Raw genomic sequence first — 56,094 nt, 5'->3', positions numbered from 1 at the left:
CCGAGGAAGGTGTCGCCGTTGGTGGACTTCACTTCGAACACGCCGTCGCCGATCTCAAGAACCGAGATGTCGAAGGTGCCGCCGCCGAGGTCATAGACCGCGATGGTCTTGCCGTCGTCCTTGTCCATGCCATAGGCGAGCGCCGCTGCGGTCGGCTCGTTGATGATGCGCTCGACTTCGAGGCCTGCGATCTGCCCTGCATCCTTGGTCGCCTGACGCTGCGCGTCGTTGAAGTAGGCGGGCACAGTGATCACGGCCTTGGTGACGGTCTCGCCGAGATAGCTTTCGGCGGTTTCCTTCATCTTCTGCAGGATGAAGGCCGAAATCTGCGAGGGCGAATAATCTTCACCTCCTGCGTTCACCCAGGCATCGCCGTTCTTGCCCGAGACGATGTTGTAGGGGACGAGGTCCATGTCCTTCTTGGTGGTCGGATCTTCGAACCGACGGCCGATCAGGCGCTTGATCGCGAAAAGGGTGTTGTCGGGGTTGGTCACCGCCTGGCGCTTGGCCGGCTGACCGATCAGGCGCTCACCATCCTTGGTGAAGGCGACGATCGACGGCGTGGTACGCGCGCCTTCGGAATTCTCGATAACCTTGGGCTTGCCCCCCTCCATCACCGCTACGCAGCTGTTGGTCGTGCCAAGGTCGATGCCGATAATCTTGCTCATATTTCCCGTTCTCTTCCTTCAGGTCTGACGCTGCACTGTCCGGTCTCCCGCAAGACGGCAAGTCCGCTTCGGCAGCTCGTTAAAAGGTCTGTTGCGAAGCGCGATATAGTCGTGCTTTCGCTTGGCACAAGGGAGGCCCGTGACTAGAAAGTGGGCTTGTCTCACAAGAGGAAAGCCATGACCAAGAAGACCCTCGCCGCCACATTCGCAGCTCTCGCCCTCGCGCTGGGGACGGCAGCCTGCTCCGGCAGCGACGAGAATGCCGCCGCGACCAGCTCCCCCGATGCCCCTGCGGGCATTTCCGTGACCGACGGCCGCCTCTCGCTGCCGGCGGTAAAGGGCAACCCGGCCGCAGTCTATTTTACTATCCGCAATGTCAGCGAGGAGCCGGTGACGATCCGCGCGGTCACCGTGGCGGGTGCGGGCAGCGCTCAGCTGCACGAGACCACCGAGTATGGCGGCAAGATGGATATGCAGGAACTGGTGCAGGTTCCGGTCCAGCCCGGCGGCGAGGTGGTGTTCGAGCAGGCCGGCAAGCACGTGATGGCCTTCGATCTCGACGATGACCTTGCCCCCGGCGGCGAAACCGAGGTCACGTTGACCTTCGTCAACGGCGACAAGGTGAGCTTCCCCGCCAAGCTGATGGCGCCGGGCACCGCCGATATGGATCATTCCGCGATGGAAGGCATGTAACAGCCCGATGCCGACAGCGCCCGCCCCCTGCCCCGTCGGCGGCGAGCGGGCGCTGACACCGGGAGAAGTGACGCTCGCATCCTCCGTGTTCGGCGATGCTGTCGATTTGGCGCGGGTGACGATCCGGCGGCGCAAGTTTTTCCCGCTCCAGCCGCGCAAGGTGACGATGGCCCCGCGCGGGCACATCCACTTTCACCCGCTCGGCAGCGCCTATTGCGATGATTTCGCCAGCGCCTCGCTCGCCCGCCGGGCGCTGTTCGTCCATGAGATGACGCACGTCTGGCAGACCCAGACCAGGGGCGAATTCTATCTTGTCCTCCACCGCCATCCCTGGTGCCGCTACGACTATGCACTCAAGCCCGGCTGGACGCTTGATCGCTATGGCATCGAGCAGCAGGCGATGATCGTGCAGCACGCCTATATGCTGCGGCAGGGCGGAATTGTCGCAGGAGCACCGCCGCTCGCGCAATATCTTTCGGTGCTGCCGTTCGATTCAGCGTTAACGGCCTGACTATCGCATTTCTCGTTCACAAATCGCGTGGCACAGAGCGATGTCGCAGCCGCGATTCTGCTGGCTGCCCTGAGGGACTTCACGATGCGTCTTGCCGCCAGCCTTATTCTCGCCAGCTGCCTTGCCCCGGTCGCCGCGCAGGCACAGAATTACGAACTCGAGCCGACCTATGGCGATATCAAGCTGACAGCGGGCTTTGAGAACGACCCCTATGCCGTGCCCGTCGTATCGGGCGGTGAGATCGACGCGGCGAGCCTCGGCGGCGAGTGCGGAGGCTTTATCGCCGAGGCCCCGGATATGCGCGTACAGTACGAAGCGGGCGAATTTCCGCTGCTGTTCGGCGTCTATTCGGAAGGCGATACCACGCTGGTGGTGAACGGCCCGGACGGCCTGTGGTACTGCGACGACGACAGCTGGGGCGATGGCGATCCGCTCGTCTCGTTCCCTTCACCGCAGTCGGGCCAGTACGATATCTGGGTTGGCAGCTACGAGCGCGGCACCAACCTCGAAGCGACGCTCGGCATCACCGAAATCGACCCGATGGCGGGCGAGTGACGCCATCTGCCAGCATCAATGATGCTGCAAACGCAGAAGGCCGGCGCTCCATGCGAGCGCCGGCCCTGCAATGGGATCAGTAACAATCGACGCGGCGTTCGCGGCCGTTCGAATCCACGCGGTAGCACTTGCCGTCCTTGCGAATGAGCGAACCACCCGCAGCGCCTGCGGCGGCGCCAATGGTCGCGCCCGTGGCGACATCGCCGCCCGTTACGGCGCCGATCCCGGCACCGGCGGCAGCGCCAGCGAGGCCGCCCTCGATGGCGTAATTATCTGCACAGGCAGCCAGCGACAGCGATGCGACGATGGCAGCCGAGAATGATGCGATCCTGCTCTTCATGAGATCCTCCGATGGGTAGCTATGCCCTACCTACGGAGCGGCAGGCAGATCGTTCCGCCCGCCCACTCGTCACATCCCGATCCCGGCACGATTCCCCGCTTGCAGGGATCGATCGGCACAGGATCGCCTCGCAGCGTCAGTCCGGCTTCTTTGCCACGCCGACCATGGCCGGACGCAGCAGGCGGTCCTTGATCATGTATCCGGCCTGCATTTCCTGCACGATCGTGCCCGGTTCGGCGTCGCTGGGAATTTCCATCATCGCCTGATGCTGGTTCGGGTCGAGCGGCATGCCCATCGCGGCCACGCGCGTGATGCCGTGCTGACCGAACACCTTGTCCAGCTCGCGCTGGGTGGCTTCGATCCCGGCGACCAGCCCCTTGAACTTGTTGTCCTCGCGCAGTTCGCCAGGCACTGCCTGAATCGCGCGCACGAGATTATCGGCTACCGAAAGGATGTCACGCGCAAAGCCGGTGGCGGCATAGTTGCGCGCATCCTGCACGTCCTTTTCCAGACGGCGGCGCACATTCTGCGTATCGGCGCGAGCATAAAGCACGTCCTGCTTGGCCGCCTCGAGTTCTGCCTCAAGCTGGGCGATTGTCTGCGCGGCGGTGTCTTCGCCAGAGCTGTCCTCGCCGTTGTCGAGCAGCTCTTCGGGAACCCCTGCCAGTTCCTTTTCGGCGGCTTCGTCACGAGGTTCGTTTGTGTTTTCCATCACCGTTATATCGTCCAATTATCCAAGTCTTCGACCCAGCGAGCGGGCCGTAAAGTCCACCATGGGAACCACTCTCGCGTAATTCAACCGCGTCGGGCCGATCACGCCGAGCACGCCGACCACCTTGCCCTCACCGTTGCGGTAGGGCGCGGCAATGACAGAAGAACCCGACAGAGAAAAGAGCCGGTTCTCCGCCCCGATGAAGATACGTGCCGATTCGGCCTCGCGCGCGCTGTCGAGCAGCTGCGCCACCTGTTGCTTGTTTTCGAGGTCGTCGATCAGCGAGCGCACGCGTTCGATATCGGTCAGCGCGCTCTCGTCGAGCAGCTTGGCCTGCCCGCGCACGATCAGCACCGGCCGGGCCGCCGCGTCTTCGCTCCACACCGCCAGCCCCGCCTCGACCAGCCGCCGCCCGGCCTCGTCAAGCGCGGTGCGGCCCGAGGCGATCTCGGCGCGCATATCGCGCGAGGCCTCGGCCAGAGTGCGCCCCGCCAGCCGCGCAGTGACATAGTTGGTGGCCTGCTGAAGGTCGCCCGCCGACACGCCCTGCGGCAGGTCGAGCACGCGGTTTTCGACATGCCCGTCAGTGCCGACCAGCACCACCAGCGCGCGCCTTTCATCGAGTGGGACAAGGCTGATCTGCGCGATCCGGCTCTCGCGCTGCGGCACCATCACCATGCCCGCCGCGCCGGAGAGATTGGACAGCAGCGCGCTGGTCGCCTCCAGCGCCTGCTCGATCGGGCCGGGCTCGCGCATCTGCTGCTCGATCACCGCGCGCTCCTCGGGCGAGGGTTCGGCCATCTGCATGATGCCGTCGACGAACAGGCGCAGGCCCTGCTCGGTGGGCATGCGTCCGGCGCTGGTATGCGGGGCAGCGAGCAGGCCGAGCTGCTCCAGCTCGCTCAGCACGGAGCGGATCGAGGCGGGCGACAGGTCGACCATGCCGCTGGTGGCGAGCGCCTTCGAGCCGACCGGCTGCCCGTTATCGAGATAGCCCTCGACCACGAGCCGGAAAATGTCGCGCGCACGGGTGGTCAGTTCGGTGATCGGCGGAGAAACCATATGCCTGAGGTAGCGAAATCTCGGCCAAGTTCAATTTTCCGTGGTCCCAACCCCTTCGATAAACTCAGGACAGGCTTGTCGAGGGACTGCTTTTTCTCCAAGCGGGGCGCCAGCAAACAATAACGACCCTTCGACAGGCTCAGGGTGAGCGGGTGTGGGGTTCGCGAATTTGGAGAATACCATGCGACCTTCCGGCCGTGCGCCTGACGAAATGCGCGCCATCACCATCGAAACCGGCTTCACCCGCCATGCCGAAGGCTCGGTGCTGGTGGGCTTCGGCGATACCAAGGTGATCTGCACCGCCAGCGTCGAGAAGTCGCTGCCGCCGTGGCTGCGCGGCAAGGGCGAAGGCTGGGTAACCGGCGAATATTCGATGCTCCCGCGCGCCACCCACACCCGTGGCAGCCGCGAGGCCGCCAAGGGCAAGCAGTCGGGCCGGACGCAGGAAATCCAGCGCCTGATCGGCCGCTCCTTGCGCGCCGTGGTCGACATGAAGAAGCTCGGCGAGCGCCAGATCACGCTCGATTGCGACGTGATTCAGGCCGATGGCGGCACCCGCACGGCCTCGATCTCGGGCGCCTGGGTGGCGATGCGCATGGCGGTCGACAAGCTGATGGCGGCGGGCGATATCAAGGACGATCCGATCACTGGCAAGATCGCCGCCGTATCCTGCGGGATCTATCAGGGCACCCCGGTGCTCGACCTCGACTATGATGAGGATTCTAGCGCCGATGCCGATGCGAACTTCGTGCTGATCGAGGGCGGCCGTATCGCCGAGGTGCAGGCCACCGCCGAAGGCGCGACCTATGACGAAGAGGCGCTGCTGCGCCTGCTGCGCCTCGCGCAGATGGGCTGCGGCGAAATCTTCAAGGCGCAGGACAAGGCGACGGGCCGGTGACAGAACTGCGCGGCGAATTGCAGCTCGCGGAGGGCGACTATCTCGCCTTCCAGCGGCTCTACATTCGCCGCATGCTCCCTCGGTTGGGGGCGTTCGCCGGAGTAGTGCTGCTGGTCATCGCCGGATTCTGGCTGGCGGGCAACATCTCTGCGGAAGTGGTGCTCGGCGCTGGCCTGGGCGCGATATTGATGGTTGTGGCGATCTGGGCGGTGTCGCACTTCGTCACGATCCCATGGCAGGTGCGCAGGATCTATCGCGAGAGCGCGGCGCTCCGCGAGCGGGTCGAAATCGTCTGCGACAAAGAGGCGGTGCGGTTCGTCCAGGCGAGTGGCAACTGGCGACTCAAATGGGCCGAAGTGGCGCGCTGGGACGAGACCGACGCCATCTTCTGCCTGTTCCCCAACCGGGCCATGGCGCACCTCCTGCCCAAGCGCGACCTGCCGCCCGAACTGATCGACTATATCCGCGCCCGGCTCATCTCCTCGGGCCTCAGCAAACCATGGAAGCTCAGAAAATGACCCGGAAACTTGGCGGTGGAAAGCTTGTCATCGCCACCCACAACGCAGGCAAGCTGAAAGAGATTTCGGCCCTGCTCGCGCCCTATGGGCTGGACTGCATCTCGGCGGGCGCATTGGGCCTGCCCGAGCCTGCCGAGACGGGCACCACCTTCGTCGAAAACGCGCTGATCAAGGCCGAGGCCGCCGCCAAGGCCTCGGGCCTGCCTGCGCTGGCCGACGACAGCGGCCTCTCGGTGGCGGCGCTCGATGGCAAGCCGGGGGTCTATACCGCCGACTGGGCGCAGCGGCAGTGGTTCGAGGGCGAGCCGGGGCGCGACTGGTACATGGCGATGGGCAAGGTCGAGGGCTGCTTGCAAGCACTCGGCCCCGATGCCGCGCGCGATGCCTGGTTCTCCTGCGTGCTCGCCATCGCCTGGCCCGATGGCGAAAACACCGTTTATGAAGGCCGCGTCGATGGCACGCTCACATGGCCTCCGCGCGGTGAAATGGGCTTTGGCTACGATCCGGTGTTCGTGCCCACGGGCAGCGAGCTGACCTTCGCCGAGATCGCGCCGGGGGAGAAGCACAAGGTCAGTCACCGCGCCGATGCCTTCGCCAAGCTGGTCGCGGACCAGTTCGGCAGCTAAAAGGCTGCGCATGGCGCGCGCGCTCTACATTCACTGGCCCTTCTGCCTCGCCAAGTGCCCCTATTGCGACTTCAACTCGCATGTGCGCGCGAGTGTGGACGTGGACCTGTGGCGCAAGGCTTTGCTCGCCGACATGCGCCACGAGGCCGAACTTGCCGGTGGCGAAACGCTCAGCTCGATCTTCTTCGGCGGCGGCACTCCCTCGCTGATGCCGCCCGCGCTGGTGGCCGCGCTGCTGGATGAGGCCCAGCGCCTCTGGGGCTTTGCCGAGGGAATAGAGATCACGCTGGAGGCCAACCCCTCCTCGGTCGAGGCGGACAGGTTCGCCGGGATCGCCGCTGCGGGCGTGAACCGTGCGTCGCTCGGGCTGCAGGCGCTTGACGATGCGACGCTGCGCTTCCTTGGGCGGCTGCACAATGTGGCCGAAAGCCTTGACGCACTCACCATCGCGCAGCGGGTATTCGCGCGGGTGTCGTTCGACCTCATCTACGCCCGCCCCGAGCAAACGCTTGGCCAGTGGCGCGACGAACTGACCCGCGCCCTCGCCTTCGGCACCACGCATATGTCGCTCTACCAGCTCACGATCGAGCCGGGGACGCGGTTCGAAAGCATGGTCCGGCGCGGCGAGTTCACCCCGCTCGACGACGATGCCGCCGCCGACCTCTTCGCCTTCACGCAAGAGGCCATGCGCGGCGCGGGTCTGCCCGCCTACGAGATCAGCAACCACGCGCGCCCCGGCGAGGAAAGCCGCCACAACCTCACCTACTGGCGCTATCACGACTATGCCGGGATCGGCCCCGGCGCGCATGGGCGGCGCGGCGGCCTCGCCACCACGCGGCACAAGAAGCCCGAGAACTGGCTCGCCGCCATCGAGCGCAACGGTCACGGCACACAGGAAGAGCGCGCGCTGGGGGCAAACGAACAGGCAAGCGAGGCGCTCTTGATGGGGCTGAGGCTGGCCGAGGGCGTGGACCTGGCCGCCCTTGCCGCGCGGTTCGGCTTCGCGCCCGAGGCGCTGGTCGATCCCGATGCGGTGGAGCGCTGCCGCAAGCTCGGCCTTCTGCGCCAGAGCGGCAGCCGGATCGCCATTACGCCGGAAGGCATGGGCGTGCTCGACGCGGTGCTGGGCGAGATCGTCGCGGCCGCGCTGGTCGCGGCATGACGCGGCACGACCTGCTCGAACAATGGCGTGACCACCTCGCGCTTGCCCGCCGTCGCTCGCCGCATACGGTGCGCGCCTATGTCGCGGCGGCGGAGCGGTTGCTGCGCGAACATGATGTCACCGGCTGGGCCGAGGTCGCTGCGCTGGAGGCGCGTGAGCTGCGCGCCCATCTCGCCGTGCGCCGGGCCGAGGGAATCGGCAATGCCTCGGCGGCGCGCGAGCTGTCGGCGCTGAAGGCGCTGATCGCCTATGCGCGCGAACAATCGGGCGGCGAGCCGGGTGATGCACCCCGGATGCGTGGTCCGAGGCTGAAGAAGGGCTTGCCCCGACCCGTTACGCCCGATGACATTTCGAATATCGCCGATCTGGTCGCCGCCGATGCCAGGGACGAATGGATCGGCCTGCGCGACGCTGCCGTGCTGCTGCTGATGTACGGCGCGGGAATGCGCATCGCCGAGGCACTGTCGCTGACCGGCGACATGCTCCCGCTCGGCGAAACGGTGACGATCACCGGCAAGGGCGCGAAGCAGCGGCTGGTCCCCTTGCTGCCCGTCGTGCGCGAGGCGGTGGCGGCCTATGCCAGGGCCTGCCCCTACCCGCTGACAGCCAAGGAGCCGCTGTTTCGCGGGGCGAAGGGTGGTCCGCTGGCGCAGGGCATGGTGCAGAAGGCCATGGCGCGGGCGCGCAAGGCTCTGGGTCTGCCTTCCAGCGCCACACCCCATGCGCTGCGCCACTCATTCGCCACCCACCTGCTCAGCGCCGGGGCGGACCTGCGCAGTCTGCAGGAACTGCTCGGCCACGCCAGCCTCGGTTCGACGCAGATCTATACGCGGGTCGATGCGGCGCAGATGCTGGAGACCTACCGCGCCGCCCATCCGAGGGAGCGGGATTAGGGCAGGAAGAGATAGCATCGAATTGCAAAGCCCTTCCCCTTGGGGAAGGGTTGGGATGGGGGTTCCGCGCAAGCAAGCGTCGAACCCCCACCCCCCAGCCCCTCCCCAAGGGGAGGGGAGCAAGGCGGAACTGGGTTAATGCCCTGAGACTCTAACGCTCAGCGCGCGGCTTCCATGTGATCACACGATAACCATACCCCACCAGCATCACCACGATGCAGCCCAGCAGGATATAGCCGAGCCATTCCTGCGAATCGGCCAGCCAGTGCCCGAGCCACTCGCCGCCCTTGATCAGCAGCGCGTTCCACACCAGCGATCCGGCGAAGGTGAACACCGCAAACTTCCACTTCGGCATATGCGCCAGCCCCGCTGGCAGCGAGATGATCGTGCGCAGGAAGGGCGAGAAGCGCAGGAAGAACACCACCCAGTGGCCATGCTTCTTGAAGTACGACTGCGCCTTCTCGACGTCCTCCCACTCCATCGTCAGCCAGCGCCCCCAGCGTTCGACGAAAGGCTCAAGCCGGTGGCGCGCCCAGGTGTCACCGATCCAGTACCAGAACCAGTTGCCCACCAGCGAACCTACCGTGCCAATCAGCAACAGCGGCCAGAACGCCATGCTCCCGCGGTTCACCAGCACCCCGCCCACGCCCATGATCACCTCGGAGGGGACCGGCGGGATGACATTCTCGAGTGCCATCAGCAGGAAGATGCCGAGATAGCCGCCCTGCTCGATTGCCCGGATAATGAGTTCTGCCATGGCTTAGGAATGCGCGAGAGGCGCGGAAGTTCTCAGGCTGCGGCCAGCATTTCGGCATGGCGGCGTTCGAGCGCATCCCAGATGCGGCCAGCCGTGTCGGTGCCGTTGAACCTGTCGATGGCGACGATCCCGGTCGGGCTGGTGACGTTGATCTCGGTGAGGTACTCGCCGCCGATCACGTCGATGCCCACGAACACGAGCCCGCGCCGTTTCAGCTCCGGACCCATCGCAGCGCAGATTTCCTCCTCGCGCGCGGTCAGCCCGGTCGCCTCGGCGGAGCCGCCTTGGGCCAGGTTGCTGCGGAACTCGCCCACACCCGGCTTGCGGTTGATGGCCCCTGCATATTCGCCATCGACCAGCACGATGCGCTTGTCGCCCTGCGCCACGCTGGGGAGGAACGGCTGGACCATATGCGGCTCGGGCCAGGTCTGGTTGAACACCTCGAACAGCGCCGAGAGGTTGGTGCCCTCGGCGTCGAGCTTGAAGATCGCCTTGCCGCCGTTGCCGTGGAGCGGCTTCACCACCACCGCGCCGTGCTTGTCGATAAAGGCGCGCACGTCGTCGAGCTGCCGCGTGACCAGCGTCGGCGGCATGAACCGCGCATAGTCGAGAACGAACATTTTTTCCGGCGCGTTGATCACCTCGCGCGGGTCGTTCGAGACGAGCGTCTGGCCCTTCAGCCGGTCGAGCAGTAGCGCGGCGCTGATATAGCCGAGGTGAAACGGCGGGTCCTGCCGCATCAGGATCACGTCGATATCCTCGGCCAGATCGAGGCGGCGCTTCTCGCCCTTGGTGAAGTGGTTGCCCACCTCGGGCCGCAGCGTCACCGGGTGGCCCCAGGCGATGATCCGCCCCTCGTCATAGCCGAGCGTGGCGACATCGTAGTGGAACACCTCGTGCCCGCGCGCCTGCGCCGCAAGCATCAGGGCGAAGCTCGAATCCCCGGCGATGTTGATCGTTTCCAGCGGGTCCATCTGGACGGCTACACGCAAGGGCATGATTTTACTCCGGCTTCATTTCCAACGCCCGCTCATGCTGAGCCTGTCGAAGCATGGCCGCGACACTGGCCCCATGGCTGGCTTAGGGTTGTGCCTATCCTTCGACAAGCTCAGGATGAGCGGGTGTGGGTGCTGGAGCCCAGCTCAAGGCATCCAGGCGTTGACGATGTGGCGAGGCTCAGCGCCCGGCGCAAGGAGGATCACGTCGATCCTGATATCTTCTCCGCCAGCGGCATAGTCATGCGCGACCGCCTCCACCGCCGCCGCCACCCGCGCAAGGCGGCGCTCGTCGATGGCAAGGTCGAGGTCGGCCTCGGTGCGGCGGAACTTTACTTCGGCGAACACCACCAGCCCCGGCGTGCGGGCGACAAGGTCGATCTCGCCGACCTTTACCTTCACCCGGCGGGCGACGATCTCGAAACCCTGAGCCTCCAGAAACAGCGCCGCCGCATCCTCGGCCTGCCGACCGCGCGCCTCGGCCAGCTGGCGCTTCATTCGCCTTTCAGCTCCATGGCGCGGGCATAGAGCGCCTTGCGGTCAAGCCCGGTCGCCTTGGCCACCTCGCCCGCCGCGCGCGAGGGCTTTTCAGTCTTCAAAAGGTCGCGCAACATCGCCTCGGCATCGTCGGCGCTTGGCTCGACCTCGACTGGCGGGCCGACCAGCAGCACAATCTCTCCCTTGGGCGGATGCGCCTCGAAATGGGCGAGCACATCGGCGGCGCTCCCGCGCTGGCATTCCTCGTAGAACTTGGTCAGCTCGCGCGCGACGGCCACCTCGCGGCCCGGCAGCAGCTCGGCGATCGCGGCAAGACTTTTCCCCAAGCGCGGCGCGGTCTCGAAAAAGATCAGCGTGGTCTGCACCGGGGCCAGCTCGGCCAGAACCTCGCCGCGCGCCTTGTCTTTCGCGGGAAGGAAACCGGCGAACAAAAACCGGTCGTTCGGCATACCCGACAGCGCCAGCGCGGTGAGCGGCGCACTAGCCCCCGGCACCACCGTGACCGCCACACCCGCCGCGCGGGCATCCTCGACCAGACGATAGCCCGGATCGGACACCAGCGGCATCCCCGCATCCGACACCAGCGCCACCGGCCCCACCCGCATCCGCTCGACCAGCCCGGCGCGTGTGCCCGCTTCGCTATGATCATCATAGCGCCACATCTTTTTCGCAATACCGAGGTGGTTCAGCAGTTTGCCGGTCACCCGCGTATCCTCGCAGGCGACCAGATCGCAGGCCGTCAGCACCCGGATCGCGCGCAGAGTGATGTCGCCAAGATTGCCAATCGGGGTGGCGACAATATACAGCCCCGCAGCTAGAGCATCGGGTTCGGAGCTTGCCGCGTCTGTCGGATAGTCGATCACAGGCGCGGTCATGACCAGAATTGGCGGAGACGACAAGCAATGTTTGGGTATTTGAAGCGCAGTCTTGCAGTGGCCATGGCTACGCTCACGCTGGCGGCCTGTCAGGTCATCCCCGGCGGCGGAACGGTCGATCGTGCACCGCCGGTCGAAAACCCGAATGCCGGCCTGCCCGATGCAGAGTCCCTGCCCACCGACGAGGCCCGCCACCGCGTCGCGCTGCTGGTGCCGTTGTCGGGCACCAACGGCGAAGTCGGCCAGTCGATTGCCAATGCCACCACCATGGCCCTGCTCGACACCGGCGCCGATAGCCTGCGGATCACCACCTACGACACCGCCGGCGGGGCCGAAAGCGCCGCTCGCCGCGCATTGGCCGACGGCAACAAGCTGATCCTCGGCCCGCTGCTGCGCGACAATGTCGGCGCGGTGCTGGCGCAGGCACGGCCCGCTCAGGTGCCGCTGATCACCTTCTCCAACGACATCTCCGTCGCCCGTTCCGACGTGTTCGTGATGGGCCACGCGCCCGAGCAGTCGGTCGCGCGTACCGCCAACTTCGCCATCGATCAGGGTGCGCGCAACTTCGCCGCGCTGGTGCCCTCGGGGGAATATGGCGACCGGGTGCTGGCTGCGCTGCGCCTCTCGCTCGAAACGCGCAATGCCCGGCTGGTGACGTTCGAGCGCTTCGACCGGGGCAACCGCTCGATCATCAGCGCGGCAGGCCGTCTGCGCGAGCGCGGCGGCTACGACACCGTGCTGATCGGCGACGGCGCGCGCCTCGCGATCATGGCCGCAGCCGAGCTGAAGGATGCGGGCGCAGCCCTGCCCTCGCTGATCGGCACCGAGCTGTGGGCGGGTGATATCTCGCTGACGCAGAACGCGCAGATGCGCGGCGCATGGTTCGCCGCCGTGCCCGACGAACGCTATCGCCAGTTCGCCCAGAGCTACGAGAGCCGCTTCGGCGCGCAGCCCTATCGCATCTCGACGCTCGGCTACGACGCGGTGCTGCTGTCGCTGCGGATCGCGCGCGACTGGCGCCCCGGCACCCGTTTCCCCACCGAACGCCTGACCGACGATGGCGGCTTCATCGGGCTCGACGGGGCATTCCGCTTCCTCGGCACCGGCGTGGGCGAGCGGGCGATGGAAGTGCGCCAGGTCGGCAACGGCACCTTCTCGGTGGCCGATCCGGCCCCGACGCGCTTTTGATAACAGCATTTGCGGGTCGGAAAAATGTTCTGACCCGCTTGTGGCCGGGAATCGCTACGCCCTATAGTCGCTCTTATGAGCGATAACCTGTTCGACAGTGCCCCGGCCACCAGCGGTGACTACGATTCCTCCTCCATCGAGGTGCTGGAGGGGCTGGAGCCGGTGCGCCGCCGTCCCGGCATGTATATCGGCGGCACCGACGACCGCGCCTTGCATCACCTCGCCGCCGAGGTGCTCGACAACTCGATGGACGAGGCTGTGGCCGGCCACGCCAACCGCATCGAGATGGTGCTGGAGGAAGGCCCGCCCGGCACGGCTGGCAAGCTCACCATCACCGACAACGGGCGCGGTATGCCGATCGACGAGCATCCCAAGTTTCCCGGCAAGTCGACGCTGGAGGTGATCCTCACCACGCTGCACTCGGGCGGCAAGTTTTCGGGCAAGGCCTATGCCACCTCGGGCGGTCTGCACGGGGTCGGCGTGTCGGTGGTCAATGCGCTTTCGGTGCTGACACGGGTGGAAGTAGCGCGCAACCGCGAGGTCCACGCGCAGGAGTTTTCCAAGGGCGTGCCGAAGGGGAATATCGCCAAGATCGGCGATACGCCCAACCGGCGCGGCACCTCGGTCACCTTCATTCCCGACCCGGAGATTTTCGGCGAACGCAAGTTCTCGGCCAAGCGTCTGTTCAAGCTGGCACGCTCAAAAGCCTATCTGTTTGCGGGCGTGGAAATCCGCTGGAAGTGCGCCGCGGCGCTGGCGAGCGACGAGGTGCCGACCGAGGCCGTGTTCCAGTTCCCCGGCGGCCTTGCCGATCACCTGAAGGAGCAGGTCGGCACCCGCGAATGCGTGACCGCCGACTTCTTCGCCGGCAATCAGGACTTTCCCGCCAATGACGAAGGTGTATCGCAAGGCCGGGTCGAATGGGCGATAGCCTGGCCCTTGTGGTCGGATGGCTCGACCAGTTGGTATTGCAACACCGTGCCCACCCCCGATGGCGGCACCCACGAGCAGGGCCTGCGCGCGGCGCTCACCAAGGGCCTGCGGGCTTTCGGTGAACTGACCAGCCAGAAGAAAGCCAAGGACATCACCGCCGACGACGTGATGACCGGTTCGGAAATCATGCTCTCGGTGTTCATCCGCGACCCGCAGTTCCAGAGCCAGACCAAGGACCGCCTGACCTCGCCCGAAGCCGCAAGGCTGGTCGAGAACGCGGTGCGCGATCACTTCGACATGTTCCTGTCCGACAACATGGACCGGGGGCGTGCGCTATTGGGCGCGGTGATGGAGCGGATGGACGAGCGCCTGCGGAGGAAGCAGGAACGCGAGATCAAGCGCAAGACCGCCACCAACGCGAAGAAGCTGCGTCTGCCGGGCAAGCTCACCGATTGTTCGGGCGACGGCGAAGGCGAGACCGAGCTGTTCATCGTCGAGGGCGACAGCGCGGGCGGCAGCGCCAAGCAGGCGCGCAACCGCAAGACGCAGGCGATCCTGCCGATCCGCGGCAAGATCCTGAACGTCGCCAGCGCCAGCGCCGACAAGATCCGCGCCAACTCCGAAATCGCCGATCTCGCGCTCGCGCTCGGCTGCGGTACCCGCAAGGACTGCGATCCCGAGCAGCTGCGCTACGACCGGATCATCATCATGACCGACGCCGATGTCGACGGCGCGCATATCGCGACGCTGCTGATGACGTTCTTCTTTCAGGAAATGCCCGAGCTGGTCCGGCGCGGCCACCTCTACCTCGCCCAGCCGCCGCTCTATCGCCTGACCGCGAACAAGCAGAGCATCTATGCCCGCGACGACGAGCACCGGCAGGAAATCGAGAACGGGCCGTTCAAGGGCAAGAAGGTCGAGGTGAGCCGCTTCAAGGGTCTGGGCGAGATGAACCCCGGCCAATTGCGCGAAACGACGATGGCCCCGGAGACGCGCAGCCTCGTGCGGATCACCCTGCCCGAGCAAAACGAGCAGCGCTTCGCGGTGAAGGAGCTGGTCGACCAACTGATGGGCCGCAACCCCGAGCACCGGTTCAACTTTATTCAGAACCGTGCGGGCGAGATTGATCGTGAGATGATTGATGCGTGATGGCCTACGACGTGCAACAGATTCAGGAGATGGAAGACTCTCTTGAGGACTGCATTGAAAAGCTGCAATCTTTGCTCATAGCCTACGCCTCACGGAATTATCGGACGGAAAGAGGCCGCGAACTTGCAGTTCATGGATTTTCTAGGCGTATAAAAACCGTGGAATATGGCATTCGAACTGTCTTCGATATCCTTCCACTTCACGAAGAAAATCCGTCTATACAATCCCTAAATACTGCAAACTGCATAATTCAAAGCATTATGATAAATGTTTTTGGAGCTCTCGAAAATTTATCTCAAATATGGGTTCATGAAAGTGATGTTCGAGGAAAAAAGGGGAATTTGCTTTCAGGAAGACAAATCGGCCTAAGCCCAAATCACTCGCAATTTCGTAGTTCTTTGCCCGATGATTTGAACGAATATGTCTCAAACTTGGCAGAGTGGTATGATTACCTTTCTCAATATCGTCACGCTTTGGCTCACCGAATACCACCCTACCTCGTTCCCCGCACATTTTCAGACATTGATGCGAAAGAGTACCGTAAGGTTGATGCCGAAATGTTAGCCGCATTAAAGAATTACGATTTCGATCAGCACCTTCAATTGTCAAGACATCAAGATTCTATTGGCTCGTACAGTGCATTGATGATGCATTCTTACAGCGAGGGAGCTGTTCCAATATTTTTTCACCCGCAGTTAATTTGCGACGCATTGACAATCCATCAAGCAGGTGAGAGGTTTCTTCTTTACCTTCCGAATTGCCCACGCTACTAACCATCACTATGAAAGCCAAGCCAGTGATGGCTTCAGCGGCCTCTTGGATGATAATTTGGTTTCTGCTGGCCACTGCCTCAGCCAAACGCCGCCAACATCATAATCCCTTTAGAACTCCCTTGGTACCTCCGCGAACACCGCCTTCACCGCGGGCCGCGCGTTGATCTGCTCGATCCAGCGCACGAGGTGCGGGGTGTCATCCGTGTTCACCAGCTCGGCGAACCCGAACTGCATCCCGTTCGCGATCGAGAAGTTGCAGATGTCGGCCAGCGAGTACATCCCACCTGCCAGCCACTCGTGATCGGCGAGGTGATCGTCGAGCTTGCGCACCGACACACCGATCTTGCGCATTTCCTCGTCGAGCATCTCCTGCGGGAAACCCTCGCGCGCGCGGCGCCACTTCACCTGCTGCTCGGGCACCGGGATGCGTGCGACAACCTCCTCGAACTCGGCATCCGACAGCTTCTCCACCATCTTGCTGACGTGCCGCGACCAGCCGATGGTCGAGACGCACCAGCAGAAATACTCGTCGACCCACTTGGTCCAGATCCGCATCTGCGCGCGGCCAAAATGGTCGTCGGGGCGCAGTTTCAGCGCGGTCGGGTGCGCGTCTTCGAGATATTCGCAGATCACCGTGCTTTCGGTGACGATCTTGCCATCATCATCGAGCGCAGGCACCTGCCCACGCGGGTTGATCTCCTTGTACCATGCCTCGTGGTGCTCGAACTTGGCGGGGTTGAGCAGCCTGTGCTCAAACTCCAGCCCTTTCTCATAGAGCGCCAGCATCGGCTTCAGCGAATTGGCACCCGGCCCGAAGCTGTAATAGGTCAGCATGATCTCTCTCCCTCATGCACTGTTCTTGTCAGTAGAGCAGTATATCCCGCAAGTCCTCGCGCCATTGCGCTTCGTCAATCGCGGCGAGCCGTTCGAGGTCGCCCGCTTCGGACGCCGCATCGTCGACCCATTCGCGCAAGGCCGGGCCGCCGTTGATCACGTCGATGGCCAGCCGCTCCAGCTCGTATTCGTAGGGGAAATCGCGCCAGATTTCGTAATCGGGATAGAGCCGCCGGATCCCCTTGAAGGCCAGCGCCTGCAAGCGCCACGGACGGAAGGCCTGGTGGTCGTAGAACCGGCCCTCGGCGTGGATCATCAGGCCGTGGCACAGCTCGCCCACGTGCTTGTGGAAGGTCGGGGTGAACCAGCACTCACGCAGAGCGCAGCCAGCCAGCCACTCGGGCGCGAACGCGCTCATTTCGGCCAGCACGGCCTTGGCATCGACATCGGGCGCGCCGAACAGCACTTCGAGCGGACGCGTGGTGCCCCGCCCTTCCGAAAGCGTCGCGCCTTCGATCATCACCGTCCCGGCATAGGCACGCGCCATGTTGAGGCTCGCGGCATTGGGGCTCGGGTTGATCCAGATACGGTCGGTCGGCCAGCCGTAGCCCGGCGCACTGTCCGGCTCCCAGCCCTCCATCGCGATCACGCGGTAGTCCACATCGAGCCCGAAATGGCGCACGAACCAGTGCCCCATCTCGCCCATGGTCAGCCCGTGCCGCATCGGCATCGGCGCCGCGCCAACGAAGCTCTCCTGCCCCGGCACCAGCAAAGTGCCCTCGACCGGACGGCCCGCCGGGTTGGGCCGGTCGAGCACCCACACACTCTTGCCCGCCTGCGCCGCCTCTTCGAGCAGATAGAGCAGCGTAGTGACAAAGGTGTAAATACGGCAGCCGAGGTCTTGCAGGTCGAACAGGAACACGTCGGCCGTGTCCATCATCGCCGCCGTGGGCCGTCGCACCTCGCCGTAGAGGCTGAAAATCGGGATGCCGAGGACGGGATCGATCTCGTCCTCGGTTTCCACCATGTTGTCCTGCTTGTCGCCCTTCAGCCCGTGTTGCGGGCCGAAGGCGCTGGTCACGTTCACCCCCGCCGCGATCAGCGCATCGAGGCTGTGCGTGAGGTCAGCCGTAACGCTCGCCGGGTGGGCGACAAGCGACACGCGCTTGCCTTCCAGCGGCGCGCGCAAGGCGGGGTCGGCGATGAGGCGGTCGATACCGAAGGTCATGCCGCGCGGGTTCGCGCAAACTCCGCCGTGAAGCAAGCAGGATCGTGAAAGTCGGGCTGGTCGGGATTGCCATGGGCGAGCGCCCAGTAGCTCTTCACTCCGCCCTGCTCTTCCAGCACCGCAGCAAAGCCCAGCGAGCACGGCGGATCGGGCATCTGCGCGCGCGGCAGTTCGGCATCGAAGATCGCCATCGCCATGCCGGTGCGCATGGTGCAGGTCGGCTCGCGTTCGAACGGGCGCTCGGTCATGCCCTCGCGCACGCCGGTAAAGTCGTAGGCCGCCCAGCGCTCGGACGGCGAAAGGTTGAACTCCGAATAGCCGCTGGCGCCTTCGGGTTGCATGAACAGCTCGAAACAGGTGGACTGCCAGAGGTTATCGGCACGGCCCTTGCCGGCGAAGGGTGGAACAATCAGCTTCGAAACCCCATCGACACGCCAGCGCACTCTGAGCCAGTTGTTGCTGGCAGAGATCATCCGCGCTTCGACGCGGGCGACTGCCACGGGGGGATGGGACGGGTGGGGAACAAGTTGGTACGTTTGCAAGCAGGGGTCCTCGTGCTAAGCGCCGCCACCGCCAAACCGAGGGAACGATGACGACCTACAAATCCGATTTGCTGCGCGTGCTAGACGAACGTGGCTATGTCCACCAGATGACGAATGCTGCGGGACTGGATGTTCTTGCCGCGCGGCAAGTCGTTCCGGGCTATATTGGATTCGACGCCACGGCCCCCTCGCTGCACATCGGCAGCCTCGTCCAGATCATGATGCTGCGCCGCTTGCAGCAGACCGGCCACAAGCCGATCGTGCTGATGGGCGGCGGCACCACCCGCATCGGCGACCCCACCGGGCGCGACGAAAGCCGCAAGATGCTGTCGGACGAGACCATCGAGGCGAATATCCGTGGCATCTTCACCGTGTTCGACAAGCTGCTCACTTTCGGTGACGGGCCGACCGACGCGGTGATGGTCAACAATCACGATTGGCTCGGCCAGCTCGGCTATATCGAGCTGCTGCAGGAAGTCGGCACGCACTTCACGATCAACCGCATGCTGACCTTCGATTCGGTCAAGCTGCGGCTCGACCGCGAGCAGCCGATGACCTTCCTCGAATTCAACTACATGATCCTGCAAGGTTACGATTTCCGCCATCTCTCCAAAGCGATGGACGTGCGCCTGCAGATGGGTGGCTCCGACCAGTGGGGCAATATCGTCAACGGGATGGAACTGGGCCGCCGGATGGACGGCTCGGAGCTGTTCGGGCTCACCACCCCGCTGCTGACCACGGCGGACGGGGCCAAGATGGGCAAGACCGCCGCCGGGGCGGTGTGGCTCAACGAGGAACAGCTGCCCAGCTACGATTTCTGGCAATACTGGCGCAATGTCGATGATCGCGACGTGGGCAAGTTCCTGCGCCTGTTCACCGACCTGCCGCTCGACGAGATCGCGCGGCTTGAGGCGCTCGAAGGCAGCGAGATCAACCACGCCAAGGTGGTTCTCGCCGACGAGGTGACCTCGCTGGTGCGCGGTGACGAGGCCGCAAAAGCCGCTCGCGCCACCGCCGAGCAGACCTTCGCTGGCGGCGGCATGGGCTCTGATCTGCCCAGCCTCGACCTGCCCGCCGAAGGCATGCGCGTCGGTGCGGTGCTGACGGCGCTCGGGTTCACCGCTTCGGGCGGCGAAGCCAAGCGCAAGATTGCCGAGAACGCGGTGAGGCTGAACGATGAGCCTGTATCCGATCCCGGCCAGCTGATCGTGGTCGAGCCCGGAGCCGAAGCCCGCCTCAGCCTCGGCAAGAAGCGACATGCGATACTACGCTGTAGCGGGGGTTAAGATTCTCTCCAGCATTGTCTGCGACAATGATTCGTAGCCACGAATAACGGAGGAAATCGCACCATGGCATCTGGCGCACAGCTAAGTGCCACCGATATGCGTCGTTCGACACGGCATCCAGTGAACCATTCGCTGATTGCCGAGTCCTTTCGCGAGGGCGATCTCAAGCTCCATATCGCCAATATCTCGTCGCATGGCTTCATGATCGACGGCGGCACCGGCAACATTGTGCGCGGCGACCGCCTGATCGTGCGCCTGCCGGTGATCGGGCGGATCGAGGCCTATTGCATCTGGGTCGTGGACGATCGCGCCGGATTTCAGTTCGAGCGACTGATCCGGGCCGACGATTTTTCCAGGCTGATCAAGGAAATGCAGCCGAACCCCGCGCTGCGCCGCCGCGTCTGAAGCCCGGCCCTGCACGGGCGCAAAGATAAGCTGTCAGCCCAAAAAATGCGATTGTCTTGGCAAGGCCTTCACGCCCTGCCATTGCCCAGCCTGTGAGCACCACGACCGCCATCCCCAGCCACCCGTTTCGCATCCACAACTTTCGCATGTTCTGGGCTGCGCGCCTGTGCATGACCCTGTCGCAATATTCGATGATGCTGATCATCGGCTGGCAGACCTACAACATCGCCCGCGCTGGCGGGATGAGCGTGGGCGACGCCTCGGGCCAGCTGGCCATGATCGGGCTGCTGCAATTCGTGCCGCTGTTCGTGCTCACGCCGTTTTCGGGTCTTGCCGCGGACCGCTTCGACCGCCGCAGCCTTGGGCGGATCACCGTTAGCCTGCAATTGCTGTGCGCCGGCGCGCTCGCCTTTGCGACCTACCACGGACATATCGAGCTGTGGATCATCTTCACCGTGGCCGTGCTGCTGGGCGTGGCGCGGGCCTTTTCCGGCCCGGCGCTGTCCTCGCTCGCGCCCAATCTGGTGCCGAAGCAAATCCTGCCCAACGCCATCGCGCTCTCCTCGATCAGCTGGCAGAGCGGCATGATCATCGGCCCGGCGCTGGGCGGCTATCTCTATGTGTCGGGCGCATGGATTCCCTATGCCGCATCGGCAGGGCTGTTTGCGCTCACCATCGTGCTGCTGTCGCTGATCGGCAAGGTGCCGCAGCCGGCCCGCTCCACCGGGCGTCCGCTTCACCAGATTCGCGAGGGGATGGCCTATGTCGTACAAAACAAGATGGTGCTCGGCTCGATCACGCTCGACCTGTTCGCGGTGTTTCTTGCCGGGGCGACTGCGCTGTTTCCGGTGTTCGCGCGCGACATTCTGCAAGTGGGCTCGCGCGGGCTGTCCCAGCTCGCCATGGCGCCTGCCATTGGCGCGGCGATCGTGGCGCTGTGGTTCTCGTTCCGCCCCCTGAGGAACAACGTCGGCGTAAAAATGCTGCTGGCCGTGGCCGCTTTCGGCGGGGCGACCATTGTCTTCGGCTTTTCACGGTGGATGCCGCTGAGCCTTGCCATGCTGGTGATCGTGGGCGCGGCGGATATGTTCAGCGTCTATATCCGCCAGTCGCTGATCCAGCTGCATACGCCGGACGAAAAGCGCGGCCGCGTGTCGGCGGTATCGCAGATGACCATTTCGGCCTCGAACGAGTTCGGCGATTTCTTCTCAGGCAGCCTCGCTTTCCTGATCTGCCCGGTCGCCGCGGTGGTGGTCGGCGGCGCGGGGGCGATTGCCACTGTCGCGGCCTGGACCAGGCTGTTCCCGGTGCTGCGCAACACGAAGACCTTCGATCCGCCGCGCGATCTGCTAGACAGATAGGGACTCGCGCAAAGCACTAGCTGAGAGGAAAAGCGCATGAAATTCGACAACGTCCTGGGCACCATCGGCAACACCCCGCATATCCGCCTGGCTCGCCTGTTCCCCGACCACGAGGTGTGGGTGAAGAGCGAGCGCGGCAATCCGGGCGGCTCGATCAAGGACCGCATCGCGCTGGCCATGATCGAGGATGCCGAGAAATCGGGCCTGCTCAAGCCCGGCGGCACCATCGTCGAGCCGACCAGCGGCAACACCGGCGTTGGCCTCGCCATGGTCGCGGCGGTCAAGGGCTACAAGCTGGTGCTGGTCATGCCCGAAAGCATGAGCATCGAGCGCCGCCGTCTGATGCTGGCCTATGGCGCAAGCTTCGATCTCACCCCCAAGGAAAAGGGCATGAAGGGCGCCATCGCCCGCGCCGAGGAACTGGTCGGCACAATCGACGGTGCGTGGATGCCGCAGCAGTTCGAGAACCCGGCCAACGTTGCGGTTCACGTGGCGACCACGGCAAAGGAAATCCTCGCCGACTTCGCCGACGCGCCGCCGCAGATGCTGATCACGGGCGTTGGCACCGGCGGCCACCTCACCGGCTGTGCAGAAGCGCTCAAGCAGCACTGGAGCGACCTCAAGGCCTATGCCGTGGAGCCCGAGCTGTCGCCGGTGATCTCGGGCGGCCAGCCCGGTCCGCACCCGATTCAGGGCATTGGCGCCGGCTTCATCCCCGGCAACCTGCACACCAAGGCCATCGATGGCGTGATCAAGGTCGATGCCGAGGCGGCCCGCGAAATGGCGCGCCGTTCGGCGACTGAGGAAGGGCTGCTGGTCGGCATCTCCTCGGGCGCGACGCTGGCGGCGATCGCCGAGAAGCTCAAGGAATGCGAACCGGGCACCCGCGTGCTTGGCTTCAACTACGATACGGGCGAACGCTATCTCTCGGTGCCCGACTTCCTGCCGACCGAATAGGAGCGCTGCCGATGCTCGCACCTGTATCCTATACCGATGGCAAAACCGCGCTGACCGGCCATGTCGCCCGCCCGCATGGTCCGGCGCGCGCGGCGGTGCTGGTGCTGCCGACGATCATGAACATCACCCCCTCGGTCGAAGCCAAGGCCCATGCGCTGGCCGAGGCGGGTTATGTCGCGCTGGTGGCGGATTTCTACGGCCAGATGCCGGACGACTTTGCCGCAGCGCGCGATCTGGCAATGGAGGTGCGCAGCACGGTGGAGCTTTACCGCCAGCGCCTGCGCGCCAACCTGCGCGCGCTGGTGCAGCTGCCCGAGGCGGCGGGCCTGCCCGTCGGCGCAATCGGGTTCTGCATGGGCGGCCAGGCCGCGCTGGAGCTGGCCCGCGAGGGGGCTCCGCTGTTTGCGGCGGTGAGCTTTCACGGGCTGCTCGGCACCGATCACCCGGCGGAACGCGGCGACGTACGCGCGCGCATTCTGGTCTGCCATGGCGATGCCGATCCGATGGTTCCGCGCAGTCAGGTGATGGCGTTCTGGGAGGAAATGGACGAGGCCGGAGCCAACTGGCACTTCCACTCCTACTCGGGGGTCAAGCACGGTTTCACCAACCCCGCGCCGACCGACAACCCCGCCACCGCCTATGACGCCAGCGCTGACCGCCAGAGCTGGGCGGCGATGCACGCGCTGTTCGATGAGGTGCTCGGATAAAGAGACCCGTCGGCCCGCACTTGATGCGGGCCTGGGCTTTACTTGAGCGCGAAGGAAGCCCGACCCCGTGTCAAGCACGGGGTGACGGACAAAGAGGTCAGCTCCGCAAAAACTGTTCCGGCTCCATCGCCAGCATCGCGCCAGCGCCTGCCTTCACCCGGTGACGCAGCGCGGTGCAGAGCGGCAGCTGCTGCTCGGCATAGAACTCCGCCGTCGCCAGCTTGGCCTTGAGGAAGCCTTCATCACCCTCGCCCGCATCGAGCTTGCCTTGCGCAACCTTGGCCTGCTTCAGCCACATCCAGCCGACGGCCAGCACGCCCACCAGCTGCATCCAGGCATAGGACGCGCCCGCCATATCCTGCGGATTGGTCGCACCCTGCTCAACCAGCATCTTCGCCGCCGCCTCGCCATGGTGGACCGCCTTGCCGAGTGGATCGGCGATGAAAGCCAGCTTATCGCCCGCCGCATCGCAGTCGGCGGCGATCTGGGCGAGGAAAGCCATGGCCACCGCGCCGCCGTCCTTGGCCGTCTTGCGCCCGGCAAGGTCGAGCGCCTGCACGCCGTTTGCGCCTTCGTAGATCATGGCGATGCGGGCATCGCGCACGATCTGCTCCATGCCCCACTCGGTGACATAGCCGTGCCCGCCGTAAACCTGCTGCATATTGACCGCGACCTCGAACCCGCGATCGGTGCCGAAGCCCTTGAGCACCGGGGTCATGAATGAGACCACGGCATCCGCCTGCTGGCGCTCTTCCGCCGTCTCGGCATGGTGCGAGAGGTCAAGATGGAGCGCGGTCCACAGCACCAGTGCGCGGAACCCCTCGGCAAAGGCGCGCGCGTCCATCAGCATCCGGCGCACGTCAGGGTGAACAATCAGCGGATCGGCTGCGGCCGCCTTGTCACGCTCGCCCAGCCCTCGGCCCTGCTTGCGATCAAGCGCATAGGCGGCGGCCTTCTGGTAAGAATTCTCCGCATGGCCGAGCCCCTGCGTGCCCACGCCCAGCCGCGCGGCGTTCATCATGATGAACATGGCGGCCAGCCCCATGTTCTCCTCGCCGAGCAGCCAGCCTTTGGCACCATCGAAGTTCATCACGCAGGTGGCCGAGCCATGAAGGCCCATCTTGTGCTCGATCGAGCCGCAGCTCACCGCGTTGCGCGAGCCGTCATCCAGCACCTTGGGCACGAGGAACAGCGAGATCCCGCGCGTTCCCGCCGGTGCATCGGGCACACGGGCGAGCACGAGGTGGACGATATTGTCGGTGAGATCATGCTCACCGCCCGAGATAAACACTTTCTCGCCGGTGATCGCATAGCTGCCATCGGCCTGCCTTTCGGCGCGCGTGCGCATCAGGCCGAGGTCGGTCCCGGCATGGGCCTCGGTCAGCGCCATGGTCGCCAGCCATTCACCCGCCACCATCTTCGGCAGATAGGCGGCTTTCAGCTCGTCGCTGCCCGCGCTGTTCACCGTTGCCACAGCGCCCTGCATGATGCCTGAGAACATCGTGAACCCGGCGCAGGCGCCGTTCATGTACTCTTCGAAAACCGAATTGAGCACATGCGGCATGCCCTGCCCGCCAAACTCCTCGGGCTGGGCCAGCGTGCCCCACCCCGCCTCGACCAGCGAGGTATAGGCTTCCTTGAAGCCATCGGGAGTGGTGACCGAGCCGTCCTCGTGGCGGGTGCAGCCCTGCGCATCGGCATTCTGGTTAAGCGGCGCGATAACCTCGGCGCAGAACTTGCCCGCTTCGCTCACCACCGCTTCCAGCGTTTCCGCATCGACCAGCGAGAACGCCTCAATGCCGCGATACTTCTCGAATTCGAGCACGTCCTCAATGACGAACAGGGTATCGCGAACAGGCGGATAGTAAGGGGTCACTCAATGTCTCCGGGCAATGGTCAGTCGAGTCGGGTCAGGCCATCGGGGCCGAGCCGCCGGTAAAAGCAGCTACGCTCTCCCGTGTGGCAGGCCGGGCCGTGCGGGCGCACCTTCAGCACAAAGGCATCCTGATCGCAATCGACCAGCATCGCCTTGACCTCAAGCAAATGGCCCGAAGTCTCACCCTTCTTCCAGAGCTTGCCGCGGCTGCGCGAATGGAAATGCGCAAACCCGGTCGCCCGGGTGGCGTCGAGCGCCTCCTGGTCCATGAAGGCGAACATCAGCACTTCGCCGGTGGTTTCGTCCTGCACGATTGCCCCGGCCAGGCCCTGAGCGTCAAAACGGGGCAGAAAAGCGTTGCCCTGCTCGCGGTCCGCATCCTTGGTAGAAATGAGCCTATTCCTTTCCAGATCGGGCGCGGATGGCGCCGCGCCATGCAATTGTTTGTTGCAGGATAATCACAGCCATACGGCAAAATCCTTGCTGCGGTGCGATGAGTGTTTCGCGCGAGGCCCGCAAGTGGAATCATGCACGTGCGGCTTGGACGGGCCGTCTTCATTTCAGGCCGAGGCCAGGGAAATGGGGGGAATTCGGCGGTAACCGCCAGTTCATGAGGGTTAGAAGCGGCGCGCGCCTTGAGGGGGGAGCAGCGCGAGCTTCTAGAAAATTCGTCACGCTAACGCCCGGGGGCCATGCCTCCGGGCGTTTTTGTTGGTTAATCGAGCCCCACCCGCGCGAAGCAGACCACCCTCACCCGCGCTGCGCCCGCCGCATCCAGCGCCGCAATACAAGCCCGCGTCGTCGCGCTACTGGTCAGTACGTCGTCGACCAGCAAGACATTCGCCCCCGCCAGTTGCGCCGACCGCGAGGGGTTTGCCGCGATGGCCCCTTCGAGCACATGTGCCCGCGCCGCGCTACCCAGCCTGCCGAGACTCGGCGTATGCTTGCGTCGCACCAGCGCATCGACCACCAGCCGCGCGCCGGTCAGCCCCGCCAGCTCGCGCGCGAGCAGCGCCGACTGGTTGTAGCCGCGCTGCCACAGCCGCCAGCGGTGGAGCGGGACGGGCACGGTCAGCCACACGCCCTCCAGCGGGCCGAGCCGCGCCGCCATCATCCGCGCCAGCACCGGCGCGAGCGAAATCCTCCCCCCGCGCTTGAAGGCGAGCACCAAGTCGCGCGCCGGATCGTTGTAGGCAACGGCGGCGACCACCCCGCCCTCGGCCTCGGGAAAGGTGAGCTTCGACCAGCACCCGGTGCACAGACCGGTCTGCGTGCCGATGCCCTCGCCGCACAGCGGGCAGCGCGGCGGCCAGATCAGGTCGACCAGCGGAGCAAGAGCCTGCGCGACTGTCATCGCACCTATGCTGCGCGCCCGGCTGGCTGTAGGCAAGCGCCATGACTCCCCCCGTTCCGACGATTTTCGCCCCTGCCCGCCGCCTCGCCATCCGCCGCCGCATGCGCGCCATGCAAGCCCGTGGCGATGAGGCACGCTTCCTGCTCGACGACATGGTCGACGACGTGGTCGAACGCCTCGCCTTCCTGCGTCACGTGCCCGCGCGCGCGCTGCTGATCGGCGAATGGTCGGGCCTTCTCGTGCCGCAATTGCCGCACGGCTGCGAGGTGGTCTCGCTGCACCCCGAGGAGGGTTTTGACGAGGAGACCCCCTTCCCCGTCGGCGGGTTCGACCTCATCGCCAGCTTCGGCACGCTCGACACGGTGAACGACCTGCCCGGCGCGCTGATCCATCTGCGCGGTGCGCTCAGCCCCGGCGGGCTGATGGTGGCGAGCTTCCCCGGCGCGGGCAGCCTTCCGGCGCTGCGCGACGCCATGCTCGCCGCCGATGGCGAGCGGCCTGCGGCGCACATGCACCCGATGGTCGACGTGCGCGCGGGCGGTCAGCTGATGACGCGCTGCGGCTATGCCAGCCCGGTGGTCGATTCGCGCCCGCTTTCGGTCAGCTACCGCAGCTTCGCCCACCTTCTGCGCGACTTGCGCGCTCAGGGTCTCAGCCGCGCGCTGGCCTCGCCGGTGCCGAGGCTCAGCCGCGCTCAGGCCGCGCTGGCCGCCGCCAAGTTCATGGACGGAGCCGAGCGCCGGACCGAAGAGTTCGAGATCCTGACGCTCAGCGGATTCCGCAAATAACAGGACACCGTCCGCTCACCCTGAGCCTGTCGAAGGGCAAGCTCAGGGTGAGCGGAGGTAAAACTGTTACTTCAGCGCGGCCTGCGCCGCCGCCAGCCGCGCAATCGGTACACGGTAAGGCGAGGCGCTGACGTAATCGAGGCCGGTCTCCTCACAGAACGCGATCGAGGCCGGGTCGCCGCCATGCTCGCCGCAGATGCCGAGCTTGATGTCGGGCCGGGTGGCACGGCCGCGCTCGGCGGCAAGGCTCACCAGCTGGCCGACACCGTCGACATCGAGGCTGACGAAGGGGTCGCGGGCATAGATGCCCTTCTCGACATAGGGCGCAAGGAAGCGCGCCGCATCGTCGCGGCTCACGCCGAGCGTGGTCTGGGTGAGATCGTTGGTGCCGAAGCTGAAGAACTTGGCCTCCTCGGCGATCTCGCCCGCCATCAGCGCAGCGCGCGGCAGCTCGATCATGGTGCCGACCATATAGTCGAGCCTGCGGCCCTTTTCGGCGAAAACCTGCGCCGCGACCTCGTCGACCAGCTTCTTGAGGATTTCCAGCTCGCGCTTGGTCCCCACCAGCGGAATCATCACCTCGGGCACGACCGGATCGCCCCCTTGCGCGGTGACATCGCATGCCGCCTCGAAGATCGCGCGCGCCTGCATCTCGTAGATTTCGGGGAAGGTAATGCCCAGGCGGCAGCCACGGTGGCCGAGCATCGGGTTGAACTCGTGCAGCTCGCCCGCGCGGCGGCGCAGGTGGTCTTCGCCCACGCCCAGCTTCTCGGCGAGGTCCGCGAATTCGGCATCGCCCTGCGGCAGGAACTCGTGCAGCGGCGGGTCGAGCAGACGGATCGTGCAGGGCAGCCCCGCCATGGTCTGGAAAATCTCGGTGAAGTCGCCGCGCTGCGCAGGCAGCAGGTTTTCGAGCGCCGAGCGTCGTCCGGCCTCGTCATCGGCAAGGATCATTGCGCGCACGTGCAGGATGCGGTCGGCATCGAAGAACATGTGTTCGGTGCGGCACAGGCCAATGCCCTCGGCCCCGAACCCGCGCGCGGTGCGGCAGTCGGCCGGGGTCTCGGCATTGGTGCGCACCTTCATGCGGCGGTGCTTGTCGGCCCAGTCCATCAGGATGCCGAAATCACCTGCCAGTTCGGGCTCGATGGTCGGCACTTCGCCCAGCATCACCTCGCCGGTGCTGCCGTCGAGCGTGATCACATCGCCTTCCTTCAGCTCGGTGCTGCCGATGCGCAGGGTGCGGTCGGCGAGCCGGATCGAGACGTCCGACGCGCCCGAGACGCAGGCGCGGCCCATCCCGCGCGCCACCACGGCGGCGTGGCTGGTCATGCCGCCGCGCGCGGTGAGAATACCGCGCGCCGCGTGCATCCCGTGAATGTCCTCGGGCGAGGTTTCCACCCGCACGAGGATCACGGCGATGCCATGCTCGGCCAGCTTCTCGGCCTTGTCCGAATCGAGCACGATCTGGCCTGAGGCCGCGCCCGGCGAGGCCGGCAGACCGATCTTCGAGAGCACATCGCGCGGCGCATCGGGGTCAAGCGTCGGGTGCAGGAGCTGGTCAAGCGCCATCGGGTCGACGCGCAGGATCGCGGTCTTCTCGTCGATCAGGCCTTCGTCCACCATCTCCACTGCCATGCGCAGCGCGGCCTTGGCGGTGCGCTTGCCCGAGCGGGTCTGCAGCATCCACAGCTTGCCCTGCTGCACGGTGAACTCGATGTCCTGCATGTCCTTGTAATGCGTTTCGAGCAGGTCGAACACGCGGGCGAGTTCGCCATAGGCCTCGGGCATGATCTCTTCCATGCTCGGCGACTGGGCCCCCGCCTTCTCGCGCGCGGCCTTGGTGAGATACTGCGGCGTGCGGATGCCCGCCACCACGTCCTCGCCCTGCGCGTTGACGAGGAATTCGCCGTAATAGGCGTTCTCGCCCGTGCTCGGGTCGCGGGTGAAGGCGACGCCGGTGGCGCTGGTCTCGCCCATGTTGCCGAACACCATGGCCTGCACGTTGACCGCCGTGCCCCAATCGCCCGGAATGCCGTTCAGGCGGCGGTAGACCTTGGCGCGGTCCGAATCCCAGCTGTCGAACACGGCGGCAATCGCGCCCCACAGCTGCTCGTGCACGTCCTGCGGGAACGGCTTGCCCAGTTCGCGCTCGACGATTTTCGCATACTCGGCCACGACCTTGCGCCAGTCATCGGCGCTCAGCTCGGTGTCGGCGAAGTAGCCATTGTCTTCCTTGGCGATTTCGAGCGCTTCCTCGAACAGGCCATGGTCGATGCCCAGCACCACGTCGGAGTACATCTGGATGAAGCGGCGATAGCTGTCCCAGGCAAAGCGCTCGTCGCCGCTGGCGGCGGCGAGTCCCTCCACCGTCTCGGCGTTGAGGCCGAGGTTGAGCACGGTGTCCATCATCCCCGGCATCGACACCCGCGCGCCCGAGCGGACCGAGACCAGCAGCGGGTCGGCGGCATCGCCGAAGCTCTTGCCGACCGCTTTCTCGATATGGGCGAGCGCGGCGGCGACTTCGGCACGCAGATCGGCCGAGAAATCCGCACCCTCGGCGAGGTAGCGCACGCATTCTTCGGTGGTGATGGTAAAGCCGGGGGGTACCGGCAGGCCGATCCCGGCCATTTCGGCAAGGTTCGCGCCCTTGCCGCCGGTGATCGTCTTGTCCTTCTGACGCGGGTCCGAATGGTCGGCGTTGCCGCCGAAGGTGTAGACCGACTGGGTCATGTGGTGCCCTATCCTGCTTCTGTTATGGTTTTGATTTGGCCGAGGGGCCGTGTGATCAGCCCTCGATCTTCGAGAAATCTGCAACTTTGTGCACTGCAACACGGAATTGCGCAAGCAGGTCAAGGCGGGCCTTGCGCTTGTTCTGATCCGGGTCATTTACGGTGACATTGTCAAAGAATGCGTCGATTGGCGCGCGCAACGAGGCAAGCGCGGCCATGGCGGCGGCGAAGTCCTCGTTGGTGACGGCCATGGCGGCGCGCGGCTCGGCCTCGGCGAGCGCTGCGATCAGCGCGGCTTCGGCGGGTTCGTGGACTTGTTCGGCATATATGTCGCGCATCTGCGGATCGTCGACATTGTCGAGCGGGTCTTCGTCGCCGGTGGCCGCAAAAGCCCCTCCCTCAAGGGAGGGGTTGGGGTGGGTATGCGACGGATCGGACGTGGCATCCCCCACCCCCGGCCCCTCCCCTGTGGGGAGGGGAGTTATGTCCCAGTCCTCTTTCTTGAGGATGTTGGCCGCGCGCTTGTAGCCGGCGAGCAGGTTGGTGCCGTCTTCGGTTTCGAGGAACGATGTCAGCGCACGTGCGCGCGCTTCGATCCGGTCGGTGCGGCTGTCAGGCTGGCCCTTCCACTCGCGCGACGCAGCGATGTAATCGTGGCGCACACCCTCGTCGCGCAGCTGCACGGCAAGGCGGTCGGACAGGAACTCCGAAACGCGGGTACCGAGCTTGGCCCGGCCAAGGCCGCCCCATGCTTGCGCCGCCTGCTCCAGCGACAGCTCAAGCCCGTTGGCCTGCACCAGCCGCAGATAGCCCAGCGCCGCACGGCGCAACGCGAAGGGGTCTTTCGAACCGGTCGGCAGGATATCGATGTTAAAGAAGCTGAACAGGTTATCGAGCTTGTCTGCAAGGCTCACGGCCACCGTAAGCGGCGCAGTCGGCACTTCGTCATCCTGTCCGACAGGCTTGTAGTGATCGCGGATCGCAGCGACAACCTGCGGGTCCAGCCCTTCCTTCTCGGCATAATAGCCGCCCATAAGGCCCTGAAGCTCGGGGAACTCGCCGACCATTTCGGTGACGAGGTCGGACTTGCACAGTTCGGCTGCCTGACGGGCAAGGTTGTGATCGCCGTTGGGCGCGCGAGCATCGGACACGAGCCATGCGGCCAGCTTCGCCACCCGGTCGACCTTATCGGCAACAGTGCCGAGCTTCTCGTGGAAGGTGATCCGTTCCAGCTTTTTCGCCTGTTCGCGCAGCTTGGTCTTCTGATCGAGTTCCCAGAAGAACCGCGCATCACTCAGCCGCGCCGCCAGCACCTTGCGGTTGCCGTCGACAATCGCGGCGCCGCCGTCGGAGGCCACGATATTGGCGGTGCAGACGAAGGCATTGGCGAGCTTGCCCTGCGCATCCTCGCAGACAAAATACTTCTGGTTCACCCGCGCCGTCAGCTGGATCACCTCGGGCGGTACGTCGAGGAACGCCTCGTCGAAGCGGCCCAGCAGCGGCACCGGCCATTCGGTCAGGCCAGCGTTCTCCACCACCAGCCCCTCGTCAGCGACCAGCGTCAGCCCCGCAGCGGCAGCAGCCTTAGCGGCACCCTCGCGGATAATGTTCTGCCGTTCCTCATGGTCGACGATCACATGGGCCGCACGCAGCTTGGCGGCATAGTCGCCTGCGTTCGCGATTTCGATGTCGCCCGAGGAATGGAACCGGTGCCCGCGCGTCACGCGGCCCGAGGCGATCCCGCCCACTTCGCAGGGCACCAGTTCACCGCCCAGCAGCGCCACGATGCCCGACAGCGGACGCACCCAGCGCAGCGACTCGGTCGAGAGCGAGGCCGCACCCCAGCGCATCGACTTGGGCCACGAGAAGTCGCGGATAATCGCCGGAATCGCTGCGGCCAGAACATCGCTGGTGGCGCGCCCCGGCTTCTCGATCACGGCGAACCATGTCGCGCGGCCCTTGACCTCGCGCTGTTCGAGCTGGTCGCGGGTGACGCCGTTCTTGTTACAGAAACCGTCGACGGCGGCATCGGGCGCGCCGACCGGCGGGCCCTTGGCCTCCTCGCGCACCGCCTCGGTTGCCTGCGGCAGGCCCTTGGCGATCAGCGCCAGACGGCGCGGGGTCGAGACAACCTCGACCTCGCCCACAGAAACACCGGCGGCGTCCATCTCGCGGGCGAACAGTTTGGCCAGTTCAGCGCGCGCGCCAGCCTGCATCCGGGCGGGAATTTCCTCGCAGCGCAGTTCGAGCAGGAAATCGCTCATCACATACTCCGATCGTGCTGAGCTTGTCGAAGCACTGCACTTCTCTTCACAGGTTCGACAAAAGAGTAATACAGCCCTTCGACAAGCTCAGGGCGAACGGGTGTGGGGGCCGGACAGCTCACAGCGACCACTCCGGATATTTTGCCTGCCATTCGGGCATCAGTTTCTCGGCATATTTTTCGCAAGACCCGCGCGCGAGATCGCGCACGCGGCCCATGTAGCTGGCCCGCTCCTGCACCGAGATCACGCCGCGCGCCTGCAACAGGTTGAACACGTGGCTGGCCTCGATCGCCTGCTCGTAGGCGGCGATGGGGACGTTGTTTTCGAGGCTCAGCTGGCACTCGGCCTCGGCCTTGTTGAACAGGTCGAACAGCGCCTCGGTATTGGCGACCTCGAAATTCCACTTCGACATCTGACGCTCGTTCTCAAGGAACACATCGCCATAAGACACGCCGCGCCCGTCGAAGTTCAGATCGTAGACGTTGTCGACGCCCTGAATATACATCGCCAGCCGCTCAAGCCCGTAGGTCAGCTCACCCGCGACAGGTTTGCAGTCGAACCCGCCCATCTGCTGAAAATAGGTGAACTGGGTGACTTCCATCCCGTCGCACCAGACTTCCCAGCCCAGGCCCCAGGCACCCAGCGTCGGCGATTCCCAGTCGTCTTCCACGAAGCGGATATCGTGGGTCAGCGGATCGATCCCGATCAGCTTCAGGCTTTCCAAGTAGAGGTCCTGAATGTTAGCCGGGCTTGGTTTCAGGATCACCTGATACTGGTAGTAATGCTGAAGCCGGTTCGGGTTCTCGCCATAGCGGCCGTCGGTCGGGCGGCGGCAGGGCTGGACATAGGCGGCGTTCCACGGCTCCGGCCCGAGCGCGCGCAGGGTGGTGGCAGGATTGAACGTGCCCGCGCCCATGCGCATGTCATAAGGCTGGAGGATCAGGCAGCCATTACGGCTCCAGAAGTCGTGCAGCGTCAGGATCATGTCCTGAAAGCTGGTTTGCGGGTTGCGCGCGGTCTCGGCCATCATGGCAGCGGCGCATGGCTCAAGCGCGCGGGGGCGTCAATGGGCCAGCCTCGCGCGCGTGCTTGACAGGCCGGGACTGTTGCAGTTCCCTCGCACCGCTATGCTGCATGCGCTTTCCCTGCTCGCCCGACTGACCGCTCGACTGACCGCCCTGCTGCTGCTCTGCGGGACGCTGGCGGCCACTCCCCTGCGCGCCGAGGGCCCCGCCGCGCTGGAACAGGACTACGAGCCCGCCCCGGCGATCTGGCGGCTGACCGGCAAGGACAGCACGATTTACCTGTTCGGCACTATTCACGCCCTGCCGCCCGGCTTCCGCTGGCGCAGCCCGCTGTTTGACACAATCGTCACCGAGGCGGACGAACTGGTGCTCGAAAGCAGCTCCGAAGATACCATGGCGAGCCTCGCCGCCTACAGGCGGAAATACGGCGCCATCGCCGCCTCGCGCATGCCCACCTCGCGGCAGCTCTCACCCGCAGCGCGCGAGAAATGGCGCGCCCTGATCGAAAACTCGGGGGCGTGGTTCGACGAGGTCGATACCTTGCCGCTGCCCCTGATGGCGATGGGCTTCGGCTTTAGCGTCGCTGGCGAGCCGAGCCTGTCGCGGCCCGAACTGGGCGTGGAAAGCGTGCTGGAGGCCGAGTTCACAGAGGCCGGCAAGCCGATCGGCTCGATCGAGGACCACGGCGCGGTGCTGCTCAACCTGATGCGGATCGACGAACGCGGGCTGATCCGCGAACTGGAGGCCGACCTTGCCCGCTGGAGCGGCAAGTCGCCCAAGAGCTATCGCGGTGCCGGCGCTTCTCTGTTCGAGCCGCAGACCTGGCAGATGGAGCACGACTGGGCGCGCGGGCTCGTCGGCGAGGAGTTCGACCTCGGGCTGGGCGATGGCAAGCTGGCGGCGGCGTTCGACGATGTGCTGCTGACCCGCCGCAACCACGCCTGGGCCGGGTGGATCGAAACGCGGCTGGAGCGGCCGGGAACGGTGCTGGTGGCGGTGGGAGCGGGGCATTTCGAGGGTCCGCGCTCGGTGCTGGCTATGCTTGAGGCGCGAGGGTTGGTGGCGGAGCGGATTAATTAGGCCGCAAGCACATCAAACTAAAGGCATTATTGGGACGGGCTTCTATCCCATCGCTTCCGCATAGCTTAATGTCATATATCCTAAAGCTTCCCATCTTCGGACAAGTACTGGCAGGTCCGTGTGACTGACTCCTCAATCTTTAAGGGGCGTGATATGACGAGGGCATGGGAAGGATCTCAACTTTTATAGACACTTGGACCAGTCGCATCGCGAATGGGCTTACAATTTGGCCATTTCTGCCAGTCGGCGGCTTCGCGATACTAATGGCCTATCTATCAACTAGCATAGAATGGATAGCACAGTTCGGGGCTTTTGGCTGGCTGTCCGTCGCGCTAGGCGTCTTCGCCCTCACCAGTCTAAGCTTGGCGCTCATTGGGGGCTGGAGGGTAAACAATGCGCAAGCGCGCATGCTCTCAAGGTTGAGTTCAGACAGCTCGCCGTTTGATCCAATGGCTACAACGTTCGAGAATAAAAGAATTTTTCTGAAAGATTTGGTTCCAGCAGGGCGGCAACATCTCGAAAATCGTAAGTTCATAAACTGCGAGATAATTGGTCCAGGAAATATCGTTGTTTGCCTAAATGGAAGAGACGGAACACCTCCATTATTCAGAAACAATTTATATAATGACGTGGATTGCATTCAAACGGACCCGGCTGTGATTTCCAAGAATGCAATCTACTTTCCGGGTTGCGATTTCGATAATTGCCAGTTCTTCAACCTAAATCTGCTATTTTACGGACGCTATAACCCGGATTGGCATTGGATAACTCCGATCGCGGATCAACCTGCGCTGATACCATCACCGGCTCCGTCAAATAATTAGTTGCTTCGTTGATCTTTTATAGGGATCGCTGACCGCGACCGAAATGCACCCGCCATCCCACTGGAAACCCAGCCCCCAAAGCCCTATCTCGCGCGGGTCAGTCTGGAAAAATCGCCCCATGCAGCTTCTCAAGTCTCTCGCCCGCGCCGCTGGCACCATCGCGCTCATGTTCACGGGCGGCTGCGCGGCTGCCGACGCCGATCCCCAATATGCCGCCGCGCCGGTTCCGGCAGGCCCCGCCTTGTGGAAGCTCGCTGACGAAGACACCACGATATACCTGTTCGGCACAGTCCATGCCCTGCCCAGCGATGTCCAGTGGTACGACGGGCGCGTGGCAGCCGCCTTCGAGGCCTCCGACGAACTCGTCACCGAGATCGCCATGGACGACCAGCTCGCCCTCACCCAGGCGCTGACCGGCTCGGCCATGCTGACGGACGGGCAGAACCTGCGCGACCTGATGACGCCCGAAGACCGCAAGCAATACGAGCAGGCGATGATCGACCTCGGCCTGCCGCCGGGCGCGCTCGATCCGGTCGAGCCGTGGTATGCGGCGATGAACCTCTCGGTGCTGCCGCTGGTGCAGTCGGGGATCGACCCGGCAGCGGGCGTCGACATGGTGCTCACCCGCGCGGGCGCGAACAAGCGCAAGGATGCGCTCGAAACACTGGAGGAGCAGGTCGCGCTGTTCGATGACATGCCGGTTGCCGATCAGCTGACCTTTCTCGATGCGACGGTCGAGGCCGTGCCCGATGCGGCCAGAAACCTGCGCGAACTGATCGACCGGTGGGTGGTCGGCGATGCTGTGGGCCTTGCCGCCAAGATGAACGAGGGGCTCGAAGACCCGGCGCTTTATCAACGCCTGCTGATCGACCGCAACCGCAACTGGGCGGGCTGGATCGAGCACCGTCTGGCCGAACCGGGCACCGTGTTCATTGCCGTGGGCGCGGGTCATCTGGCGGGCGACGGCAGCGTGCAGGAACAGCTGGCCAAGCGCGGATACAAGGTCGAGCGGGTCCATTGATCCGCGCCCTGCTCGCCGTGCTGCTGCTGGCCTTCGGGCTGGCGGCGTGCGACGTTCTGCAATCCGAACCGGCACAGATCGCGCCGGGTGACCCTGCCCCCGCGCTATGGGAAGTGACCGCAAGCGAAGGCCAGAAAGCCTGGCTGTTCGGCACCATCCACGCCCTCCCCGATGGCGCCCGCTGGCACAGCGCCGCGCTCGATAACGCCTTCGACGAGGCCGATGTGCTGGTGGTCGAAATCGCCGACCTCGGAGATGCCGGACAAGCGGCAGAGGCCTTCGGCAAGCTCGCCTATACCCCCCGCCTCGGCCCGTTCCGCGCCCGGCAGGACCGCGCCTTCAACCAGCGACTCGATGCGAAGATCGGCGACACCGCCGCCATCCTTCCGCCCGATATCGAGGACTGGGCCGCCGCGCTCCGGATCGCCAGCGTTTCGGCTGAGGATATGGGCGAAAACGGTGTCGACCGCGCGCTGATGGCGGGCAACAAACCGGTGGTGGGGCTGGAAAGCTATGCCGCGCAGTTCGGCATCTTCGACGCGCTCTCGCCGGCGGATCAGAAGGCGCTGCTGCACGCCGTGGTCGACGATGACAGCGCTGAGGATGAAAAGGCCATGCGCGCGGCCTGGCTCAGCGGCGATCTCGACCGGCTGTCCCACCTCGCCATGACCGGAATGCTCAGCGAACCGGGCCTGCGTGCCGCCCTGCTCGACCGGCGCAACCAGGCCTGGGCCGGGCAGATCGCCCCGATGATCGAAGCGGGGCGCAAGCCGTTCGTGGCGGTGGGCGCGGCGCATATGCTGGGCGAGCAGGGCCTGCCCGCGCTGCTGGAGGCGCAGGGCATGCGTGTCCGCCGCATACAGTAGTTGCATTTGCGCCCGATCCGGCTATAGGCGCGCACTTCCGGCCATGGTCATCCCTGGAGGCGTGGCGGGAAGATAACTCAACGCAACCGAAAGGCATTCCTCATGAGCGACGCTCTGAACCTGCCGGCCGAGCTGCGCGAACGGGCTGGCAAGGGAGCCTCCCGTGCGCTGCGTCGCGAAGGCCGTGTACCTGCTGTCATTTATGGCGGCAACGAAGAACCCACCCCGATCCACGTCGAAGAGAAGTTGCTCGCGCGCCAGCTTGGCACCGGCCACTTCATGAACTCGATCGTGATGCTCGAGGTTGGCGGCAAGACCATCCGCACGCTGCCCAAGGACGTGGCACTGCACCCGGTCTCCGACCGTCCGCTCCACGCCGACTTCCTGCGTCTTGCCAAGGACGCCAAGATCGAAGTCGCGGTTCCGGTGGTCTTCATCAACGAGGAAGCCAGCCCCGGCCTGAAGAAGGGCGCCGTGCTCAACATGGTGCGCCACGAGCTGCAGCTGCTGTGCGATGCCGACAAGATCCCGGCCGAGGTCGAGATCGACGTGACCGGCCTCGAGGTTGGCGATTCGATCCACATCAGCCACGTGAAGCTGCCCGCCGGCGCTGAAAGCGCGATCACCGATCGCGACTTCACCATCGCCACCGTGGTTGCTCCCTCGGCCCTGAAGCGCGCGACCAACGAAGCCGCCGCCGAAGAAGGCGAGACCGAAGAGGCTGGCGAGGAGTAATCCTTCGCCCCGTTTTCGGGATAATCAGCAAACGCCGGGCCTCGCGAGAGGTCCGGCGTTTTGCTTTGCGACACATTTCGACTAAGGGCGCAGCGCGATGCAGCTTTGGGTTGGCCTTGGAAATCCCGGTCCGCAATATGCGATGAACCGGCATAACGTCGGCTTCATGGCGGTGGACGTCATGGCCGACATGCACGGCTTCGGCCCGGTGCAGAAGAAGTTTTCCGGCTGGTTGCAGGAAGGCCGGATCGGCAACGAGAAGATCCTGCTGCTCAAGCCCGCCACCTTCATGAACGAAAGCGGCCGCTCGGTCGGCGAAGCCATGCGCTTCTACAAGCTCGCGCCCGAGCAGCTCACCGTCTGGCATGACGAGCTGGATCTGGCCCCGTTCAAGGTCAAGGTGAAGCAGGGCGGCGGCCATGCCGGGCACAATGGGCTGCGCTCGATCGATCAGCATTGCGGGGCGGAGTTCCGCCGGGTGCGGCTCGGGATCGGGCATCCGGGACACAAGGACCGCGTCCACGGCTATGTGCTCGGCAACTATGCCAAGGCCGAGCAGGACGATCTTGCCGACATGCTCGGAGCCGTCGCCGCCGAGGCCGACTGGCTGGCAGCGGGTGACGATGCGCGCTTCATGAACGACGTGGCGCTGCGCCAGCAGGGCTAAGGTGCCGACTTTCGTCGGAAACTTTTACATCTCCGCTATCCGTCAAAACCCGTTAACCAGTGAAATCCGCAGAAATCTGCGATTGGCACGGCGATTGCGTTACACTTGGGCAGATGGTTTTAACCCAAAGGGGGGAATTAAAATGAAGATCAAGACTACTGCTTCCGCCGTCGCACTCGCTCTGAGCGCGCTTGTCGTTTCTGCTCCGGCGCACGCCACCTGGGGCTGGGGCGGCTGGGGCCACAAGCACTACAAGGGCTGCGGCCACACCGGCTCGTCGAGCAGCAGCACCAGCTCGAGCAGCAGCAGCAGCTCGTCGAGCGGCAGCAGTTCGTCGACTTCGGGCGGCTCGACCACCAGCACCAGCAGCGGTTCGTCGACCTCGGGCGGTTCGACCACCAGCACCAGCGGCGGCTCGTCGGGTGGTTCGTCGGGCGGCACCCCGGTTCCGGCTCCGGGCGCGCTCGGCCTGTTCGGCGCTGCGGCCATCGGCATCGGCTTTGCCCGTCGCCGTCGCAAGGCTTCGTAAGCAAGCGCAGGGCCTGATCGCCCTTTAAGATCTCCGGTAGGCATCGGCCCGCCTCCCGCATCCGCCCCGTCGATGACGGCAAGGGTGCAGGAGTGCGGGTCGATGTTGTTTTGATGCGGTGTTGGCTTCAGCCGATGGCGCTTATGGCGCGCGCCTGGGCTCGGCTCAGCGCGCCTTGGCGAGCAGCGCGCGGTCCTCCGCCGTACCTTCGGGGCCATTCGCGAGCGGCTCGATCACGCGGCGCGCCTCGTCCTTGTCGCCGGTATCGAGCAGGACTTCGGCATAGCTGCGCCGCACCTCGGCATTATCGGGCGTCTGCCGGAAGACCGGCGCCAGCTGCGCGCGCGCCAGTTCGCTCTGCCCAAGCCTGCGCAGCGCCTCGCCATAAAGGCCGCGCGCATCGTAGTGCCCGGCAATCAGGCTTTCGTGCTGTTGCAACTCGTCGCGCACGGCTTCCCAGTTGCCATCCTCGGCCTTCACCCGCGCATCGAGGAAGATGAACTCGACGTCGTTCGGGTAAGCCTTGGTGCCGCGCTCCACCAGCGGACGCAGCAGGTCGATGCGGCCAAGGTTAGCCATCGCGCCGATCGCGCCGAGCAGCGCCGGCCGGTCGAGCGGAGTTATGTCGAGAATGCCGAGATAGGCGCGCGAGGCGAGTTCGCTGTCCTCGTCCAGCTGCGCCAGCTGGGCGGTGATGAACAGGGTCTCGATCCGCCCCGGTGCCGCTTTCTGCGCCTGGGCAACCAGCGGACGCGCGGCTTCGGCATCGCCTTGCGAAAGATACCACGAGGCCTCGGCCACGATCAGTTTGAACTTGTCGCCTTCGGCCTCGCGGCCTTTGGCGAAGGCTGCCAGCATTTCGGCCTCATTGCCCTCCTGGCTCGCCGCCAGCGCACGCAGACGCCATGCTTCGGCGCTCTGGTCGTTGGCAATCAGAGCCACCGCTTCGCGTGTTTCGCCCGCCTGCAACTGCGCCTCGGCGCGCAGCAGGGCCGCGTCCGCCGGGACTGCCTTGAGGTTCGCCAAGCGGTCGAGCGTGAGCAGCGCATCGCGGCCCTGCCCCATGGCCAGCTGCGTGCGCGCCAGCAGTTCCAGCGCGGCGGCATCCTTGGGATCGTCGCGCAGGGCCTGCTGCGCCGCATCACGGGCGGCGAAATAGTCCTGATTGGCAAAGGCGGCTTCGGCATCGCCCCGGTGGTCGGCAACGGAGCTGTCGCAGGCCGTGAGCAACAGGGCGAGCGTGAGGGCGGCAAGAGGTCGCTTGGTCATCATGGCTGCGCTTTCTACCCGAAAAGCGGAAACAATCGATGAAAGATGTGCCGCCCCGCCCGATCCCGAAGCTGGCCAAGCGGGCCATGCCCGGCTAAGGGCCACGGCCTGTCATCCGCGCCGATTGGCGCCCCAATACGAAGGATCAGCCCCATGGGCTTCAAATGCGGGATCGTCGGCCTGCCCAATGTCGGCAAGTCGACCCTGTTCAACGCTCTCACCGAAACGCAGGCCGCCCAGGCCGCGAACTACCCGTTCTGCACCATCGAGCCGAACGTGGGGCAGGTCGCCGTGCCCGATCCGCGGCTCGACCAGCTCGCAGCGATCTCGAAGAGCGCCAAGGTGATCCACACCCAGCTCTCGTTCGTCGACATTGCCGGCCTCGTGAAGGGCGCCAGCGCGGGCGAAGGTCTGGGCAACCAGTTCCTCGGCAATATCCGCGAGGTCGACGCCATTGTCCACGTGCTGCGCTGCTTCGAGGATGACGACATCCAGCACGTCGCCAACAAGGTCGATCCGCTGGCCGATGCCGAGGTGGTCGAAACCGAGCTGATGCTGTCGGACCTCGAAAGCCTCGAAAAGCGCGTCGACAACGCCAAGCGCCGCGCCACAGCGGGCGACAAGGAAGCCAAGGCGCTCGCCTCGGTGCTGGGGCAGGCGCTGGAGCTGCTGCGCGATGGCAAGCCCGCCCGCCTCACCCAGCCCAATGGCGACGACGAGGAGCGCCTGTTCGAACAGGCCCAGCTGCTCACCGCCAAGCCGGTGCTCTATGTCTGCAACGTGGGCGAAGGCGATGCCGCGACCGGCAACGACCTCTCGGCCAAGGTGTTCGAGAAGGCTGCCGCCGAGGGCGCGCAGGCGGTGGTCGTCTCCGCCGCCATCGAGAGTGAAATCGTGGCGATGGCGCCCGAAGACCGCGCCGAGTTCCTTGCCGAACTGGGGCTGGAGGAATCGGGCCTCGCCCGCGTGATCCGCGCCGGTTACGAGCTGCTCGGCCTCAAGACCTTCTTCACCGTCGGCCCCAAGGAAGCGCGCGCCTGGACGTTCCACGACGGCGCCCGCGCGCCGCAGGCCGCTGGCGAGATCCACACCGACTTCGAACGCGGCTTCATTCGCGCCGAGACCATCGCCTTCAACGACTACATCACGCTCGGCGGCGAAAGCGGCGCGCGTGAGGCGGGCAAGCTCCGGCAGGAAGGCAAGGACTACGTCGTGCAGGATGGCGACGTGATGATGTTCAAGTTCAACGTCTGATACCAGCGGCACAAACAGGAACGGCGCGGGAACCGGAGTTCCCGCGCCGTTCTGCTGTCTGGTTGCCGAAGGCGGCTTAGCCGGCCTGCTGCTGCGCGTAGAGCGCCCACATCTCGGCGACCGGCTTGCGCGGCCCGGTCACCTGACCGAGCGTCTCGATAGCTTCGGCATACTTGCCCTGCTTGACCTGCGCCATGCCCTTGCGGGTCATCGCCTCGTTCACGTCGCCGCCCTTGTCGGCAGCAGCCTGATAGAGCGTTTCGGCGCGGGCGAAGTCGCCGATCGACCACAGCACGTTGGCTGAGCCCATCGCATCGAGCGCATCGCCGCTCTGGCCTTCGGAGAAGGTCGCATCGGGATTGCTGCGGTCGCTCGATGCGCGCGAGTCGGCAATTGACTTGACCTCGACGTAGTAGTTGTCGCCGGTGTCGATCAGGCCCGCCGCAGCCGCTTCGTTCAGCACCGGCAGCACCTCGTTCGACATGATGCGCGGATCGAGCGCCTCGATGTAACGCACGTACTCGGCGCGGTTCGACAGCGCCTTGGTCTCGCGCATCAGGCGCAGCAGATCGAGTTCGACCTGCGGATCGAGCTGACGGATGGCGCCAACCACCTGCAGCGACTTGAGCCAGCCGCCGCTCGACGGGTCAGCCTGCACGAGCGCCTTCGAAAGGGCGATCGATTCGTCGTACATGTCGTTGCTGTAGGCCGCGCCGAGCGTACGCTCGATCCAGGTAACGGGGATGGTGCGGCCCGCCGCGGCGAACTCCGGCTGCAACTGCTCGATATAGGCGACCGCTCCGGCGACATCGTCTTCCTGCAGATAGGTCTCGATGATGAGGCCCTGCGGGTCGTTTTCGGTGTAGCCAGCCGCAAGCGCGGCCGTCAGCGCGGTGCGCGCCGCAGCAAAGTCCTTCGCGTTGTAGGCAAGATTGCCGACGAAGAACTGGAACTGGCCGATCCGCTCCGGCTCGACCTTGCCGCTCTGGAGCATCAGCTCCAGCCCGCGGCGCTGCCAGGCCGGATCGTTGAGGTTGTTGCCGATCATCAGCGCGAGGTTGCCCGCCGCGTTGCGGTCGTCATCGTTCGAAATGGCGGCAAGGACGCTGTCGAACTTGTCGCGCGCACCGGCCCAGTCGGGCGTTTCACCGGAGGTCATCTCGGCAACCGGGGCATAGGCAGAACGGAAACCGCGCGAGTAGTCTTGCGCCTGCGCCGAAGTGGCAACCAGCGCCCCGCCGGCCAAGGCCAGCGCCATCGCGGCGCGCGAAACGATGCCGCGCGAGGTGAGGCGGCGGAAGGCGAACTTGTGAATCATCGATAATCTCTCCTGAAGTGGCGCAGATACAGGCCGTGGGGAGGCCGTCGTCTTTCCCGGTTGTGCGTACTGCATAGGAATGCCCGAGATTGCAAATTGCTCCTGCACGAGCACGGGTGAACTGCGTTTGAACACGGTTTGCAGCAAATTGGCGACAAACCTGTGCGCAAATGTGGAAAAAGCGCATGCTTTCGCCCGCAGGGGCCGCCCGTAACTGGCAGTTTGCGGCCCTATGGCCTAGTCCGGTGGCAACCAGAACAACAACGGATTGTCCATCGCAGTGAGCGACGAGATTACCTCTAGCCCCAACCCCATGTCTCCGCCCGAGTTCGAGCGCATCGACATCGTCGATGAAATGAAGACGAGCTATCTCGATTACGCGATGAGCGTGATCGTGAGCCGCGCGCTGCCCGATGTGCGCGACGGCCTGAAGCCCGTCCACCGCCGCATTCTCTACGCGGCGCAGGAAGGCGGCTATGTCGCCGGGCGGCCCTATCGCAAGTCGGCCAACATCGTCGGCGACGTGATGGGTAAATACCACCCCCACGGCGACAGCGCGATCTACGATGCGCTCGCCCGCATGGTGCAGCCCTGGTCGCTGCGCGTTCCGCTGGTCGACGGTCAGGGCAACTTCGGTTCGATGGACCCCGATCCGCCCGCCGCGATGCGTTACACCGAGAGCCGGCTGGCGCGCGTGGCCAATGCGCTGCTGGAGGATCTCGACAAGGACACGGTCGACTTCGTCGATAACTACGATGGCAGCCGCAAGGAGCCTTCGGTGCTGCCGGCGCGGTTCCCCAACCTGCTCGTCAACGGCGCGGGCGGCATCGCGGTCGGCATGGCCACGAACATTCCGCCGCACAACCTCGGCGAAGTGATCGACGGTTGCTTTGCCTATATGGACGATCCGGGCATCACCTCGGATCAGCTGCACGAGATCATTCCGGGGCCGGACTTCCCGACCAGCCCGCTGATCCTCGGCAAGTCGGGTGCGCGGCAGGCCTATACCACCGGGCGCGGCTCGATCCTGATGCGGTGCCGCCACGAGATCGAAACCTCGCGCGGGGATCGCCAGTCGATCGTGCTGACCTCGATTCCCTATCAGGTCGGCAAGGCCGGTCTGGTCGAGAAAATCGCCGATGCCGCCAAGGAAAAGCGGATCGAGGGCATTTCCGATATCCGCGACGAAAGCTCCAACCGTGGCGGTGTGCGCGTGGTCATCGACCTCAAGCGCGATGCCACCGCCGATGTGGTGCTCAACCAGCTGTGGCGGCACACGCCCGCACAGGCGAGCTTCCCGGCCAACATGCTGGCGATCCGCGGTGGGCGCCCCGAAACGCTGACGCTGCGCGATTTCATCGAGGCCTTCATCCAGTTCCGCGAGGAAGTGATCACGCGGCGCACCAAGTTCGAGCTGAACAAGGCGCGTGACCGGGCGCACGTGTTGCTCGGCCTGGTGGTCGCCGTCTCCAACCTCGATGAGGTGGTGGCGATGATCCGCAGTTCGAAGAATCCGACCGAAGCCCGCGGCAAGCTGCTCAACAAGCAATGGCCGATTGGCGACATCGCGCAATATATCCGCCTCGTCGAAGCGATCGACCCGAGCGACGATGAAAGCGGCGGCACCTACCAGCTTAGCGAGCGGCAGGTGAAGGCGATCCTCGACCTGCGTCTGCACCGCCTCACCGCGCTGGGCCGCGAGGAGCTGGGCGGCGAATTGCAGGAGCTGGCCGACAAGATCGAATATTACCTCTCGATCCTCGCCGACCGGGTGAAGCTCTACGGTGTGATGCGCGCCGAACTGCAGGAAGTGCGCGACCAGTTCGCCACCCCGCGCATGAGCGAGATCGCCCCCGGCTGGGCCGGTCTCGACGACGAGGACCTGATCGAACGCGACGATATGGTCGTGACCGTGACGCTCGATGGCTATATCAAGCGCACTCCGCTCAGCACCTTCCGCGCGCAGAACCGCGGCGGCAAGGGCCGCGCCGGAATGAGCACGAAGGACGAGGATGCGGTCTCGACCATGTTCGTGACCTCGACCCACAATCCGGTGCTGTTCTTCTCCACCCACGGCAAGGTTTACCGGATCAAGGTGTGGAAGCTGCCCGAGGGCGCGGCGAACACGCGCGGGCGGCCGATCATCAACCTGCTCCCGCTCGACAAGGACGAGACCATCGCGCAGGTGCTCCCCCTGCCCGAGGACGAGAACAGCTGGGGCGCGCTGAACGTGGTCTTCGCGACCGCGCGCGGCAATGTCCGCCGCAACGCGATGGACGCCTTCACCAACATCCCCTCGAACGGCAAGTTCGCGATGAAGTTCGAAGAGGGCAGCGACGACCGGCTGATCGGCGTGCAACTGCTCAATCCGGGCGATGACGTGATGCTGGCGACCAAGTTCGGCAAGGCGATCCGCTTCTCGGGCGAGGACGTACGCGAGTTCGTGAGCCGCACCTCGACCGGCGTGCGCGGCATGAAGTTCAAGGAGGCAGGCGACGAGGTCGTCTCGCTGTCGATCCTTGCGGCTGGCTCGGCCACGCCCGACGAGCGCGACGCTTACCTGCGCGTGGCGCCGTGGAAGGCGGATGAGGACGCGGCCCCGCTCTCGCCCGAGCACGAGGCGATGGCGGCGGACGAGCAGTTCATCCTCACCGTCTGCGCCAATGGCTATGGCAAGATCAGCTCCAGCTACGAATATCGTCAGTCGGGCCGTGGCGGCATGGGCATCACGAATATCGACAACATCAAGCGCAACGGCCCGGTGGTGGCGAGCTTCACCGCTACCCGTGCCGATCAGCTGATGCTGGTGACCGACAAGGCCAAGCTGATCCGCATCGGCCTCGACACCATGCGCATCATCGGCCGCAACAGCGCGGGTGTCCGCCTGTTCGATGTCGGCAAGAACGAGCATGTCGTGTCGGCGGTGAAGATCGACGAGGAAGAAGCGCCCGAGAATCTCGCCGAAGAGGCGATTGTCGAAGAGATGATCGACCGCAACGATGGCGATGACGTGGTCGGGCCGCAGGAAGACAGTGACGACGGCGAGGAATAGGCCTTTTCCGTCAGCTTCTTAAGCGTGCGGGGTTACGAAAGATAACCCCGCACGCCTCTCGGAAGGTTGCAAAAAGTAACTTAGGTTGTAAAATGTAACCCAGCTCCCGTCACCCCGGACTTGATCCGGGGTGACGATGCGCGGCCTAGTGCCCCTACTTCACCACCCGCAACTGCGGATCGCGCTTGCTCAGCGTCTGGATCACCCCGGTGCACATCAGGAACATGCCGAGGTAATAGAGCGGCCAGACCAGCAGTTCCGCCCACTGCGTGCCCGACAGCGGGCCCATCTCGGCAAACAGGATCAGGTCGCTCACCACGAACAGCATGGCCCCCGCCCCGACCCGGAAACGCGGGAAGTCACTCGCCCAGGCGCTCGCCGCCATGCCGCCGAGCGACAGCGCGTAGAGCGCGGTCTGTAGCTTCGCGTCAGGATCGTAGGGCAGCAGATAGCCCGCCAGCGGCACGCAGATCAGAGTTACCCCGCAAATCCAGCTGTGAATGCCAATCGCCGGGCGCCGATGCTTGAGCAACAGGCCCATCGCCAGAACGTGATGGAGGAAGAACAGCAGCCCGCCCACGGTCACGTCGATCTCGATGGCCATGTCCCCCAGCGCCGCCGCGCCGAGCGCCCAGACATAGAGCCGCGCATCGGCGCTGGCATGGCGCACGAAGGCGTAGACCGCCAGCAAGCCCACCGCGCTGCCCTTCAGCGGAATGAGGTACAGCTCGGGCAGCTCGCTCACGCGCAGGTAGTAAAAGGCCAGCGCTGCGGCAATCGACAGCAGCAGGAAAGGGCGTTTCTGGGCAAGCGCGCGTTTGGGCATGGGCTCAGTTAGCCGCGCGCAGCTATTTGCGCCAGCACCCGAAACGCCTATCTGGCCAGCCATGACTCATCAGGTACACATCATCGGCGGCGGCCTCGCCGGATCGGAAGCGGCGTTTCAGCTCGCCCAGCGCGGCGTGAAGGTGCGCCTTTCGGAAATGCGCGGCGGCGGCGGCAAGACCCCCGCCCACGAAACCGAGGGGCTGGCCGAGCTGGTCTGCTCCAACTCGTTCCGCTCCGACGACGACACCAAGAACGCGGTCGGCCTGCTGCACCACGAGATGCGGCGGCTGGGCTCGCTGGTGATGATGGCGGGCGAGAAAGCGCGCGTTCCGGCGGGCAGCGCCATGGCGGTCGACCGCGACGTGTTCTCCGCCGAGGTCGAGCGCGTGCTGAGCGAGCATCCGAACGTGGAGATCGTGCGCGAGAAGGTCGAGGCCCTACCGGAGAGCGGGCTCACCATCGTCGCCACTGGCCCGCTCACCGCTGCCGAGCTGGCCAGCTCCATCGTCAAGGCCACCGGCGAAGACCGGCTCGCCTTCTTCGACGCCATTGCCCCCATCGTGCACCGCGATTCGATTGATATGTCGAAGTGCTGGATCCAGAGCCGCTGGAACAAGCGCACCGAGGCCTCGAACGAGGACGGCGACTATATCAACTGCCCGATGACCAAAGAGCAGTACCTCGCCTTTCACCAGGGTCTGCTCGACGCCGAAAAGGGCGAGTTCAAGGAGTGGGAGGCCGACACCCCCTATTTCGACGGCTGCATGCCGATCGAGGTCATGGCCGAGCGCGGGGTCGAGACGCTGCGCTACGGCCCGATGAAGGGCGTGGGGCTCGATAATCCCTACGACACCAATGAGGAGCACCCGCAGGGCCGCTGGCCCTATGCCGTGGTGCAGCTGCGGCAGGACAACAAGCTCGGCACCCTGTGGAACATGGTCGGGTTTCAGACCAAGATGAAATATGGCGCGCAGGTCGAGCTGTTCCGCACCATTCCGGGGCTGGAAAACGCCGAGTTCGCGCGGCTGGGCGGGATGCACCGCAACACCTTCATCAACTCGCCCGAATTGCTTGACCGCCAACTGCGGCTGAAGAGCGCGCCGCATATCCGCTTTGCCGGGCAGGTGACGGGCTGCGAGGGCTATGTCGAAAGCTCGGCCGTGGGGCTGGTCGCAGGAATGATGGCGGCGGCCGAACTTGCGGGCACCGACTGGACCGCGCCCCCGCCGACCTCGGCACTGGGCGCCCTGCTTTCGCACATCACGGGCGATGCCGAGGCCTCGAGCTATCAGCCGATGAACATCAACTTCGGCCTGTTTCCGCCGCTGCACGAGGTCCACAAGAAGCAGCGCAAGGAAGCCTATACCGAGCGCGGCAAAGCCGATTTCGGCGAATGGCTGGCGGGGGTGGGCACGGTTCCGGCCTAACCCACCCCCGCTCATCCTGAGCTTGTCGAAGGATCGGCCTTCCTTCAGGCCTCTCGCTTGCCCGCAAAGAAACAACAGCCCTTCGACAAGCTCAGGGCGAGCGGGGGTGGTTTGTCATCACGCAGATGGTGATCAACACGAACAGCGCGGTTTCGGTGCGGGTCTCGGCGCGCTGGTGGCGAATTCGGTGGCGGTCAGCTCGCGGTTGCCATCGGCGTCCATCTCGTCGAACCGCTCGGCGGTGGTGATCGCCCATTCCTCGAAATCGAGCAGGTTGTTGCCGTCGATATCCAGCTTGCGGAAGGCATCGGTGCGGCTCGAAAGCATCTCGTTGCGGGTGATCTTCATGTCGCGGTTGCGGTCGTAACGGAAGAAGCGGCGCTGTTCGCGGGTCAGCTCGCTCGCCTCAGGCGGCTCGGGGCCCAGCAAACCGGCCACATCGGCCAGAGGCAGCGCCTCGGGATCGGTGCTTTCCTGCGCCAGAGCCGCGGGATCGGGCGGCGGCGCGGCCCGCTCCACCTCGGCGCGGCCCTGAATCCAGAACAGCCCCACCCCCACCATCAATAACGCGCTGACCGCACCCAATATCAGGCGATTCATCGCAGTATCTCCCCATATGCCCCAGAGACTTACGGAGAGTACCTCAGACTCCTGAAATGCCAACCCTCATTGCCAGCAGCATCGCACCCGGCCCGTCGAGCAGCCCCTCGCGCTCGCCAGCGAGCGCCCGGCGGGCCAGCGCATCGAGCACCGCCAGCGGACGCAAAGCCCGCGGCAGACGCCGGGTTCGGGCAGGGTGCTTCATGGCAGCGCTGACGATTGAAGCACGCTCATCGCCCGGCGGTATCGCCAGCGCCAGATCGGCCAGCGCCCAGATCCGTGCGGGTGCAGCAACGCCCTGCCCGTCGGCACCGAGCCTGCGCGCCAGCGTGTCCCACAGTGCCACGCGCCCTGCGGCGAACTCATGCCAGGCCTCCTCGCCCGGTTCCTCGGCGAGCAACGCCTCCCAGCCATCGACCAGCGCGACGAGACCGGCGCAGTCACCCATACTATCGCGCAGGGCCGCCAGCAGCGGCTCTCCCTTGGGCCATTTGTCACACGGTTCGCGCAACCGGTCGCGCCACCAGGCGAGCTTGATCTGCGTCAGCATGGGCTCGCCACCACCCAGGGCAACCCCCGCCAGCCGGGTATCAAGCGCCAGCAGCGCGAGCGTAGCCGGGCGCGCCGCAGCCGGGGCATAGGACAGCGCCAGCCGCTGCGGCAGAGGCAGAGTTTCGATCAGATCGTGAGACATCGCGGCGGTCATTCCCAACCGCCGCTGCGGAATGCAAGCCCGTTAACGGCGGCGGCGATCTTACTTGATCAGGCGCGCCGTTTGCAGCGTGGTCGAAAACAGCGTCCGCAGCGCGGTGGCGATGTTGTCGTCCGAAGTGACGGTCTGCACCAGCGGCGCCCCGTTGTTTCCGGGTGAAGCGCACTTTTGCAAGGCGGCGAGGATCTGATCGGAGCTGCCCGCATTGCCCACCGGGTAGGGCGAAGGCGGAGCCGGCAGCCAGGGCGCGACATTGCTTTGCGACCAGCTGTCGCCGACCAGCGATTCCGGCAGGTACTGCGTGTAGAGGATCGCGATCTTGATGCCCCGCGCCTTGAGCGCGCTGCACTTGGCCAGCTCCTTGTTGGCAGCGCTGCGCATCGGCCCCATCACGCGCGAGCCATCCGGTTGATCGAGCATGCCATCTGTGATGAGGAACATGATCTTCTGCGGCGTCTGACCCGGCGCGCCATTTCCGGCATTGGGGATATGGCTGTTCATGAAATTGAGCATGTTCAGCATCTCGGTGGTCCGGTCGCCGACGTCCAGATTTTTGGTGGGCATACCGTTCTGGTACCAGTAGTCATCGGCCGGGAAGACCGATTCCACCGAGAAGCCCTGGTTGTAGATCCCGACATCGGTCAGCCCGGTCAGTTGGCGGACCGGCGTGCTTTGCCCCGGCCGGGTCCAGTCGAACGAGAACAGCTGCATCTGGTAGGTCACGCGGTAATCGTCCGCCTGATTGGCCGCGAAGGGGATGAGCTGCGTGGCCGCGGCCACCATCGCATCCTTGCGCAGTTGAAGGCGCTCAGGGCTGCCGAAGATCTTGCCGTAGTTATGCGTCAGCCAGAACCCGTCGGCCCAGTACCCGTAGTCGTAGACAGTGGACGGCTGGGTAACTGGAGAGCCCTTGGTGTCGTATGACGAACTTGTGTTGTAGCGGGTCTCCGAAACCTCCACATGCTTGTCGGTGATGGTGGTAACAGCCCGGTTGATGGTCACCGGTCCGCTCGAGCTGTCAACCAGTGTGTAGCGGACACCCGTTGTGGTGGTTTCGGTAGTGGTGGTCGTTTCGTTGTAATAGCAAGTGCTCCACCATCCGCACCGATACGATCTGCGCACAATCTGCGTGACAGGATCGGCAGTGACAGTCACGGTCGAGTTCATCGGGTTGCCGTTGCTGTCAAAGAGTTGCTCGCCGCGGGCATCCCAGCGATACCACCAGCTATTCTTGGGCGAACCTGCCGTGTAGTAACTTGTCGAGAGCAGCACATCGCGGCCCTGGGTATCCCTGATCCAGATACTGTCCTTGTGCGGCATCTGCGCATGGCAGGCATAGGCGCAGCCGTTTGCATTGTGCGAGTTCTTGGTCGCAGCGATAACCTTGGCAATGCCGTCGCTGGTCGCGGGCAGCAGCATCGAGGGCGAATTGTCCATCGCCAGATAGAAATCGACGTTGGGCGGCTGTGCGGCGCTGGCAACGGCCGAGCCCGAAATCGTGAGCGTGTCCGCCCCCAGAATCCCGCCGAAGGAGTTGATCGACTCCGCCGTATAGCTGATGGTGACCTTGCGCAGAAAACCAAGCGTGCTGCCACTGCCGGTGGTCACCTTCTCGACTTTCGGCTCGACATCCAGAATGCGATAGCCGCCCATCTGCTCGGCCTGCGTTTCAAACATGTTGACCGCAGCCTGCTTGGCAGCCGCATCCGATTCAAACATCATCGTCGGAGAAACCGCGGCCAGCGCAGCGGCATCGGCAGCGGCGTTGAGGTGGGTCTCCAGCCGCATGGCGCGCCCATAGTCCACCCCGAACCCCGCCGCGAAGGTGAGAGGAATCACTGCAAAGCCGAAAATCATCAGCACGTTGCCGCGGCAATCGGACTTGAGGCGGCGCAAGAGCCCGCCGATCGTCGTGGTGGTGGTTGTGGTGAGCCGTGCGAACATCTGCCGTTTCCTAGAAAAGGCGCGGGGACATGTAGATCGTGTCGGACAGGGTCATCTCGCCCACCGACATGAAATCTATCGGCGGGGCGTAGGCGTAGGTAACTGTTCCGCGGTACAGAAACGCCCCGGACGTCCCGACCTGCGTCGTGGTGCTGGTGCCCGGGTCGAGGTTGTTGCAAACGTTGGTGCCGTCGGGCGAGACGGGGATCATGTTCGGCGACACGAGGTCGCCCGGAACCTCGACAATCGCTTCTCGCGGCTGCCTTTCCACCCTGGGCAAGGTGCCGGGGGTATCGGTTGAAGCGATCGCCGACCCGCTGGACCCGTCGCTGTTCTGCGTGCGCGCCCGCGTCCACACCACATAGGCGTGGTTGGCGTCGCACACACGCAACAGCGAGATCTGCTGCGTGGCCACGTCGAGCTTGTAGGGCGCAAGCGACACTGCACTTGCGCTCAGGAAGTTGTTTGCGTTGCCCGCAGCCGGATCGTTGTAGACGATCGCAGGTGACATGTTGCGGCTGACGAGGTCGGTCAACGAGCGGGTCGCAACCGTCACCTTGCGATTCACCGCGATCAGCTCGGAAACGGTCATGCCGCCGAAGTAGAGCACCAGCATCACCGGCAACAGAAACGCGAATTCGATCAGCGCGGTGCCGCTGGTGCAGGAAAGCAGCCGTCTCAGCATGACGCCTGCCCCGCACCGCATGCATAGTCCTCGGTGGTGAAGACCGAGGTGGCCGTAAGCATGCGGTTGTTGTTCGGCTCATTGATGAGGCTGCTGCCCAGCGCGCCGGTGCCGGTCGGCCACAGGTAGATCAACTGCACCGCGATGATCTGGTTCTTGCCCGAACCGGCGGCGGTGTAGCTATAGCCGGTGCCGGTCGAGACGATTTTGCCGTCGCTGTCGTAAGTGAAGGTCGGGCGGTTGGCGGCGCCGACGGTGTAGGCAGGGGCGCGGCTCACATTCACCGTCAGGCGTGAGCACGACAGCATGGCGGGCAGAAGCGGCTTTATGGTGAAGGCATCACCGTTCGCGTCGGTTCCGCTGGCCCCGTTGCAGATGGCGTCCTTGAAGTCGGCGTCGGTCATGCCGACGTGGCCGTTCGCCATTGTTGAGGTTTGGGCAAAGCCGGTCAGAAACATGCGGGACGCGCCCTCGGCGGCGGTCTCCAGCATCTGCTGCGCGAGATAGACCATCATCAGATGCAGCGTGGCCATCAGCAATGCGATGAAGGCCGTGCCGACGATGGCGAATTCGATCACTACTGCGCCGCTGCAATCGTCCCATAGCGAAAGGCGCCCGCGCGCGGGCGACAGGTGGTCGGAACTATGGTCATGCAGTCTGGCCATGGCGAGCTATCTCCAGCCGCCTGCATGCAAAATCTTCCTTAGAATTTCGTAAAAGACCGCCTCTGTCGACGGTTAGCGCGGCCGTCCGGGCACCCGTGACCTTTCAGGGATCGCGCACCAGCTGCGACGCCTGCCCCGGAAGGACAGGCGTCGCATAAGCCTATCAGCGGTAACAGACCTTCTTCACCGCCGCGATGACCTTGTCCTTGTCGATCAGCGCGAGCTTTTCGAGGTTGGCGGCATAGGGCAGCGGCACGTCCTCGTTGCACACACGGGTGACCGGCGCATCGAGGTGGTCGAAGCCCTCCTCCATGCACAGCGCGACGATTTCCGAGGCGACCGAGCAGGTCGGCCAGCCTTCTTCGGCGATCACCACGCGGTTGGTCTTGGCGAGACTTTCAAGCACCGCTTCCTTGTCAAGCGGACGGATCGTGCGCAGGTCGATGACCTCGGCCTCGATGCCCTCGCCCGCCAGTTCCTCGGCAGCCTTGAGCGCGATGCCCACGGCGATCGAATAGCTGACGATGGTGACGTCCGAACCCTCGCGCATGATCCGCGCCTTGCCGATCGGCAGGACGTGGTCGTCAAGCTGGGCAACCTCGAACTTCTCGCCGTAAACCAGCTCGTTTTCGAGGAAAATCACCGGATCTTCCGAGCGGATCGCCGCCTTGAGCAGGCCCTTGGCGTCCGATGCGTCGTAGGGCGCGATCACCACCAGACCCGGCACGCTGGCGTACCACGGGGCATAGTTCTGGCTATGCTGCGCGCCGACGCGGCTGGCCGCGCCGTTGGGGCCGCGGAACACCACCGGGCAACGCATCTGGCCGCCCGACATATAGTTGGTCTTGGCGGCAGAGTTGATCAGGTGGTCAATCGCCTGCATCGCGAAGTTGAAGGTCATGAACTCGACCACCGGGCGCAGGCCGCCCATGGCCGCGCCCGTACCGATGCCGGCAAAGCCATATTCGGTGATCGGGGTATCGATCACGCGCTTGGGGCCGAACTCGTCGAGCAGCCCTTGCGTGACCTTGTAGGCACCCTGATACTCGGCGACTTCCTCGCCCATCACGAACACGCGTTCGTCACGGCGCATTTCCTCGGCCATGGCATCGCGCAACGCTTCGCGCACGCTCAGCGTGATCATGTTGGTGCCGGCGGGAATGGCAGGATCGGCCTTGCGCGGCTTGGCCTCGGGCGCGGAAACCGCAATCGGGCCTTCCTCGTCGGCGCCCGGCTTCTCGCCGGAGCTGGCCTCGGCCTTCTCTTCAGCTGCGGGAGCAGGCGCCGCATCCGACACCTCTTCGCCCTCGGCGGCGAGAATCGCGATCACGGTGCCGACCTTCACCTCTTCGGTGCCTTCGGGCACGAGGATCTTGCCGACCACGCCTTCATCGATGGATTCGAATTCCATCGTCGCCTTGTCGGTCTCGATCTCGGCGAGCACGTCGCCCGAGCTGACAGTGTCGCCTTCCTTGACCAGCCACCTGGCCAGCGTGCCTTCTTCCATCGTGGGCGAGAGCGCGGGCATCTTCAGTTCAATCGCCATTGCTCAATACTCCTCCACGAGCACATCGGTGTAGAGTTCACCCGGCTCCGGCAGGGGCGAGTTCTCGGCAAAGTCCGCCGACTCCGCGACGCGCGCGCGAATGGCCTTGTCCATGTCTTTCAGCTTGTCCTCTTCGACGCCCAGCTTGAGCAAATCGGCCTTGGCGCGCTCAATCGGGTCATGGTTTTCGCGCACGTCCTGCACTTCCTCGCGGGTGCGGTACTTGGCCGGATCGGACATCGAGTGTCCGCGATAGCGATAGGTGTTGCACTCCATCAGCACCGGGCCATTGCCCTCGCGCACATATTTGAAGGCGACCTCGGCGGCCTGGCGCACTTCGAGCACGTCCATGCCATCGACATCCATGCCGGGGATGCGGAAAGCCGCGCCGCGCTTGTAGAACTCGACTTCCGCCGAGCTGCGCTTGACCGCGGTGCCCATCGCATACTGGTTGTTCTCGACCACGAACACGATCGGCAGATCCCACAGGGCCGCCATGTTCATCGTCTCGTAGACCTGGCCCTGGTTGGCCGCGCCGTCACCGAAATAGGCGATGCACAGACCGCCGTCCTCGTTGTACTTATGGGCAAAGGCAAGGCCGCCGCCGAGCGACACCTGCGCGCCGACGATGCCGTGGCCGCCGAAGAACTTGTGCTCGGTGCTGAACATATGCATCGAGCCGCCCTTGCCGTGGCTGATCCCGGCCTGGCGACCGGTCAACTCGGCCATGATGATGTTGGGATCGATGCCATAGGCCAGCATGTGGCCATGGTCGCGATAGCCGGTGATGACCGAATCCTTGCCCGGCTCAGCCGCGCTCTGGAGGCCGATGGCGACCGCTTCCTGGCCGATATAAAGGTGGCAGAAGCCGCCGATCAGGCCGAGGCCGTAAAGCTGGCCGGCCTTCTCTTCGAAGCGGCGGATCAGCAGCATCTGCTCGTAAAGGTGCAGCAGGGTATCGGCGTCGGCCTTGAACCGCTTGTCCTTCTCGAACTCGGTTTGCAGGATATTGAGCGAAGAGTTGCTTTCGGCAGCACTCGCCTTTGGCGCGGGGGTGCGCTTGGGCGAGGCGGAACGGGCGCTGGGGGTCTTGGCCAAGGCTCAGGGTTTCCTCTGTTACGCGGGTGGCGCAGTTGGCGCACACATCTGAGACTGGCCTATGGCTGCTATTTCCAGAGGGTGCAATGTGGTCGCGGAGAGAAATACCAGAGCGGAAATAAATTCCACTTCGCACAACCATATTGGTTATTCTGTTGCGGACTTGTCCGGCATATCCAACTCGATCACATATTCATCGGGGTGCATCACGCCGAGGTTATGCCGAACCAGCTCGGAACCGAGATCGGGATCGACATTGTCGGGATCGAGCAGCCGCACGCGATTCTCCAGCGCAGCCTTGGTCTCGCGCAATTCGGCGATCCGCTTGCTGTGGGCCTGCAACATTGCGGCATTTTCGCCCCAGGCAATGACGCCCGCCGGACCGAACAGGGCAAGCGCGCCGATCAGCAGCAAAACGATCAGCGCAAAGGCACTCGCCAAGCGCTCGCCGAGGTTCACTCGACCGGTATCGTGTTTGCGGGGAGTCATGATCATGATCTCTTGAATCACAGGGATGCGGGCGATTCAAGCGGCAAACCACGAACCCGGCGAATATTTGCGTAGATATCGCCGACAAGGGGGTAAAATGCGGCGGGCCGTATGGCGCAAACCCGACCATCGGCACCATGCAAGCCCCTTGCGCCGATGCCTGCTCCACGTCATGGATGGCGGCAATTGAGAGGGAGTCTGAAAACATGCACGCCTATCGCCTAGCCGTCCTGGCCGCTGGCCTGACCTTGCCGCTGGCCGCACTTTCCCAGCCCGCACAAGCCCAGGTGGACGATGCGATCGTGCTGGAAATCATGCGT

55 protein-coding genes (1 of these 55 only partly in view) are annotated in these 56,094 nt (G+C 64.7%); 26 read left to right on the top strand and 29 right to left on the bottom strand.

Annotation, left to right across the window (positions count from 1 at the left end; translation table 11 throughout):
* Nucleotides 1-668 carry the 5' portion of a molecular chaperone DnaK gene (gene dnaK, locus D2V17_RS02395; RefSeq protein WP_119591545.1) on the bottom strand. It extends 1,261 nt beyond the left edge of the window, so 668 of the gene's 1,929 nt are visible here — the first part of the coding sequence; its start codon is at nt 666-668; its stop codon lies off the left edge, out of view.
* Nucleotides 669-845: 177 nt separating this feature from the next.
* Here dnaK and D2V17_RS02390 point away from each other — a divergent pair, with 177 nt between their 5' ends.
* Genes D2V17_RS02390 through D2V17_RS02380 form a run of 3 tightly spaced genes read left to right on the top strand, consistent with a single transcriptional unit; the run spans nt 846 to nt 2,427 of the window.
* Nucleotides 846-1,361 (top strand): copper chaperone PCu(A)C, encoded by a 516-nt coding sequence (locus tag D2V17_RS02390; protein WP_119591544.1) that lies wholly within the window; start codon nt 846-848, stop codon nt 1,359-1,361.
* Nucleotides 1,362-1,368: 7 nt separating this feature from the next.
* Nucleotides 1,369-1,872 carry a vgr related protein gene (locus D2V17_RS02385; protein WP_119591543.1) on the top strand — a complete coding sequence of 168 codons (504 nt, stop codon included), beginning with the start codon at nt 1,369-1,371 and terminating at the stop codon, nt 1,870-1,872.
* Nucleotides 1,873-1,899: 27 nt separating this feature from the next.
* Nucleotides 1,900-2,427 carry a hypothetical protein gene (locus D2V17_RS02380; RefSeq protein ID WP_220474049.1) on the top strand — a complete coding sequence of 176 codons (528 nt, stop codon included), beginning with the start codon at nt 1,900-1,902 and terminating at the stop codon, nt 2,425-2,427.
* A gap of 76 nt (nt 2,428-2,503) precedes the next feature.
* Here the strand turns inward: D2V17_RS02380 and D2V17_RS21155 are convergent, their stop codons facing one another.
* The 3 genes from D2V17_RS21155 to hrcA all read right to left on the bottom strand — a co-directional run bounded on the left by D2V17_RS21155 (nt 2,504) and on the right by hrcA (nt 4,541).
* The gene (locus D2V17_RS21155) at nt 2,504-2,767 is read right to left on the bottom strand and encodes a YMGG-like glycine zipper-containing protein (protein ID WP_191229036.1); all 264 of its coding nucleotides are present in this window, start codon (nt 2,765-2,767) and stop codon (nt 2,504-2,506) included.
* Nucleotides 2,768-2,903: 136 nt separating this feature from the next.
* Complete coding sequence (gene grpE / locus D2V17_RS02375; protein ID WP_119591542.1) at nt 2,904-3,479, bottom strand: nucleotide exchange factor GrpE; 576 nt, start codon at nt 3,477-3,479, stop codon at nt 2,904-2,906.
* Between the two features lie 18 nt (nt 3,480-3,497).
* Nucleotides 3,498-4,541 carry a heat-inducible transcriptional repressor HrcA gene (gene hrcA, locus D2V17_RS02370; protein ID WP_119591541.1) on the bottom strand — a complete coding sequence of 348 codons (1,044 nt, stop codon included), beginning with the start codon at nt 4,539-4,541 and terminating at the stop codon, nt 3,498-3,500.
* A 181-nt stretch (nt 4,542-4,722) separates the two neighbouring features.
* Between hrcA and rph the strand changes: the two genes are divergently transcribed.
* From rph to D2V17_RS02345, 5 genes are read left to right on the top strand one after another with little or no spacing between them, the layout of a single operon-like run.
* On the top strand, nt 4,723-5,439 hold the full coding sequence (gene rph, locus D2V17_RS02365) for a ribonuclease PH (protein WP_119591540.1): 717 nt from the start codon (nt 4,723-4,725) through the stop codon (nt 5,437-5,439).
* Nucleotides 5,436-5,957 carry a YcxB family protein gene (locus tag D2V17_RS02360; RefSeq protein WP_119591539.1) on the top strand — a complete coding sequence of 174 codons (522 nt, stop codon included), beginning with the start codon at nt 5,436-5,438 and terminating at the stop codon, nt 5,955-5,957. The genes rph and D2V17_RS02360 overlap by 4 nt, the downstream gene beginning before the upstream one ends.
* Nucleotides 5,954-6,583, top strand: coding sequence for an RdgB/HAM1 family non-canonical purine NTP pyrophosphatase (gene rdgB, locus D2V17_RS02355; protein ID WP_119591538.1), 630 nt, complete (start codon nt 5,954-5,956; stop codon nt 6,581-6,583). The genes D2V17_RS02360 and rdgB overlap by 4 nt, the downstream gene beginning before the upstream one ends.
* 10 nt (nt 6,584-6,593) lie before the next feature.
* Nucleotides 6,594-7,745 (top strand): radical SAM family heme chaperone HemW, encoded by a 1,152-nt coding sequence (gene hemW, locus D2V17_RS02350; protein WP_119591537.1) that lies wholly within the window; start codon nt 6,594-6,596, stop codon nt 7,743-7,745.
* The gene (locus D2V17_RS02345; RefSeq protein WP_119591536.1) at nt 7,742-8,638 is read left to right on the top strand and encodes a tyrosine recombinase XerC; all 897 of its coding nucleotides are present in this window, start codon (nt 7,742-7,744) and stop codon (nt 8,636-8,638) included. The genes hemW and D2V17_RS02345 overlap by 4 nt, the downstream gene beginning before the upstream one ends.
* 151 nt (nt 8,639-8,789) lie before the next feature.
* Here the strand turns inward: D2V17_RS02345 and D2V17_RS02340 are convergent, their stop codons facing one another.
* The 4 genes from D2V17_RS02340 to rsmI all read right to left on the bottom strand — a co-directional run bounded on the left by D2V17_RS02340 (nt 8,790) and on the right by rsmI (nt 11,763).
* Entirely contained in the window at nt 8,790-9,395 is a 606-nt protein-coding gene (locus D2V17_RS02340; protein ID WP_119591535.1) for a DedA family protein, read from the bottom strand.
* 32 nt (nt 9,396-9,427) lie between these two features.
* A complete protein-coding gene (gene gshB, locus D2V17_RS02335; RefSeq protein ID WP_119591534.1) occupies nt 9,428-10,393 on the bottom strand; it encodes a glutathione synthase in 966 nt (321 codons plus the stop codon).
* Nucleotides 10,394-10,537: 144 nt separating this feature from the next.
* Nucleotides 10,538-10,888, bottom strand: a complete 351-nt coding sequence (locus tag D2V17_RS02330; RefSeq protein ID WP_119591533.1) for a YraN family protein — start codon at nt 10,886-10,888, stop codon at nt 10,538-10,540.
* Nucleotides 10,885-11,763 (bottom strand): 16S rRNA (cytidine(1402)-2'-O)-methyltransferase, encoded by an 879-nt coding sequence (rsmI, locus tag D2V17_RS02325; RefSeq protein ID WP_119591532.1) that lies wholly within the window; start codon nt 11,761-11,763, stop codon nt 10,885-10,887. Before rsmI ends, D2V17_RS02330 begins: the two co-directional genes overlap by 4 nt.
* 63 nt (nt 11,764-11,826) lie before the next feature.
* On the opposite strand from rsmI, the gene D2V17_RS02320 reads away from it, so the two are divergent.
* From D2V17_RS02320 to D2V17_RS20900, 3 genes are all read left to right on the top strand, one after another.
* Nucleotides 11,827-12,951, top strand: coding sequence for a penicillin-binding protein activator (locus D2V17_RS02320; protein WP_245978455.1), 1,125 nt, complete (start codon nt 11,827-11,829; stop codon nt 12,949-12,951).
* Between the two features lie 75 nt (nt 12,952-13,026).
* Nucleotides 13,027-15,033: a DNA topoisomerase IV subunit B gene (parE, locus tag D2V17_RS02315; protein ID WP_119591530.1), complete on the top strand. Its 2,007-nt coding sequence runs from the start codon at nt 13,027-13,029 to the stop codon at nt 15,031-15,033.
* Nucleotides 15,033-15,806 (top strand): hypothetical protein, encoded by a 774-nt coding sequence (locus tag D2V17_RS20900; RefSeq protein ID WP_147367186.1) that lies wholly within the window; start codon nt 15,033-15,035, stop codon nt 15,804-15,806. The genes parE and D2V17_RS20900 overlap by 1 nt, the downstream gene beginning before the upstream one ends.
* Before the next feature lie 108 nt (nt 15,807-15,914).
* On the opposite strand, the gene D2V17_RS02310 is transcribed toward D2V17_RS20900, so the two are convergent.
* From D2V17_RS02310 to D2V17_RS02300, 3 genes are read right to left on the bottom strand one after another with little or no spacing between them, the layout of a single operon-like run.
* Nucleotides 15,915-16,640 carry a glutathione S-transferase family protein gene (locus D2V17_RS02310; RefSeq protein WP_119591529.1) on the bottom strand — a complete coding sequence of 242 codons (726 nt, stop codon included), beginning with the start codon at nt 16,638-16,640 and terminating at the stop codon, nt 15,915-15,917.
* Between the two features lie 28 nt (nt 16,641-16,668).
* A complete protein-coding gene (locus tag D2V17_RS02305) occupies nt 16,669-17,868 on the bottom strand; it encodes an exo-beta-N-acetylmuramidase NamZ family protein (RefSeq protein ID WP_119591528.1) in 1,200 nt (399 codons plus the stop codon).
* Nucleotides 17,865-18,368, bottom strand: a complete 504-nt coding sequence (locus tag D2V17_RS02300; protein ID WP_245978454.1) for a DOMON-like domain-containing protein — start codon at nt 18,366-18,368, stop codon at nt 17,865-17,867. Before D2V17_RS02300 ends, D2V17_RS02305 begins: the two co-directional genes overlap by 4 nt.
* 89 nt (nt 18,369-18,457) lie before the next feature.
* Between D2V17_RS02300 and tyrS the strand changes: the two genes are divergently transcribed.
* From tyrS to D2V17_RS02275, 5 genes are all read left to right on the top strand, one after another.
* Nucleotides 18,458-19,696, top strand: coding sequence for a tyrosine--tRNA ligase (tyrS, locus tag D2V17_RS02295; protein ID WP_119591526.1), 1,239 nt, complete (start codon nt 18,458-18,460; stop codon nt 19,694-19,696).
* A 63-nt stretch (nt 19,697-19,759) separates the two neighbouring features.
* Nucleotides 19,760-20,101 carry a PilZ domain-containing protein gene (locus D2V17_RS02290; protein WP_119591525.1) on the top strand — a complete coding sequence of 114 codons (342 nt, stop codon included), beginning with the start codon at nt 19,760-19,762 and terminating at the stop codon, nt 20,099-20,101.
* Nucleotides 20,102-20,193: 92 nt separating this feature from the next.
* Nucleotides 20,194-21,462, top strand: a complete 1,269-nt coding sequence (locus D2V17_RS02285) for an MFS transporter (RefSeq protein ID WP_119591524.1) — start codon at nt 20,194-20,196, stop codon at nt 21,460-21,462.
* A 36-nt stretch (nt 21,463-21,498) separates the two neighbouring features.
* Complete coding sequence (gene cysK, locus D2V17_RS02280; protein WP_119591523.1) at nt 21,499-22,419, top strand: cysteine synthase A; 921 nt, start codon at nt 21,499-21,501, stop codon at nt 22,417-22,419.
* Between the two features lie 11 nt (nt 22,420-22,430).
* Entirely contained in the window at nt 22,431-23,126 is a 696-nt protein-coding gene (locus tag D2V17_RS02275) for a dienelactone hydrolase family protein (protein ID WP_191229034.1), read from the top strand.
* A 97-nt stretch (nt 23,127-23,223) separates the two neighbouring features.
* Here D2V17_RS02275 and D2V17_RS02270 read toward each other — a convergent pair whose 3' ends face one another.
* From D2V17_RS02270 to D2V17_RS02260, 3 genes are all read right to left on the bottom strand, one after another.
* Nucleotides 23,224-25,002, bottom strand: coding sequence for an acyl-CoA dehydrogenase C-terminal domain-containing protein (locus D2V17_RS02270; RefSeq protein WP_119591522.1), 1,779 nt, complete (start codon nt 25,000-25,002; stop codon nt 23,224-23,226).
* Between the two features lie 20 nt (nt 25,003-25,022).
* On the bottom strand, nt 25,023-25,394 hold the full coding sequence (gene hisI, locus D2V17_RS02265) for a phosphoribosyl-AMP cyclohydrolase (protein WP_119591567.1): 372 nt from the start codon (nt 25,392-25,394) through the stop codon (nt 25,023-25,025).
* A 323-nt stretch (nt 25,395-25,717) separates the two neighbouring features.
* Nucleotides 25,718-26,356, bottom strand: a complete 639-nt coding sequence (locus D2V17_RS02260; RefSeq protein WP_119591521.1) for a ComF family protein — start codon at nt 26,354-26,356, stop codon at nt 25,718-25,720.
* A gap of 41 nt (nt 26,357-26,397) precedes the next feature.
* On the opposite strand from D2V17_RS02260, the gene D2V17_RS02255 reads away from it, so the two are divergent.
* On the top strand, nt 26,398-27,144 hold the full coding sequence (locus tag D2V17_RS02255; RefSeq protein WP_245978453.1) for a methyltransferase domain-containing protein: 747 nt from the start codon (nt 26,398-26,400) through the stop codon (nt 27,142-27,144).
* Nucleotides 27,145-27,210: 66 nt separating this feature from the next.
* Here D2V17_RS02255 and ppdK read toward each other — a convergent pair whose 3' ends face one another.
* The 3 genes from ppdK to D2V17_RS02240 all read right to left on the bottom strand — a co-directional run bounded on the left by ppdK (nt 27,211) and on the right by D2V17_RS02240 (nt 33,167).
* The gene (ppdK, locus tag D2V17_RS02250) at nt 27,211-29,877 is read right to left on the bottom strand and encodes a pyruvate, phosphate dikinase (protein ID WP_119591520.1); all 2,667 of its coding nucleotides are present in this window, start codon (nt 29,875-29,877) and stop codon (nt 27,211-27,213) included.
* Between the two features lie 55 nt (nt 29,878-29,932).
* On the bottom strand, nt 29,933-32,140 hold the full coding sequence (gene glyS / locus D2V17_RS02245; RefSeq protein WP_119591519.1) for a glycine--tRNA ligase subunit beta: 2,208 nt from the start codon (nt 32,138-32,140) through the stop codon (nt 29,933-29,935).
* A 118-nt stretch (nt 32,141-32,258) separates the two neighbouring features.
* Nucleotides 32,259-33,167, bottom strand: coding sequence for a glycine--tRNA ligase subunit alpha (locus tag D2V17_RS02240; protein ID WP_119591518.1), 909 nt, complete (start codon nt 33,165-33,167; stop codon nt 32,259-32,261).
* A 100-nt stretch (nt 33,168-33,267) separates the two neighbouring features.
* On the opposite strand from D2V17_RS02240, the gene D2V17_RS02235 reads away from it, so the two are divergent.
* The 5 genes from D2V17_RS02235 to pth all read left to right on the top strand — a co-directional run bounded on the left by D2V17_RS02235 (nt 33,268) and on the right by pth (nt 38,358).
* Complete coding sequence (locus D2V17_RS02235) at nt 33,268-34,245, top strand: TraB/GumN family protein (protein ID WP_220474048.1); 978 nt, start codon at nt 33,268-33,270, stop codon at nt 34,243-34,245.
* A gap of 942 nt (nt 34,246-35,187) precedes the next feature.
* Nucleotides 35,188-36,090 carry a TraB/GumN family protein gene (locus D2V17_RS02230; RefSeq protein WP_191229032.1) on the top strand — a complete coding sequence of 301 codons (903 nt, stop codon included), beginning with the start codon at nt 35,188-35,190 and terminating at the stop codon, nt 36,088-36,090.
* On the top strand, nt 36,087-36,956 hold the full coding sequence (locus D2V17_RS02225) for a TraB/GumN family protein (protein WP_191229031.1): 870 nt from the start codon (nt 36,087-36,089) through the stop codon (nt 36,954-36,956). Before D2V17_RS02230 ends, D2V17_RS02225 begins: the two co-directional genes overlap by 4 nt.
* A gap of 102 nt (nt 36,957-37,058) precedes the next feature.
* Nucleotides 37,059-37,691: a 50S ribosomal protein L25/general stress protein Ctc gene (locus D2V17_RS02220; RefSeq protein ID WP_119591514.1), complete on the top strand. Its 633-nt coding sequence runs from the start codon at nt 37,059-37,061 to the stop codon at nt 37,689-37,691.
* Between the two features lie 97 nt (nt 37,692-37,788).
* Nucleotides 37,789-38,358 (top strand): aminoacyl-tRNA hydrolase, encoded by a 570-nt coding sequence (gene pth / locus D2V17_RS02215; RefSeq protein WP_119591513.1) that lies wholly within the window; start codon nt 37,789-37,791, stop codon nt 38,356-38,358.
* 249 nt (nt 38,359-38,607) lie between these two features.
* Here the strand turns inward: pth and D2V17_RS21670 are convergent, their stop codons facing one another.
* Entirely contained in the window at nt 38,608-38,853 is a 246-nt protein-coding gene (locus D2V17_RS21670; protein ID WP_245978463.1) for a hypothetical protein, read from the bottom strand.
* On the opposite strand from D2V17_RS21670, the gene D2V17_RS21665 reads away from it, so the two are divergent.
* The gene (locus D2V17_RS21665) at nt 38,828-38,887 is read left to right on the top strand and encodes a hypothetical protein (protein ID WP_245978459.1); all 60 of its coding nucleotides are present in this window, start codon (nt 38,828-38,830) and stop codon (nt 38,885-38,887) included. The two genes, D2V17_RS21670 and D2V17_RS21665, sit on opposite strands and share 26 nt — an antisense overlap.
* Before the next feature lie 165 nt (nt 38,888-39,052).
* Here D2V17_RS21665 and D2V17_RS02205 read toward each other — a convergent pair whose 3' ends face one another.
* Nucleotides 39,053-40,156, bottom strand: a complete 1,104-nt coding sequence (locus D2V17_RS02205) for a tetratricopeptide repeat protein (protein ID WP_147367183.1) — start codon at nt 40,154-40,156, stop codon at nt 39,053-39,055.
* A gap of 153 nt (nt 40,157-40,309) precedes the next feature.
* Here D2V17_RS02205 and ychF point away from each other — a divergent pair, with 153 nt between their 5' ends.
* On the top strand, nt 40,310-41,410 hold the full coding sequence (gene ychF, locus D2V17_RS02200; protein WP_119591510.1) for a redox-regulated ATPase YchF: 1,101 nt from the start codon (nt 40,310-40,312) through the stop codon (nt 41,408-41,410).
* Between the two features lie 76 nt (nt 41,411-41,486).
* Here the strand turns inward: ychF and D2V17_RS02195 are convergent, their stop codons facing one another.
* Entirely contained in the window at nt 41,487-42,728 is a 1,242-nt protein-coding gene (locus tag D2V17_RS02195) for a tetratricopeptide repeat protein (RefSeq protein WP_191229030.1), read from the bottom strand.
* A gap of 313 nt (nt 42,729-43,041) precedes the next feature.
* Here D2V17_RS02195 and gyrA point away from each other — a divergent pair, with 313 nt between their 5' ends.
* Nucleotides 43,042-45,780: a DNA gyrase subunit A gene (gene gyrA / locus D2V17_RS02190; protein ID WP_119591508.1), complete on the top strand. Its 2,739-nt coding sequence runs from the start codon at nt 43,042-43,044 to the stop codon at nt 45,778-45,780.
* Between the two features lie 154 nt (nt 45,781-45,934).
* Here gyrA and D2V17_RS02185 read toward each other — a convergent pair whose 3' ends face one another.
* Nucleotides 45,935-46,606 carry a lysoplasmalogenase family protein gene (locus tag D2V17_RS02185; RefSeq protein WP_119591507.1) on the bottom strand — a complete coding sequence of 224 codons (672 nt, stop codon included), beginning with the start codon at nt 46,604-46,606 and terminating at the stop codon, nt 45,935-45,937.
* Between the two features lie 61 nt (nt 46,607-46,667).
* On the opposite strand from D2V17_RS02185, the gene trmFO reads away from it, so the two are divergent.
* Nucleotides 46,668-48,035, top strand: coding sequence for a methylenetetrahydrofolate--tRNA-(uracil(54)-C(5))-methyltransferase (FADH(2)-oxidizing) TrmFO (gene trmFO / locus D2V17_RS02180; protein ID WP_119591506.1), 1,368 nt, complete (start codon nt 46,668-46,670; stop codon nt 48,033-48,035).
* Between the two features lie 132 nt (nt 48,036-48,167).
* Here the strand turns inward: trmFO and D2V17_RS02175 are convergent, their stop codons facing one another.
* From D2V17_RS02175 to D2V17_RS02140, 8 genes are all read right to left on the bottom strand, one after another.
* Nucleotides 48,168-48,635, bottom strand: coding sequence for an EF-hand domain-containing protein (locus tag D2V17_RS02175; protein ID WP_119591505.1), 468 nt, complete (start codon nt 48,633-48,635; stop codon nt 48,168-48,170).
* 43 nt (nt 48,636-48,678) lie between these two features.
* A complete protein-coding gene (locus D2V17_RS02170; protein ID WP_245978452.1) occupies nt 48,679-49,329 on the bottom strand; it encodes a hypothetical protein in 651 nt (216 codons plus the stop codon).
* 60 nt (nt 49,330-49,389) lie between these two features.
* Nucleotides 49,390-51,291, bottom strand: a complete 1,902-nt coding sequence (locus D2V17_RS02165) for a TadE/TadG family type IV pilus assembly protein (protein ID WP_119591503.1) — start codon at nt 51,289-51,291, stop codon at nt 49,390-49,392.
* A gap of 10 nt (nt 51,292-51,301) precedes the next feature.
* Nucleotides 51,302-51,976 (bottom strand): TadE/TadG family type IV pilus assembly protein, encoded by a 675-nt coding sequence (locus tag D2V17_RS02160; protein ID WP_119591502.1) that lies wholly within the window; start codon nt 51,974-51,976, stop codon nt 51,302-51,304.
* Complete coding sequence (locus D2V17_RS02155) at nt 51,970-52,641, bottom strand: TadE/TadG family type IV pilus assembly protein (protein WP_119591501.1); 672 nt, start codon at nt 52,639-52,641, stop codon at nt 51,970-51,972. Before D2V17_RS02155 ends, D2V17_RS02160 begins: the two co-directional genes overlap by 7 nt.
* A gap of 163 nt (nt 52,642-52,804) precedes the next feature.
* Nucleotides 52,805-54,187 carry a pyruvate dehydrogenase complex E1 component subunit beta gene (locus D2V17_RS02150; RefSeq protein ID WP_119591500.1) on the bottom strand — a complete coding sequence of 461 codons (1,383 nt, stop codon included), beginning with the start codon at nt 54,185-54,187 and terminating at the stop codon, nt 52,805-52,807.
* A 3-nt stretch (nt 54,188-54,190) separates the two neighbouring features.
* On the bottom strand, nt 54,191-55,285 hold the full coding sequence (pdhA, locus tag D2V17_RS02145) for a pyruvate dehydrogenase (acetyl-transferring) E1 component subunit alpha (protein ID WP_119591499.1): 1,095 nt from the start codon (nt 55,283-55,285) through the stop codon (nt 54,191-54,193).
* Between the two features lie 147 nt (nt 55,286-55,432).
* Nucleotides 55,433-55,774 (bottom strand): FtsB family cell division protein, encoded by a 342-nt coding sequence (locus D2V17_RS02140; RefSeq protein WP_119591565.1) that lies wholly within the window; start codon nt 55,772-55,774, stop codon nt 55,433-55,435.
* Nucleotides 55,775-56,094: the final 320 nt, after the last annotated feature.

It is taken from the genome of Aurantiacibacter xanthus (assembly GCF_003584015.1).
Classification (GTDB): Bacteria; Pseudomonadota; Alphaproteobacteria; order Sphingomonadales; family Sphingomonadaceae; genus Alteraurantiacibacter; species Alteraurantiacibacter xanthus.
This window is presented reverse-complemented; position numbering and strand designations above follow the sequence as displayed.

Coding starts and splice junctions, on each gene's coding strand:
- D2V17_RS02390 (WP_119591544.1), top strand. CDS start 846: ATGACCAAGAAGACCCTCGCCGCCACATTCGCAGCTCTCGCCCTCGCG.
- D2V17_RS02385 (WP_119591543.1), top strand. CDS start 1,369: ATGCCGACAGCGCCCGCCCCCTGCCCCGTCGGCGGCGAGCGGGCGCTG.
- D2V17_RS21155 (WP_191229036.1), bottom strand. CDS start 2,767: ATGAAGAGCAGGATCGCATCATTCTCGGCTGCCATCGTCGCATCGCTG.
- grpE (WP_119591542.1), bottom strand. CDS start 3,479: ATGGAAAACACAAACGAACCTCGTGACGAAGCCGCCGAAAAGGAACTG.
- hrcA (WP_119591541.1), bottom strand. CDS start 4,541: ATGGTTTCTCCGCCGATCACCGAACTGACCACCCGTGCGCGCGACATT.
- rph (WP_119591540.1), top strand. CDS start 4,723: ATGCGACCTTCCGGCCGTGCGCCTGACGAAATGCGCGCCATCACCATC.
- rdgB (WP_119591538.1), top strand. CDS start 5,954: ATGACCCGGAAACTTGGCGGTGGAAAGCTTGTCATCGCCACCCACAAC.
- hemW (WP_119591537.1), top strand. CDS start 6,594: ATGGCGCGCGCGCTCTACATTCACTGGCCCTTCTGCCTCGCCAAGTGC.
- D2V17_RS02345 (WP_119591536.1), top strand. CDS start 7,742: ATGACGCGGCACGACCTGCTCGAACAATGGCGTGACCACCTCGCGCTT.
- D2V17_RS02340 (WP_119591535.1), bottom strand. CDS start 9,395: ATGGCAGAACTCATTATCCGGGCAATCGAGCAGGGCGGCTATCTCGGC.
- gshB (WP_119591534.1), bottom strand. CDS start 10,393: ATGCCCTTGCGTGTAGCCGTCCAGATGGACCCGCTGGAAACGATCAAC.
- D2V17_RS02330 (WP_119591533.1), bottom strand. CDS start 10,888: ATGAAGCGCCAGCTGGCCGAGGCGCGCGGTCGGCAGGCCGAGGATGCG.
- rsmI (WP_119591532.1), bottom strand. CDS start 11,763: ATGACCGCGCCTGTGATCGACTATCCGACAGACGCGGCAAGCTCCGAA.
- D2V17_RS02320 (WP_245978455.1), top strand. CDS start 11,827: ATGGCTACGCTCACGCTGGCGGCCTGTCAGGTCATCCCCGGCGGCGGA.
- parE (WP_119591530.1), top strand. CDS start 13,027: ATGAGCGATAACCTGTTCGACAGTGCCCCGGCCACCAGCGGTGACTAC.
- D2V17_RS20900 (WP_147367186.1), top strand. CDS start 15,033: ATGGCCTACGACGTGCAACAGATTCAGGAGATGGAAGACTCTCTTGAG.
- D2V17_RS02310 (WP_119591529.1), bottom strand. CDS start 16,640: ATGCTGACCTATTACAGCTTCGGGCCGGGTGCCAATTCGCTGAAGCCG.
- D2V17_RS02305 (WP_119591528.1), bottom strand. CDS start 17,868: ATGACCTTCGGTATCGACCGCCTCATCGCCGACCCCGCCTTGCGCGCG.
- tyrS (WP_119591526.1), top strand. CDS start 18,458: ATGACGACCTACAAATCCGATTTGCTGCGCGTGCTAGACGAACGTGGC.
- D2V17_RS02290 (WP_119591525.1), top strand. CDS start 19,760: ATGGCATCTGGCGCACAGCTAAGTGCCACCGATATGCGTCGTTCGACA.
- cysK (WP_119591523.1), top strand. CDS start 21,499: ATGAAATTCGACAACGTCCTGGGCACCATCGGCAACACCCCGCATATC.
- D2V17_RS02275 (WP_191229034.1), top strand. CDS start 22,431: ATGCTCGCACCTGTATCCTATACCGATGGCAAAACCGCGCTGACCGGC.
- D2V17_RS02260 (WP_119591521.1), bottom strand. CDS start 26,356: ATGACAGTCGCGCAGGCTCTTGCTCCGCTGGTCGACCTGATCTGGCCG.
- D2V17_RS02255 (WP_245978453.1), top strand. CDS start 26,398: ATGACTCCCCCCGTTCCGACGATTTTCGCCCCTGCCCGCCGCCTCGCC.
- ppdK (WP_119591520.1), bottom strand. CDS start 29,877: ATGACCCAGTCGGTCTACACCTTCGGCGGCAACGCCGACCATTCGGAC.
- glyS (WP_119591519.1), bottom strand. CDS start 32,140: ATGAGCGATTTCCTGCTCGAACTGCGCTGCGAGGAAATTCCCGCCCGG.
- D2V17_RS02240 (WP_119591518.1), bottom strand. CDS start 33,167: ATGGCCGAGACCGCGCGCAACCCGCAAACCAGCTTTCAGGACATGATC.
- D2V17_RS02235 (WP_220474048.1), top strand. CDS start 33,268: ATGCTGCATGCGCTTTCCCTGCTCGCCCGACTGACCGCTCGACTGACC.
- D2V17_RS02230 (WP_191229032.1), top strand. CDS start 35,188: ATGCAGCTTCTCAAGTCTCTCGCCCGCGCCGCTGGCACCATCGCGCTC.
- D2V17_RS02220 (WP_119591514.1), top strand. CDS start 37,059: ATGAGCGACGCTCTGAACCTGCCGGCCGAGCTGCGCGAACGGGCTGGC.
- pth (WP_119591513.1), top strand. CDS start 37,789: ATGCAGCTTTGGGTTGGCCTTGGAAATCCCGGTCCGCAATATGCGATG.
- D2V17_RS21670 (WP_245978463.1), bottom strand. CDS start 38,853: ATGCCGATGGCCGCAGCGCCGAACAGGCCGAGCGCGCCCGGAGCCGGA.
- D2V17_RS02205 (WP_147367183.1), bottom strand. CDS start 40,156: ATGACCAAGCGACCTCTTGCCGCCCTCACGCTCGCCCTGTTGCTCACG.
- ychF (WP_119591510.1), top strand. CDS start 40,310: ATGGGCTTCAAATGCGGGATCGTCGGCCTGCCCAATGTCGGCAAGTCG.
- D2V17_RS02195 (WP_191229030.1), bottom strand. CDS start 42,728: ATGATTCACAAGTTCGCCTTCCGCCGCCTCACCTCGCGCGGCATCGTT.
- gyrA (WP_119591508.1), top strand. CDS start 43,042: ATGTCTCCGCCCGAGTTCGAGCGCATCGACATCGTCGATGAAATGAAG.
- D2V17_RS02185 (WP_119591507.1), bottom strand. CDS start 46,606: ATGCCCAAACGCGCGCTTGCCCAGAAACGCCCTTTCCTGCTGCTGTCG.
- trmFO (WP_119591506.1), top strand. CDS start 46,668: ATGACTCATCAGGTACACATCATCGGCGGCGGCCTCGCCGGATCGGAA.
- D2V17_RS02175 (WP_119591505.1), bottom strand. CDS start 48,635: ATGAATCGCCTGATATTGGGTGCGGTCAGCGCGTTATTGATGGTGGGG.
- D2V17_RS02170 (WP_245978452.1), bottom strand. CDS start 49,329: ATGTCTCACGATCTGATCGAAACTCTGCCTCTGCCGCAGCGGCTGGCG.
- D2V17_RS02165 (WP_119591503.1), bottom strand. CDS start 51,291: ATGTTCGCACGGCTCACCACAACCACCACCACGACGATCGGCGGGCTC.
- D2V17_RS02160 (WP_119591502.1), bottom strand. CDS start 51,976: ATGCTGAGACGGCTGCTTTCCTGCACCAGCGGCACCGCGCTGATCGAA.
- D2V17_RS02155 (WP_119591501.1), bottom strand. CDS start 52,641: ATGGCCAGACTGCATGACCATAGTTCCGACCACCTGTCGCCCGCGCGC.
- D2V17_RS02150 (WP_119591500.1), bottom strand. CDS start 54,187: ATGGCGATTGAACTGAAGATGCCCGCGCTCTCGCCCACGATGGAAGAA.
- D2V17_RS02140 (WP_119591565.1), bottom strand. CDS start 55,774: ATGACTCCCCGCAAACACGATACCGGTCGAGTGAACCTCGGCGAGCGC.